Genomic DNA, 57671 nt, shown 5'->3' on the forward strand with positions numbered 1-57671 from the left:
TCTATTTACTTCCTTCCTTAGTAAATGCGCCGCCCGGTATGGGGCGAACGAAATCGGGCGTCTTGGGTACCACCAGTTCCGCCAGGTGGCGGTCAAGAATGAGGGGAATCATCCCGCCAGCGACAAGCGTTTCAACCTCCTGCTCCGTCTCCACCGCGGCGCGCGCCGTCAATGTCTTGGCTGCGCCAGAGGCGCTCAGCAAGACCAGCCTGATACCGCAGCGCGCTTCTATGTGCCTGGCGTCAACTTCGATGAGGTCCAGTGCCGAAAGTGAGGGAATTGTGTTCTCGATGACGATGGGCAGGATTCCCATGCCGATCAGGTTCGTGCGGTGGATGCGCTCGAAACTTCTGGCGATGACGGCGCGCACCCCAAGCAGCGCAAGGCCCTTGGCTGCCCAGTCGCGCGAAGAACCGGCGCCATATCGCTCACCGGCTACGATCACGACGGAGCGCCCTTCCTGCCGGTAGCGTTCGGCCACCTCCCATAGCGGGCCTTCATCCATGGTAGGGGCATACACGGTTCTTGAGGCCGGTCGCCCGTCAAGCAGGAGGTTGGACGCCGTGGGATTGTCGAAGAGACCGCGGACCATGGCCGCCCAGTTCCCGCGTCTGGCCGCATAGACGTTGAGGTCGTTTGGCGGATCGCCGGCCGCAACGAGATGGCGTCCGGCATAACTCTCGGCATCGATCTGGCCGGCGGGCGAGATGTGATCCGTGGTCATGTCGTCGCCCAGCACGAGCAGCGGATGGGCCGTATAGGTTCCGAGCCGATTGGTGTTGCTCGCGACGGCAAAGGGCGGTCGCTGGATATAGGTGGAGATTTCATCCCAGGGAAATGTTGGAGAGGATGGCGCCTCGAGGGCAAGCCATGCATCGTTCTTCGTGGCGTCGTGAAACGCCCGGCCAAAATCCTCGCACTGCGAAAAGTCACGCAAAATGGCATCGATTTCCTCATCGGACGGGAGGAGATTGCGAAGGCAGACGGCGGATCCGTCCGCGGTGTCCGCGACTTTGACATTCAACGGATCCCGACAGAATTTTCCGATCATCGAGAGGGCGACGACATGCGGCGGCGAGGCGAGGAAGCCGAACTGCAGGCTCGGATGCACCCGGCCGGAGAAGTTGCGATTGCCCGAGAGAAGGGCGGCGGCGACAGTGCCATTGGCGATTGCTTCGGCCATGTCCGGCTGGAGCGGCCCCGAATTTCCGATGCAGGTGGTGCATCCATGACCCACGATGTTGAAGCCGGTCGCCTCCAGATCCGTCAGCAGTCCGCTTCTTCTCAGGAAGAGTTCGGCAGACGGCGAGCCCGGCGCTAATGATGTCTTGACCCAGTGAGGCGGCCGCAGACCGAGCCTGTTTGCCTTGCGGGCCACAAGACCAGCGGCAGCTAGCAGACGCTGGTCGGAGGTGTTGGTGCAACTCGTGATGGCCGCGATAGCAATCGCGCCGTCCGGAATCCCGTTGGATATCTCCTCAAACGGCCCGCCGGCTGCCGTCTCCAAGGCAGATGCAGCCTCAGTCAGCGCGCATTTGTCCTGCGGGCGCCGCGGCCCGGCAAGAAGGGGACGCACATTGCCGAGATCAAGTTCGACGACCCGACTGTAGCGCGGCTCCGCGTCCGGATCGAACCAGAGCCCCATCGCTCGGGCGACACCTTCAACCATTGAGCCGTGCTCCGCCCTTCGGCCGGTTCGCCGCAGGTACTCGATAGTCTGTCCGTCGATTGGGAAATAGCCGGTCGTCGCACCATATTCGGGCGCCATATTGGCAATGACGGCGCGGTCGCCGCCGGTGAGCGTCGACACCCCTGGCCCGAAGAATTCGACAAACTCTCCCGAGACCTTGTGGCGCCGCAGGAGGTGCGTGACCTCCAGGGCAAGGTCTGTCGAGAGCACGCCGGGGGACAGCCGTCCGGTCAGGCGCACGCCGACGACCTCCGGCAGCCGTAACGTGACCGGAAAACCAAAGAGGACGCTTTCCGCCTCCAGCCCGCCAACGCCCCAGGCGAGAACTCCGATGCCGTTGATCATCGGCGTATGACTGTCAGTGCCGATGAGCGTGTCCGGCGTCGCCCAGGTTTCGTCGTGCCGCTCCTCGAGACGCATGACGGTCGCCAGCTGCTCGAGATTGAGCGTGTGCATGATCCCGGTGCCAGGCGGATGCACCGTAACACCTGGAAGGGCTTGGGTTGCCCATTTCATCAGGCGGTAGCGCTCACTGTTGCGCTCCATTTCGCGTTGCATGTTAAAGGCGCGGGACCGAGGCTGTCCATACATGTCGACGCCGACACTATGATCGACGGATACGTCGACTGGCAGGACCGGCGTGAGGTTCGCCGGGTCGCCGCCGGCTTCGGCGACGGCGTCGCGCATGGCAGCGATATCGACGAGGGCGGGTACGCAGGTCGTGTCGTGCATCAGGACACGCGACGGATGGAAAACGACCTCAGCCTCACTCGCGCCGCTGACAAGCCAGCGCCGCATGGCTTCAATCATGCGGGGCAGGCAGATTGTGTCTTTCCTGGCGACGTTTTCCAGCAGGATTCGATGAACAAACGGCAGCCTGTGGAAGTCCGGGCCGAAGGTGGACGTGAGATCAATCGCTTTAACGACCCCATGGGACGTAGGCACCTCTCGAAAGCACATGTCTCCTCCGGTGTTGATTTTTAATATGCAAAAAACCAAAAAATCAGCCGTGTCAATGTCAACTCGGCCGATTTTTGGTTTTTCAGGCGGCCGGGTATGCAAATTGTTGGCGCGAATCGTTCCCTTTGCGGCTCTCATGGACTAACGTGCGGCGACGTCATCGTTTTCATAGGATTGACCGAGATGCGCTCCAGCCAGTTGGCACAGACCATTGCAAATGAAATCACCCTCCTGGTCACGTCTGGAGAGCTGGCGGTTGGGGATCACCTCAAGACGCAGCAATTGGCAGATCGCTTTGGCGTCTCCCGCTCACCGGTTCGCGAGGCGATGGACATGCTGGCCACGCAAGGTCTCCTCGAGCAGAAGGAAAACAGGGGGTTCTTCGTCAAGGAGGTCACGGACAGCATTGCCGAACGCGTTCGCGACGATGCGGAGCCGTTCGAGGTCGCCAATGACTACCAGCGTCTTGCAGAAGACTGGCTCACCGACCGCATACCGGCCGAAGTCACCGAGCAGATGCTGAGAGAGCGGTACGATCTGACGAAATCGCAGGTCAACGATGTCTTGATGCGCGCTTCACGTGAAGGATGGGCGGAGCGCAAGCAGGGCTACGGCTGGCGCTTCCTGCCGGTCGCCAAAACGCCCGAAGCCTTCGAACAAATCTATCGGTTCCGCATGCTTATCGAGCCTGCGGCGATGCTGGAACCTGAGTTTCGACTCGATCGCAAGATCATCGAGGAGCAACGGCGCATTCAATTGCGAATGCTGGAATCGGATATCGAGCGACTGCCGGCCGAACGGCTTCTCCACAACGGTGCGCTTTTCCATGAAGAGCTGATCAAGATGTCGAACAATCCGTTTTTCCACCTCTCGCTCGTGCGCGTGAACAGAATGCGCCGGTTGCTCGAATATCGTTCGCGGGTCGATCGCAGCCGCACCGTGCGCCAGTGCAGGGAGCACCTCGAAATCCTTGATCTTCTTGAGCGCGGCGAGGTCGTCGAGGCTTCCTATGCGATGCGACGGCACCTGGGTGGCGCGCTTTCGAAGAAGTCGCCCGTAACCTGGTCCTGGTCGCATCAGGCGCATGAAAAAGAACTTCTCGAAAAATAGTGATTGCATTTTCAGATTTAAAAAGCCAATAATCTGCCCGTGACGTTGCGCGGCCGGTCGGCCGTTGCCTCATGGGAGATTGTCAGATGAAAATATTCGTAACGCCGTGTGATGGGATTGGTCCCGAGATCACCGCGGCAACAATGGAGGTCATGAAGGCCACGGACGCGGCGTTCGGTCTCGGCCTCGAATACCACTTTGAGGACACAGGCTTCGCCAGCCTGGAAAAACACGGTTCGACGCTCCGGGATGAGACGATCGAGCTTGCCCGCACCTTCGACGGGATCATTCTCGGTCCCCAGTCGCACATGGACTATCCGCCCCGCGACAAGGGCGGCGTGAACGTCTCGGCCGGCTTCCGTGTCAAGCTCGATCTTTACGCCAATGTGCGCCCGGCACGCTCCCGCGCGTTTTTGAACGATGCGAAGAAGATGGACCTCGTGATCATGCGTGAGGCGACCGAAGGCTTCTATCCGGACCGCAACATGTATGCCGGGACGGGCGAATTCATGCCGACGCCGGATGTCGCCCTCTCGGTCCGCAAGATCACCGCGAATGCCTGCGAGCGCATAGCGCGCCAGGCCTTTCTGCTTGCCATGAAGCGCGGCAGGAAGGTCACGGCCGTCCACAAGGCCAATAATTTCATTCTGACGGATGGCCTATTTCTGCAACAGGTGCGCAAGGTCGCCGCCGAATTCCCGGAAGTCAGGCTCAACGACGTCATCATCGATGCCATGGCGGCGCATCTCGTGCGCGACCCGTCGCGCTATGACGTGATCGTCGCAACGAACTTCTATTCTGACATTCTTTCCGACCTCGCGAGCGAGCTTTCCGGCAGCCTCGGCCTGGCCGGTTCCATCAACGCCAACGCCGAGACCGGCCTCGTCTGCGCGCAGGCACAGCACGGCTCGGCGCCCGATATCCAGAACCAGAACATCGCCAACCCGACGTCGCTCATCCTCTCGGCAGCGATGATGCTGAGCTGGCTCGGCGAGCAGCGCGGCCTTCCGCAATTCGAGGCCGCCGGCGCAGAGATCGAGCGAGCCGTCGACGAGGTCCTCGCCAATCCGGCGACGCGCACGCGCGATCTCGGCGGCAACACCAACACAGACACCTTTGGCTCACTCGTGGCCCGGGCTGTCCAAAATCGCGGCGGCGACCGAAAGGCCGTCAATGCCTAAGCGTTTGCACTTTTGATTTTATAAATCCAAAGTGCAAAGTCGGAGGTCGCGAGGGCGCGGAGTGGCCCTCGCGCAAATGCCCGGAGGAGCTTTGGAGCACGGGCGCTATTGGGAGATCAGACTATGAACAGGCAACACACCGTCCGCTCGACAGCTTTCGCCGTCACCGCGGCATTCATGACCGCGTTTGCAGCCACTGCATCCGCACAGGAAGTACCGGCCGGCTATCCGGCAGACTATGCCGACCTCATCGCCAAGGCGAAGGAGGAGGGCACCGTGTCCGTCTACACCTCTACGGACGCTGCCCAGTCGCAAAAACTGCAGGATGGCTTCACCAAGAAATACGGCATCAAGATCGCGTATAACGACCTCGGCACGAACGGCACCTATAACCAGGTGATATCCGAGGCCGCGGCCGGCCAGACGACAGCCGATGTCGTCTGGAGCTCGGCCATGGACCTGCAGATGACGCTGGTTCAGGACGGTTACGGCATGGAATACGCCTCACCGGAGGCGGGCCAGCTGCCGGGTTGGGCAAACTACAAGAACACACTCTACGCCACGACCGTCGAGCCGATCGGCGTGATCTACAACACCAAGGCCCTGTCGGAAGACAAGCTGCCGAAGACCTATGCGGACATGATCACCTTCCTGAAGGAAAACAAGGACATGCTGCAGGGCAAGGTGGCGACCTTCGATCCTGAGAAGAGCGGCTCCGGCTTCCTTCATCATTCCAACGATGCTCGCAACCGCGAGGACTTCTGGGATCTCGCCAGGGCCATGGGCGACGACGGGGCCAAAATCTATTCGAGCTCCGGAGGAATGAAGGAAACGGTCGTTTCCGGCGAAAACATCATCGCCATCAACATCATCGGCTCCTATGCGCTCGACTGGGTCAAGGAAAGCCCGAACCTCGGCGTCCATTTCGCCAGTGACTATACGCCGGCCTTCTCGCGTCTGGCGCTTATCACCAAGGATGCACCGCATTCGAACGCCGCGAAGCTCTTCGTCGACTACATGCTCTCGGCCGAGGGCCAGTCGCTTCTCGCGGAAGGCGGACTTCCCTCGGTCCGCGAGGATGTGACCTCCGGCCTCAACGTCAAGACGCTCAACGAGCGTGTGGGCGGCGGTCTCAAGCCGATTGCGGTCGATGAAGGCGTGCTCGAATACATGGACCAGATGAAACGCGTCCAGTTCTTCAACGACTGGAAGGAAGCGCTCGGTCGCTGATGCTTCGCTCGCCGCGGCGCCATCGGCGCCGCGGCTCCGCCCCCCGTTTGCGAGAGGCAAGGAATGTCTACCCACGCTCAAGCACCGGCCGCAGTCGAGCTTTCAAAGGCCGCAGCCGAAAAGAAATATCCGGCGAGAATGCCCCGCCACGGCAATGCGAGCACCTACAGGCGCGTCGTCATCGGCCTGCTCGCAATCGCGGTGCTGGCGCCGGTCGGCCTGATCATCTACCAGAGCTTCCTGACGGCTGCCTTCTTCAGCCCGCGCGCCAAGTTCGGGTTCGATGCCTATCGCTACGTCTTCTCCGACAAGAATTTCTACAAAGCCCTCGGCACGACGGCGATCTTCTCGTTCGGGATGGTCGCAATCGCGGTACCACTCGGCGGCCTGTTGGCCTTTCTGATCACGAGAACCGACGTGAGGGCCAAGCGCCTCCTCGAGGTCCTCGTTCTCGTGCCGATGTTCATCTCGTCCATCGTGCTCGCCTTCGGCTACACCGTCTCGGTCGGTCCGACGGGCTTCGTCTCCCTCTTCGTCCGCGACATCATCGGCGTTGTTCCCTGGAACATTTACAGCCTGCCGGGCATGATCCTGATCGCTGGCCTCAGCCACGTGCCGCACGTCTATCTTTACGTGTCCTCGGCCATGCGCAATCTGCCGTCCGACCTCGAGGAAGCTGCGCGCACGACCGGCGCATCGATATGGCAGGTCTCGCGTGACGTGACCCTGCCCATGGTTCTGCCGGCTCTGATCTTTGCTGCCGCGCTCAACATCCTGCTTGGCTTCGAGACCTTCGGCATTCCGCTTGTGCTCGGGGATCCCAACGGCATCATGGTGCTGACCACGTATATCTACAAACTGACGACGCTGTTCGGTACGCCAACCTACCAGCTTATGGCAGTGGTCGCCGTCGTCCTGGTCCTGATCACACTTCCGCTCGTATGGATGCAGCGCAAGCTTTTGCGCAATGCCCGCAAATATGCGGCGATGGGCGGAAAGGGTGCGCGTGTCTCTACCCTCAAGCTAGGCAACAGCGGCCAGATCATCGCTCTCTCGATCATCGGCCTGTGGCTCTTCGTGTCGGTTGTCCTGCCGATCGGCGGAATTACCGTGCGCGCCTTTGTCGACGCCTGGGGAGAGGGGGTCAACCTGTGGTCCCAGCTCACCTTCTCGAACTTCAGCCGCATGCTGGAAGTGCCGAGCCTCTATAACGGTATCATCAACACGATCGTGCTTTCGGTGGTCGGCGGTGCCGTGGCAGTCGCAATCTACCTAGCCGTCGGCCTCGCCGGTCACCGCAACTGGGGCATGTCGAACACGGTGCTGGACTACATCGTGTTGCTGCCCCGCGCGCTTCCGGGCCTGGTGGTCGGTCTCGCCTTCTTCTGGGTTTTCCTGTTCGTGCCCTTGCTGACGCCCTTGCGGCCGACACTCGTCAGCCTCTTTGTCGCCTATCTCGTCGTCGGCCTCTCCTACGGTCTGCGCCTGCTGCAGGGCACGCTGATCCAGGTGGCTCCGGAACTCGAGGAATCGGCGCGCACGACCGGCGCGACAATCGGCCGGACATGGAAGGACGTGGTTATTCCAATCGTCCGTCCCGGCCTCGCCGGCGCCTGGGCGCTGATCATGATCATCTTCCTTCGCGAATATGCGACGGGCGTCTATCTCATGGGCGCAGGCACTGAAGTGATCGGCTCGCTGATGGTCTCGCTTCTGCAGACCGGCGCGATGAACACGATCGCCGCGCTCGCCCTCATCAGCATCGTATTGACGGGCGCAGGCCTCGCACTCGCCCTCCGTTTGGGAGCAAAAATCCATGACTGAACTCGTTGTCAGCAATGTCCAGAAATGGCTCGGCGGCCTGCAGATACTCAAAGGCGCCTCCTTTACCGCACAGCGCGGGTCGATCGTCGCTCTTCTCGGAGCCTCCGGCAGCGGCAAGACCACGCTTCTGCGCTGCGTCGCGGGGCTCGAGCAGCCGGAAGTCGGCCAGATCGTGATCGGGGGGAAAACGGTCCTCGACGGCGAGAACAAGCTGGCCTTGCCGCCGGAACAGCGCAATATCGGCCTCGTCTTCCAGTCCTACGCGCTATGGCCGCATCGGACCGTCAAGGAGAATGTCGGCTACGGCCTCAAACTCCGGGGCGTCGCGCCGGCGGATCTCGAAAGGCGCGTTCAGGCGATCCTGGAGCGCATGGGTCTCGGGCATCTCGCCGATCGCTTTCCCTCGCAGCTTTCCGGCGGGCAGCAGCAGCGTGTCGCGATCTGCCGCGCGCTCGTCTACGAACCGCGCGTTCTGCTGCTCGACGAGCCGCTCTCGAACCTCGATGCGAAGCTGCGCGAGGAGGCGCGTTACTGGATCCGCAAGCTCATCCTCGATCTCGAGATCTGCGCCATCCTCGTCACCCACGACCAGAGCGAGGCGCTGGCTGCCGCCGACAATATTCTCCTGCTGCAGGACGGGCGCATCGTCCAGCAAGGCGGACCGCAGGAGATCTATTCCAACCCGAACAGCTTCTATTCGGCCGATTTCCTTGGCGCCAACAATATCGTCAAGGCAAAGGTGAAGACGGTTGAAGGCAGGGCGACGGTCATCGGCGGCGACAACTGGAGCCTCGACGGAACGGTGCGCGAAGCGTCGGGCTTGTCGGCATCGCAAGACGCGCGCGCGGTGATACGTGTCGAACAGATCAGCGTCAGCGACCAGCCGGATGCCAATGCGCTCGAGATGAACCTCGACGACAGCATCTATCTCGGAGACAGGTGGGAATACCGTCTGCGCCGCGGCGATTTTGTTGCCAAGGCACATGGCGCCAAGCAGCTGTCTTCCGGGACGGTCTGGGCACGCATTCCACCCGAAAGTGTGTGGGTGTTTTCGGCGGGCCAGCAGTAGCAGGCCCGAAGCGGCGGCCGCCACCTCTTTTCCAGGATCGACAAATGACGACACAGCCGAGAATCGCGCTCATTCACGCGACACCGATTGCCATGGATCCGATCAAGGCGGCCTTCGACAAGGCCTGGCCGGACGCCGGCCGGGTGAACATTCTCGAGGACAGCCTTTCCCCTGACAGGGCGAGGGACGGGGCCGTAACCGAGCAGATGACGGATCGCATCGTAGCATTGGCCAGATATGCGCGCATGATCGGCAGCGATGCGGTCCTGTTCACCTGTTCGTCCTTCGGCACCGCCATCGAACGGGCTGCATCAACGCTTGACATCCCCGTCCTCAAGCCGAACGAGGCGATGTTCGAGACCGCCATCCGCAAGGGCGGGCGAACGGCAATGCTCTACACGTTTCCGCCCGCGAGGGAGGGAATGGAAGCCGAATTCCGCGAGGAGGCCGCCCGTGTGGACCCGTCCGCCGAAATCGAAAGCTTCCTCGTCGAGGGCGCGATCGGAGCCGTGAGGGCCGGTGACGAGGCGACGCACAACCGGCTGGTGGCGGAGGCCGCTGCCAGGCTTGAGGGCTTTGACGCGATCACGCTTGCGCATTTCTCGACGGCGCGGGCGTTTCAGGCGGTGCAGGCGGTCACGACCATTCCCGTGCTGAACAGCCCCGACGCCGCCGTTGCCAAGCTTCGCCGTTTGCTCGGCTAGGTCGCGAACGCGTGTCATCGAGGAGCGGCTGGCTTCGAGCGCAGCGTCATTGTCAGCCCTTCGTCGTAGAACTGAAAGAGAGTAGAAACGATGCTTCTCGGGGTCATTGCGGACGATTTCACCGGGGCGAGCGACATCGCCAATACGATCGCGAAGGGCCTGCCGGGGCAGGGCGGCCTTCGCACCGTGCAATGTCTAGGTGTTCCGAGCGCTGCCGCCGACGCGGAGGTCGAGGCGGGCGTGATTGCGCTGAAGAGCCGCTCCATCGATGCGGCCGTAGCCGTCGAGCAATCGCTAGAGGCACTGAAATGGCTGCTCGATCAGGGCTGCGAGCAGATCGTCTTCAAATATTGCTCGACGTTCGATTCTACGCCGGCCGGAAACATCGGTCCGGTCGCGGAGGCGCTCGCCGACGCGCTTGCCGTGAAGGGTGTCGTCGTCTGCCCGGCATTCCCAGGGGCCGGACGCACGGTATATCAGGGGCATATCTTTGTAAAAGATCGTCTTCTTGACGAGTCTGGTCTGGAGAAGCACCCGCTCAATCCAATGACCGATGCCGATATCCGCCGTTGGCTACGGCTGCAGACGACCTCGGATGTCGGACATGTCGACATTGCCACCGTCCGCAGCGGGACTTCGGCGATCGAGGCCGCCTTCCGCAGGCATGGCGATGATAACCATGCTCTCGTAGTCGTCGATGCGATTACCGATGACGACCTCGTCGTGATCGGCAAGGCTGTCGCCGATCATCACCTTGTCACGGGAGGATCTGGGATTGCGATCGGGCTGCCGGCAAATTTTATCGCCCGCGGGTTAGCCAAGGGACAGAGTTCGGTGAGCTTCGGCGTCGATGGTCCGGAGGCCATTCTTGCCGGCAGCTGTTCCGGCGCGACCCGGGAACAGGTGGACCACCATCGGAATTCTTATCCGACGCTTGCCATCGATGTTGCCGGCGTCATGAATGGAACGGTGACGACGGTCGACCTGACTTCGTTCCTGCTTGCCAACCGGGGAAAGGCACCACTCGTCTATTCCTCGGGCACCCCTGACGAGGTTCAGGCGATCCAGGCGCGCTTTGGCCGGGAAAAGGTCGCCGAAGCCCTCGACAATCTCTTTGCTGAGACGGCACGGGAACTGATTGGCGCGGGCATACGCCGGCTGGTCGTTGCCGGCGGGGAAACATCGGGCGCGGTGGTTTCGGCGCTCGATCTTGGTACGCTGACAATCGGGCCTGAGATCGACCCGGGCGTCCCGGTCCTTCTGTCGAAAGGAGATGATCCGGTGGCGCTCGCGCTGAAGTCAGGGAACTTCGGCGCCCCGGATTTTTTCACAAAGGCCTTGGAGAGGCTTGCAGGACGATGAGTGCAGAAAACAAGCTCCGCGAGGACATCGTGGGCGGTGTGCTTGCGAGCAGCCGCGACCTGCGTTGACGGCGTGCAAGGCCACGCAAGGCTTTACTCAATCAAGAAGAATGAAGGAGATGGCGATGATCGTCACGACCAATCCGGCCACCGGCGAGGAACTTGCCCGCTACGAACTCCATGACGATGCCTTTGTCGATGCAGCGCTTTCGGCCGCCGCAAAGACGCAAAAGGCGTGGCGCAAGAAGCCTGTCCAAGAGCGGGTTCGACTGCTTGGCGCCATGGCCGGGGTGCTGCGTGCCGGCAAGTCGCGCTATGCTGAGATGATCACGCGCGAGATGGGCAAGCCGATCGTCGAGGCCGAGGCCGAAATCGAAAAATGTGCCTACAACTGCGACTTCTATGCCGAGCACGCGGCGCAATACCTCGCCGACGAAACGGTCGCCTCGAATGCGTCCGAAAGCGCCGTCGTCTTCGAGCCGCTTGGTGTTGTCCTCGCCATCATGCCATGGAACTATCCGTTCTGGCAGTTTTTCCGGTTTGCAGCGCCGGCTTTCGCCGCAGGGAACGGCGCCGTACTGAAGCACGCGAACAATGTGCCGGAATGTGCACTTTCCATCGAGGAAATCATGCGCGAGGCAGGTTGCCCGGAGGGCCTCTTTGCCACCCTGCTGATCGAGCCGGCCAAAGTGGCCGGCATCATCGCGGACGACAGGATCGCAGCTGTCACGCTGACGGGCTCCACCGAAGTGGGCGCCATCGTTGCGTCGCAGGCCGGCAAGGCGCTGAAAAAGCAGGTGCTGGAACTCGGTGGCTCCGACCCCTTCATCGTGCTTGCCGACGCCGATCTTGAAGAGGCGACAAACGTCGCGGTCAAGGCGCGCTACATCAATGTCGGGCAGTCCTGTGTCAACGCCAAGCGCTTCATCGTCGAAGAAGCGATCGCCGACCGTTTCGTCGAGCTCTTCTGCGAGAAAGCCGCGCAACTGAAGATGGGCGATCCGATGGAGCGCGATACCGGTATCGGCCCGATGGCACGGAAAAACCTGATGAGCAGCCTGCACGCGCAGGTCGAAAAGACAATTGCGGCGGGCGCTGAATGCAGGCTCGGCGGCGCGCCGCTGAGCCGGCAAGGCTATTTTTATCCGCCGACCGTGCTCGATCATGTGCGCCCGGAGATGGCCGCCTTCTGCGAGGAGACCTTTGGACCGGTCGCGGCCATCGTCCGCGTCAGAGATGCCGAAGAAGCGGTTCGGCTCGCCAATCAGACCGAATACGGTCTCGGCTCGGCGATCTGGACCTCGGATGTCGAGCGTGCACGCCGGCTCGCGCGCGACATCGACGCGGGCGCCGTCTTCATCAACGGCATGGTCGCGTCCGATCCCCGATACCCCTTCGGCGGGATCAAGCGTTCAGGCTACGGCCGCGAGCTCGGTGTCTACGGCATCCGCGAGTTCGTCAACATCAAGACCGTCTGGATCGGCCCGGCCAACGCAGCCCAGCCTGTCGCCAAGGCGCCGGAATAAGGAGAACCCAAATGACCCAGCCAGCAATCCTTCGCCCAAAGGAGCTCAACAGCAATGATCGTGGCAACGGCGCCCGCACGACGCCGCTCGTGACGCGCAAATGCGGCTCGACCACCATAATCAACGGCATCACCGCTTTCGACCCTGGCGCCGCGATCGGTCTTCACAAACATAATTGCGAAGAGAGCGTGATGGTCCTCGACGGGCAGGCCATTGCCGAAATCGACGGGGTCCGATACCCGCTCGGACCCAACGACACGACCTGGATCCCGGCAAACGTTCCCCATCGCTTCATCAATGCGTCCGAGACCGAGCCAATGCGCATTTTCTGGATCTATGCCTCCATAGATGCGACCCGGACCACGATCGCTACCGGAGAGGAGCGTCCGATCGATGCGGAACACCATCAGCAGGGAGCGAAATCATGATCGTTGAAGTCGCGGAGATTTCCGTCAAACCCGGCAGCGAGGCGCAATTCGAAGCGGGCGTGTCACGAGCGGCGCCCCTGTTTCTGAGGGCGAAAGGCTGCCACGGCGTGGCGCTGCATCGGGTCGTAGAGACGCCGTATCTTTATCGTCTGCTGGTCAAATGGGAGACGATCGACGACCACATGATCGGCTTCCGCAATTCTGATGATTTCCAGGAGTGGCGGCGTCTCGTCAGCCCATATTTCGACGGCGCGCCAAAGGTGACCCATTCCGAAGGAGTGGCTTTGCTCAAAGAGGGCGGGCAGGAGCGCTGACGCCTGGGGTGTGACCGGCGCGAATTAGCCGAGCATTTCAGCAGTAACCGTGTCGCAGATCTTATAGATCGATGACCTGACGGTCGCACGCGGCAAAGGCACCCGAGAAGAAAGCCTGGACTTCCTGTTCCATGGCGGCGAGTGCGGCGTCGGTGCGCGACGGATCGTGGTGGAACATGGCGAGGCGCGTGACGCCGGCGGCTTTGGCGAGCTGCGATCCATGCATCCCAGTCGAGTGTCCGTAGCCGCGAAAGGTCGGCATCTCGCTTTCCAGATAGGTGCAGTCATAGATCATCAGATCGGCTCCGGCGATGAAATCGAGGAGTGCGGGGTCGAGAATCCCGGGTTCGTGTTCCGTGTCGTAGACGAGCGCGACCGCCCGTCCGCCCCATTCGATACGGTAGCCGACACATCCCCCGGGATGCACGAGGCTCATGGTGCGAATGGAAATGTCCTTTCGCGGCGATAGTGTTTCACCCGGACGGAAATCGACGGTGTCGAGGCTCGCCTGGCAGATGCCCGTTCCGACCGGGAACCATGGCGGTCTCATGAACTCGTTGATCATTTCGGCCGTGGACATCGTGCCGTGGAGATGGCCGGACCAGAAGCGGACGGCGGAGCTGCAGCGGTAGATCGGCTTGAAATAGGGCAGGCCGATGATGTGATCGTAATGGGTGTGGGTGAAAAAAACGTCGAACTCGGCGATACCTTCGGACATCAGCGACAGCCCGGCCTCGCGCAGGCCCGAGCCCGCGTCGAATATCAACACCTCTTTGCCGCAGCGAATTTCGATGCAGGGCGTATTTCCTCCGTAGTGCAGGAACTGCTCGCCGGAAACCGGCAAGCTGCCTCTTACGCCCCAAAACTTCACTCGAAATGTATCGTCCTGCATTCCGTTCCGGCTTTATCCTGCCTGCCGTGGCATTTTGCCCGGGCGTAGTGATTAGACAAGCACAAATCATGAGGGTCCTGCAATGCCATTGGCGCCGTCGCGCACGCATTACATGGCGAGAAGAGAAATCTATCCATTGAAGCGAAGGTGCTTTATCCGTCGTAATCGGCTGAAAATCGCTCCAGCCTGGAAATCAGCAACAGATGTCGCCTCTAGGAGTTTGGCAACGATGGTGCAGCCGGCCGACAGGGAATTTTATGCGGGCCTTCCTCTTTTCGAGGCATTCGAAGGGGTCGCCGACGAGGCCAACTACCGGCCCTTGCCCGACGGCTGGTGGCTCGCCGTTGCCGATATCGTCAATTCGACGGGAGCGATCGCCGAAGGGCGATACAAGAGCGTGAACATGGCGGGCGCGAGCGTCATCTCGGCGCTCATGAACGGGCTCGACGAGAAAAACCTCGCATTCGTCTTCGGTGGCGACGGGGCGCTCGCTGCCGTGCCCGGAACGCTGGCGGCAAAAGCGAAGGACGTGCTCGCCGCGGCCAAGACATGGGTGGCGGAGGAACTGGGCCTTGAGCTTCGCGCCGCAATCGTCCCGGTATCCGACGTGCGCGCCAGCGGGTTCGACATGCGTGTCGCCCGCTTTAAGGCGAGCGAGGAGGTCTCCTACGCCATGTTTTCCGGCGGTGGTGCCAGTTGGGCGGAAGCGGAAATGAAGGCGGGCCGCTACCAGATCGAGGCCGCGCCGCCCGGCACGAGACCCGACCTGACAGGATTGTCATGCCGCTGGAATCCGATCGTCTCGCACCACGGAGCGATCGTCTCCATTATCGCGGTGCCGGGGGAGCGGGGCATCGGTCCGGAATACAAGGCGCTGATCGGCGACATCGTGTCCTTGGCCGAGGGGGAGGAGCGAGGCGGGCACCCGGTACCGGAAAAAGGACCCGAGCCGCACCTTTCCGTGCGCGGCATTACGGTGGAATCGCGCGCCGTCTCGCCGAGGGGCCGGCGCTTCCTCGCCTGGTCCTTCGTTGCGGCGCAGAGCCTTGCACTGTTTCTCTGTTTCAGGCTCGGCATCAATTTCGGACCGTTCGACGTCAAGCGATACGCGCGCGACCTCGCCAGCAATTCGGACTTCCGCAAGTTCGACGACGCGCTGAAGATGACGATCGACGTCAGTCTCGATCGGCTGCGCCGTATCGAGGAACGGCTGAAGCAGGGAGCGGCGGCGGGCATATGCCGCTACGGGCTGCACCGGCAGGATTCGGCGCTGATGACGTGCATCGTTCCGAGCCCGATGAGCAGGGACCACATGCACTTCATCGACGGTGCGGCCGGCGGCTACGCGGTGGCCGCCCGGAACCTGAAGGCCGGTCTTTCCGAAGGGGACCTGTCGAGCACCGGGGATATTCCCCCCGCGGTCAAGCCTTGACGATGTGCTCGGCAGCAAGGCCGTGGCGCGCGAAGACGTTGCGCGTGTCGACGATCAGCGGCGCCCAGTCGGCAAGTGCGGCATAGTCGAGAGCATCGTGGTCGGTCGCAATAAGCGCGGCATCGAAGCCGCGAACCGTCGCTTCGTCGAAGACGACCGACCGCCGGCCCTTCAAGGCCATGTGTTCTCGGGTCGAGGGAATTTCATCCACATGGGGGTCGTAGAAAGCGGCCTTGCCGCCACGCTCCTCGATGAGCTCTATCAGCTTCAGGGAGGGGCTTTCACGAATGTCCGGAACATTCTTCTTGTAGGCGAGGCCGATGACGAGGACTGCCGAGCGGCTGAGCGCCTTTCCCTCCCGCCGGTCGAGCGCCTCGGCGAGCCTTGCCACAACGTGACGGGGCATTGCCGAGTTGATCTCGCCGGCGAGTTCGATGAAGCGCGTCGGCAGCTCGTACTCCCGGGATTTCCACGTCAGATAAAAAGGATCGATGGGAATGCAGTGGCCGCCGAGCCCGGGTCCCGGATAGAAGGGCATGTAACCGAAGGGCTTCGTCTTGGCGGCATCGATCACCTCCCAGACATCGATGCCCATCGCCTCGTAGACGACCTTTAGTTCGTTCACGAGGGCGATGTTGACGGCGCGGAAGATATTCTCGGTCAGTTTTACCGCCTCTGCGGTCGCGTTGGACGAGACCGGAACCACCGTCGTGACCACGGCGGCATAGAACCGCTCCATCAGCGCTGCGGCCATTGGGCCGTCTCCGGCCACGACCTTGGGGATGCTCGTGGTCTCGTAAGCGCGATTGCCCGGGTCTTCCCGCTCCGGCGAGAATCCAATGAAGAAGTCGGCGCCGGACTTGAGCCCCGTTTCTTCCAGGATGGAGCGCACGATACCGTCGGTGGTGCCGGGATAGGTGGTCGACTCCAGAACGACGAGCTGACCCGGCCGCAAGCGGTCAGCGATCGCGCGCGACGTATTCTCCACGAAGGAGAGGTCGGGATCGCGGTGCCTGGTCAGCGGCGTCGGCACGCAGATGATGATGACGTCGCAAAGGCCGAGATCCGAAAAGTCGGTCGTGGAGCGGAACCGCCCGGCGCCGGCTTCACGGGCAAGCGCCGCGTCCGAAACCGCTTCGATATAGGAGCTCCCGGCGTCGAGCGCGACGATCTTGCCCGGGTCTATGTCGAAACCGGTGACATGGAAGCCGGAGCGCGCGATTGCAACGGCAAGCGGCAGGCCGACATAGCCGAGGCCGATCACACCGACGCGGGCGGTGCGGCGGGAGATCGATTCGAGCAGCCTGTCGTGATGCGGAGAGGTCAAGATTGGCTTCCAGTTCTGTTGCCGGGAGGGCCGCTTCAGCGATCCGGCTGCGGAGCCCGGTGCCGTTTTGTTGGCGGGAAAGCCACCGCAAGTCAAGCGCGGCGCGCCGTCAGCGAAGCCGCACGCCTCAAGGCCTGCGTCGTTTTGTCTGGCCCGGGCAGGCGCGCGGTCGTGAGGGACCCCAGCAATTTCAGGGTGCAATGCGCAGGGCTGTTGCGTGTACGATCCGGCAACGATCAAAAATCGCTCGTGGTCTCTGGAAAATGTGCTCCCCGGTGAATATCTGCAGGAGCGCAGCGGTGACCCGATCGCTGCACGAACGGCCGCGGGAGGCGGCGGGAGCCTTCTTTCACCGACGGGTACCCACTCAGTGCTACCGCGAGCGAGCGATCGCTGCTTCGCGGTCGGCGCCGGTGGCGACCGTTGCCGCGACGATGAGGACATGGCATGAGCCCGATCAACGACAACGTTTCCCAAATCCTCCTGGACAAGGTCGCCGACTGGCTCATGCGAACCTCGCTCAGCGACGAAACACTTGAAACCATCGTGCGCGGTTTCTGCGAGCGGTTGGCGGCGGCGGGCCTGCCGCTCATGCGCGTCCATCTGTCTTTCTCGATGCTTCACCCGCTTTACGACGCCCTCGGCTTCACCTGGTGGCGAGGTCAGGGTGTCGAGGTGAGCGGTCTGCGCCATGAGGAATTGGCGCTCAATCCCGAGCGATTCCTGCACAGCCCGTATTATTACCTGCTCAGCAACAATCTCGATCATGTCAGGCGCCGGATCGATCCCGCCTTGCCCTCGGAGTTTCCGATCCTGGACGAGCTGAAGGAGCAGGGAGCGACCGACTACATAGCCTTCATGCAACCTCTTGGAGCAGAATCCGAACACGGAATGGTCGGCTCGTGGACGACGGACCGTCAGGGTGGTTTCAGCGACGACGTCATTGCGGCCCTTCTCAGACTTCAGAACCATCTGGCGATCGCTGCCAAAGTGGCCGTGCTCGGCAAGCTCGCCGACAACATGCTGACCACCTATCTTGGCGCCAATGCCGGGCGCCGCGTGATGAGCGGCCAGGTCCGGCGGGGCGACGGCGAGACGGTACGCGCAGTTCTCGTCATGGCGGATATGCGCCAGTCGACGATGCTTGCCGAAAAGGAAGGCCGGCAGGCCTATATCGAGTCGTTGAACGGCTTCTTCGACGCGATCGCCACGCCTTTCAACCGCAACGGCGGACAGATACTGAGCTTCATCGGCGACGGCTTCATCGGCGTCTACCCCTGCGGCCGGCACAAGGAGCCGTCGGAGATGGCCAGCCGCGAGGCATTCGCCGCCGTGGGCGCGGCGACGGCGCGCATGGCCGCCCTCAACGCGGAACGCAGGACGCAGGGCCGCGACCCGATCGGCTACGGCATCGCCCTGCATGTCGGGAACGTCATGTTCGGCAATGTCGGGCTGCGCGACCGACTGACCTTCTCGGTGTTCGGCTCTGCGGTGAACGAGGTACAGCGGCTGCAGAATCTGACGAAGAAATATGACCACAGCGTCGTCGCGAGCGAAGCCTTCGTGAATTATTGCGGCGGGGAATGGCAAACGCTCGGGCAGGAGAAACTGCGCGGGGTTCGTCAGAAGTTCACGGTCCTCTACCCCCGGGATACCGCACTTGCCGCAATCGCGCAGGAGCGGGCATATGATGCAACCGAGGATGGACTTTCCGAGGCCGAGCATGTCATGTTGCTCTACCGCAACAAGAAGCGGCCGCCTGGCCCGCGCGGTCTGATCGACAAGATGCTGCAATGAGGGGACCGATGTTTCGTATAGCTCTGCTGGCCGCGGCGATTGCCTTGCCGAGTCTCACTTATGCCCAGTCGGCGGAGGAGCCGGCAGTCTACGAACGGAAATTGTACGATGGTTTCGAGGGCACGGATTTCGCGCCTGAAGGGGGGCTCTACTACCGCAAGAATTTCGAGCAGAGCGCCGGCACATACGAGTTCCAGAGAGCCGTCAAACGCAGCGGCAACGGAGGGCTGAAGCTTAGCATAGCGCCGAATTGCCCTGCGGATCACGACGGCTGCAGCGAACGCGCGGAGATCTGGGAAAAGACCGAGTTGCGGGTACCCTACGACAAGGGGGTCTGGTACGGCTTCTCGGTAAAGTTCGACGATCCGGTGCCGAGCGACGACCACCGCTATCTCATCGCACAGTGGAAGCGAGAGATCGATCCCGGTGCCGAGGGCGACTTCAGCCCCTTTCTGGCGCTGCGCATGAATTTTGGAAAGCTCTTCGCCACGGTCGAAACCAACGATCTGCCTCCGGTCACCGCCGGCCCTGATGGCGTAGCGGCGCGTTGCGCCCCAGGCCAGGCGCCGGTCTGGCTCCGTCCGGAAGTCAACCAGATGCGCATGCTGGTGGCGACCGACGGCAACTGGAAGCCGGAAGACGGCAGCCTCTTCAATTCATGCACGGACGGGATCACCATTACCAACCATGGCAATCCCTTACCGGATCCGAAGTCCGGCTGGATCGATTTCGTCGTCTTCACGAAACCCGGTCCCGACGGCTCGGGCCATATAGAGCTCTTTGCCAACGGCCAGCCGATCGTCTCCGTCAAGGGCCATGTGGGCCATGCGGACAAGGGTCTCGGTGAGAACCAGTACTTCAAGTTCGGACCTTATCGGGCCGCCGATACGACCGATTGGACGCTCTATTACGACGATTTCCGGCGTTCCCCGCGCTGCGAGGACGTCCTGACCAACGGCAGCTGCCCGTTCTCTTAATGCCGCTCCACGCTTCCTGACCTTCCGGTGGCCTGCTGGACAGCCCGTTTAACCTAGGCTACTGTTTTTGAGTGGCAAAAAGTTACGGTGCCTCCGGCGGGGCTAGCTTTGCACGCGGGGTCAGACGCGCGGCGCTGCAGGAAGTGGCCGCATGATTTTATTTTGGGGGCGGCCTCGAGTTGGAATTGTGCAGGAGGGGTATTGAGGGAAGCGTGCTGCGATGACGTCAGGAGCGGACCTGCTGCGAGTTGAGGGTCTGCGGATCACATTCTCGGTGCTGGGCGGCGAGGTTGAAGCCGTTCGGGGAGCGAATTTCAGAATTCTGCCCGGAAGGGTGACGGCGCTCGTCGGCGAGTCCGGGTCCGGCAAGTCGGCCATCAGCCAGGCGATCATGGGCATCCTGCCGAGCGTGGCAAGCGTCGGCGGCCGGGTGTTGTTCAACGATCCCGAAGCCGAGGCAAAGGGCGTCGACCTGCTTTCGCTGGATACGGACGGGCGCGATATCCAGGAGATCCGCGGCGCACGCATCAGCAAGATCTTCCAGGAACCGATGACCTCGTTGTCGCCGCTTCACACGATCGGCAACCAGATTTCGGAAGTTCTGAAGATCCATACGGATACCGACAAGGCAGGGCGCCGCGAGAGGACGGAGGAACTGCTCGGCTATGTCGGCTTTTCCGATCCGAAGCGGGCATACGACATGTATCCCTTCGAACTTTCCGGCGGCATGCGACAGCGCGCGATGATCGCGATGGCGCTGATCTGCCGACCGGCGCTGCTCATCGCGGACGAACCGACGACGGCCCTCGACGTGACGGTTCAGGCGCAAATATTGCAGCTCTTGCGCGAGCTTCAAAGCAAGCTCAACATGGCCATGCTTCTGATCACCCACGATCTCGGGGTCGTTGCCAACATGGCCGACGAGGTGGTCGTTATCTACCATGGCGAGATCGTCGAGGCAGGACCTGTGGATGCGATCTTCCGCAATCCCCGGCATCCCTATCTCAAGGGTTTGATGGCCGCCGTGCCGCACTTCGACATGAAACCGGGCGAGAGGCTGAAGGCGTTGCGCGAGGTGCCGGTCAAGGCCGGCGCGATCGTCGGCGACCGGGAAGTCAAGAAAGCCGCGGGTCCCAATGTCCTCGTGTCCGTCCGCAACCTTTCGAAGACGTTTTCCACGCGCAGCTCCGGCTGGTTCGGCAGCGGCACCGCATATCGGCATCGCGCTGTCGACAATGTCAGCTTCGACATCCGCCGCGGTGAATGCCTCGGGCTCGTCGGCGAAAGCGGCTGCGGCAAGACGACCGTCAGCAAGATCCTCATGCGGGCCGTGACGCCTGACAAGGGCACAATTACCTTCGACGACGGGGAGGGCGCGCTCGACGTCCTGAAGCTCGACGGCGGGGAACTCAAGGCTTTGCGGGCGAAGATCCAGATGGTCTTCCAGGATCCCGTCTCGTCGCTTTCGCCGCGCATGACCGTGAAGAACATCCTCAGCGAGCCGCTGGAGATTCACGGCCGAGGGACGCCGAAATCGCGTGAGGAACACGTTCGCTCCCTTTTGCAGGCGGTCGGGCTCGACCAGCGCTTCATCAATCGTTATCCCCACAGCTTCTCCGGCGGCCAAAGGCAGCGTATCGGGATCGCCCGGGCGCTCGCGCTCGTGCCGCAGCTTCTAATCTGCGATGAACCCGTTTCTGCGCTCGATGTTTCGGTGCAGGCACAGATCCTGAATCTTCTCAAGGACTTGCAGAAAGAGCTCGGTCTGACGATGCTGTTCATCTCGCATAACCTCGCGGTCGTCGACTACATGGCCGACCGGATCGCGGTCATGTGCGCGGGCCGGATCGTGGAGCTGGCGCCGCGCGAGGTGCTGATGCGCAATCCGGTCCACCCCTACACGAAGTCGCTCCTCGCCGCCGTTCCCTATCCCGACCTCGACCGTAAGCTCGACTTCGATTCCCTTGCGGCGAGCGGCGGATCGGACCAGGAGCGCTGGGGCGCGCAATTTTCCGACGGCGGCGAGAACGGTGCTCTTATTCCCGCCGACCTCGGTGGCGGGCACTATGTCCTCGCCCGCGAATCGGTGGATGCCAGGGAGTTACGCCGATGATCACCCGAAGAACCGCGCTTGGCATTCTCGCGTCGGCTGCGTTTCCAAAAGCAATGCTCGTGGCCGCAGGCGGAACCGACGCGCTCGCCGCCCTCGTTCAGGAAGGCAAGCTTCCGCCGGTCGGCGAACGATTGCCGAAGACGCCGAGGGTGATCGATGTCGCGGCGATGGGACGAAAGGCCGGCCGCCACGGCGGCACGATCCGCAGCCTGATCGGCAGTGCGAAGGACATTCGCCTGATGACGATCTACGGCTATACCCGCCTGGTCGGCTACGACGAGAAGCTCAATCTCCAGCCCGATATTCTCGAAAGCTACGAGACGGTCGAGGATCGTATCTTCACCTTTCATCTGCGCGAGGGCCACAAGTGGTCGGACGGCACGCCTCTGACGGCCGAGGACTTCCGCTATTGCTTCGAAGACGTGCTCCTCAACGAGAATCTGACCCCGGCCGGCCTGCCGCCGGCGATGGTCATGGACGGGCAGGCGCCTAAGTTCGAAATCGTCGACGAGCGAACGGTCCGCTATTCCTGGCCGATGCCGAACCCGGTTTTCCTGCAGGAACTCGCTGCACCACAGCCGCTGGTCGTCGTCATGCCCTCGGCCTATCTCAAGCAGTTCCACACAAAATATCAGGACGAGGACAAGCTGAAGACGTTCCTGAAGGAACAGCGGGTCAAGAAGTGGAGCCAGCTGCACATGCGGATGGCGCGCTCTTACCGGCCCGAAAATCCGGATTTGCCGACCCTCGACCCGTGGCGCAACACCACGCCCCTGCCGGCCGAACAGTTCATGTTCGAACGCAATCCCTATTACCATCGGGTGGACGAAAACGGCTTGCAATTGCCTTATATCGACCGGTTCGTGCTCAGCGTCAGTTCGTCCTCGCTCATTCCGGCGAAGGCCGGCACGGGCGAAAGCGACCTGCAGGCCTATGGGGTCGATTTCGTTGACTATACCTATCTCAAAGATGCGGAAAAGCGGCACCCGGTCGAGGTAAAGCTCTGGAAGAAGACGTCGGGGTCACGCCTGGCGCTGCTGCCGAACCTCAACTCTGCCGACCCGGTGTGGCGGCCGCTGCTCAGGGACGTGCGCGTCCGTCGTGCGCTGTCGCTTGCAATCGACCGTCGCGAAATCAACATGGCCGCATTTTATGGGCTGACGAAGGAAAGCGCCGACACTGTGCTGCCTGAAAGTCCTCTCTTCCGGCCCGAATTCGCGAAGGCCTGGATCGCCCATGATCCGGAACAGGCGAACGCGCTGCTCGACGCGGCCGGACTGGCCAAGCGCGGCGGCGACGGAATCCGTATTCTTCCCGACGGCCGAAAGGCGCAGATCGTCGTAGAGACGGCCGGCGAAAGCACGCTCGATACCGATGTGCTGCAGCTCATAACCGATTATTGGCGCGAGGTCGGCATTTCGCTGTTCATTCGCACCTCGCAGCGCGATACCTTCCGCAGCCGCGCGGTCGGCGGCGAGATCATCATGTCGATGTGGTTCGGTCTCGACAACGGCGTGCCGACCGCGGACATGAGCCCCAGCCAGCTTGCACCGACCACGGACGACCAGCTGCAGTGGCCCGTCTGGGGTTTGAACTATATGTCGCATGGCGAAATGGGCGAGGCACCCGACCTTCCCGCGGTCGTCGAGCTCCTCGACCTGCTCAAGCGCTGGAGGCATTCCGCGGACGATGCCGAGCGGGCTGACATCTGGAGACAGATGTTGTCCATCTACACGGATCAGGTCTTCTCGATCGGGCTGGTCAACAGCTCGCTGCAGCCGATCCTCGTCACGAAGAAGCTGCGCAATTTCCCCGATGAAGGGTTGTACGGTTTCGACCCGACGAGCTACCTCGGCGCCTACAAGCCCGACACCTTCTGGCTGGAACAGGACGACTGAGATGCTGCGGTACATTCTCTGGCGCATCGCAGTCATGGTCCCGACGCTCCTCATCATCTCCGCGCTCGTCTTCGCCATCATCGAACTGCCCCCGGGCGACTATTTCGAAAGCTACATTGCCGAGATCAGGGCGCAGGGCGAGGGCGTCAACATGGAACAGATCGAGGCGCTGCGTAAGCAGTATGGCTTCGACCAGCCGCCGATCCTGCGCTATGTCCACTGGGTCGCGGGGATGCTCCAGGGCGATTTCGGTTATTCCTTCGAATATGAATTGCCGGTGAGCGAGGTCGTCGGAGAGCGCCTGTGGCTCACGGTCCTGGTCTCCTTCGTCACCATCATCTTCACCTGGGTCATCGCGTTTCCGATCGGCCTCTATGCTGCCACGCACCAGTACAGCTGGGGCGACTACGGCCTGTCGCTGATCGGACTCATCGGCATCGCAATCCCGAATTTCATGCTGGCCCTGGTCCTCATGTATTTCGCCAATATCTGGTTCGGAACTTCGATCGGTCATTTGATGGACCAGAAGTATCTTTCCGAGCCGATGAGTTGGGAAAAGGCGAAGTCGATACTCGAGCATATCTGGATCCCGGTCATCATCGTCGGCGCGGCCGGTACCGCCGGCATGATCCGGCGCCTCAGGGCCAATCTGCTCGACGAACTCCAGAAGCAATATGTCGTGACCGCCCGCGCCAAGGGGCTTTCGCCCACGCGAACCCTGCTCAAATATCCGCTGCGCATGGCGCTCAATTTCTTCATTTCGGACATCGGGTCGATCCTGCCGGCGATCATTTCGGGTGCGGAAATCACGGCAATCGTGCTGTCCCTCGAAACCACCGGACCGATGCTGATCAAGGCGCTGCAGAGCCAGGACATGTACCTCGCCGGGTCGTTCCTGATGTTCCTCGCGTTCCTCACCGTGATCGGAGTGCTGGTTTCCGATCTGGCGCTCGCCGTCCTCGATCCTCGAATTCGTCTGCAAGGCAGGAGCACAAAGTGACGTCACCGATCCCGGCGCCCGGCGAGCCCCTTCCGCACTACGTTTCGACCGCGCCCTTCGACCCCTATTCCGTGGAGGTGATGACCGAGGAGCAGGTGCGGGTGAATCAGGCATCGCAGCTGCGCCTGATGTGGTGGAAGTTCAAGCGCCACAAGGTCGCGCTCGTCTCGGGCATCTTCCTCGCGATGCTCTACGGGATGATCCTGATCTGCGAGTTTCTCGCGCCCTACAACCTGCATACACGCAATGTCGATTTCATCTACGCGCCGCCGCAGAGCGTTCGCTTTTTCCACGAGGGTGAATTCGTCGGCCCCTTCGTCTACGGCCGGACGATGAAGCTGGACATGGATACGCTGAAGCGCAACTACACGGACGATACGACGGCCGTCGAGCGGATCCGGTTCTTCTGCCGCGGGGACGACTACCGTTTCTGGGGTTTGTTCGAAAGCAATCTGCATCTGGTTTGCCCGGCGGAGGGAGGGCAGCTTTTCCTTCTGGGCACGGACCGTCTCGGCCGCGACGTGCTGTCGCGGATCATCTACGGAGCGCGGATATCGCTGACGATCGGACTTCTCGGCATCACCGTCAGCTTCGTTCTCGGCATCGTCATCGGCGGCCTTGCCGGATATCATGGCGGGATCTTCGACCTTGTGGTTCAGAGACTGATCGAAGTACTGCAGTCGATCCCGAGCATTCCGCTCTGGCTTTCCCTGGCGGCGATCATGCCGGCGACATGGAGCCCGCTTCTCATCTATCTGGGTATAACCGTCATCCTGGGCCTTCTCGATTGGACCGGCCTTGCGCGCGCCGTGCGCTCGAAGCTGCTGGCGCTCAGGGAGGAAGACTATGTCCTTGCCGCGCAGTTGATGGGCGCCAAAAGCGGACGCATCATAGGGCGCCACCTCGTTCCGGGCTTCATGTCCCATCTCATCGCCACGGCAACGATCTCCATACCCGGCATGATCCTTGGCGAAACGGCGCTGAGCTTCCTCGGCCTGGGCCTGCGTCCTCCGATAACCAGCTGGGGCATCCTGCTCACCGAGGCAAAGAGCGTCAGCGTCATTGCCTTCTATCCGTGGCTGCTTTTCCCCACGATCCCGGTCATTCTTGTGATATTGGCGTTCAACTTCCTGGGAGACGGGTTGCGCGACGCCGCCGATCCCTACAAATAAGCCCCGGTATCGCTGTTGGCTGCAAGCGATCGCTGCAATAGACTTCGACGTTTCTATCTTTGAGCGAAAGGTTTTTCGTATGACACGGCGCTTCGAGGATGCCCGCATCCTCATGTACAGCCACGATACCTTCGGGCTCGGCCATCTCAGACGTTGTCGCGCCATCGCCCATGCCCTGGTAGAAGATTACAGCGGACTGCAAATCCTGATCATCTCCGGTGCGACAATCGCCGGCGCCTTCGATTATCGCGCCCGCGTCGACTTCGTGAAGATTCCGAGCGTCATAAAGCTCCGAAACGGCGAATACACTTCGCTGGACCGCCACATCGAGCTGCACGAAACGTTGAAAATGCGGCAGTCGATCATCCGTTCGACGGCGGAAAACTTCCGGCCGGATATTTTCGTCGTCGACAAGGAGCCGATGGGCCTGCGCGGCGAGGTGGAGGATACGCTCGCCTACCTGAAGACGCACGGCACCAGGCTGGTGCTTGGCCTAAGGGAAGTGATGGACTCGCCGCACCTCCTGGAAGAGGAATGGAAGCGACGCGACACGATGCGCAAGATCGAGCAGTTCTATGATTCGATTTGGGTATACGGACCGCCGGATTTCTACGATCCGCTGGTCGGGCTCGACGTGCCCGTTGCCGTGCGCGATCGCATGAACTTCGTCGGCTTTCTGCAAAGAAGCGTTTCCCACGATGCGCTGCACGGCCATAAGCCGGAAGGCGACTACATACTGGTCACCACCGGCGGCGGCGGCGACGGAGCGGACCTCATCCATGACGTGATCCACGCCTATCAGGAGGATCCCGAACTCACGCACAACGCGCTCGTCGTCCTCGGCCCCTACATGCCCGCAAAGCAGCGCAACAAGCTGATCAAGAAGGGAAGCAAGATCCCATTCATCAAGATTATCGAGTTCGACAATCGCATGGAGGAACTGGTAGCCGGCGCCAGGGGTGTGGTGTCGATGGGCGGCTACAACACCTATTGCGAGATTCTCTCTTTCGACAAGCCTGCTCTGATCGTGCCGCGTCTTCAGCCACGCGAAGAACAATTGATCCGCGCCCAGCGTGCCTCCGCACTCGGGCTCGTCGACATGCTGCTTCCGCAGGAAGCGGAGGAGCCGTTGCGCCTTGCTGCGGCCCTGAAGGCGCTGCCGCAGCGCGCACCGCCGTCGCTCCGCGCCAATGGCCTGAGGCTGGAAGGCCTCGTCCACATATCCGACATCGTCGGCGAATGGCTCGATCATAGATCGAAGGAGCATTTGGCCGTCGTGAAAAGATCGAACTGAAGGCACGTGTTACCGAAACCGAAGATCGCCGTCGTGCTGAAGGGTTATCCACGCCTTTCGGAAACGTTCATTGCGCAGGAACTGCTGGGTCTCGAAAGAGCAGGGCATGAGCTCGTCCTGGTCGCCCTGCGCCGTCCGACCGACAGGAAGCGCCATCCCGTCCATGACGAAATACGCGCGGCCGTCCATTACCTGCCTGAATATCTGCATGAGGAGCCGTGGCGCGTTCTCCGCGCGCTGGTGAAGACCGTCCGGAAGCCCGGCTTCCGGCGCGTGCTCGGGCCGTTCCTCCGGGACCTCGCGCGAGACGTTTCACGCAACCGCTTCCGCCGTCTCGGCCAGGCGCTGGTGCTCGTAACCGAATGGCCGGAAGACGCCGCGTGGCTGCATGCCCATTTCATTCACACGCCGGCGTCGGTGACGGATTATGCCAGCATCATCACCGGCATACCCTGGACTTGCTCCGCCCATGCAAAGGACATCTGGACCTCTGAGGATTGGGAGCTTTCGGGCAAGCTCGACCGGGCCCGCTGGACTGTGACCTGCACCCGAAGCGGTTATGAGCATCTGCGGGACCTGTCGAAGGACCAGACTCGGGTCCATCTGAGCTATCACGGCCTCGATCTCGATCGTTTCCCGGCCTTCGAAGGCGAGCATACAAGGCGCGACGGCTCGGATCCCGACGATCCGGTGCGCATCGTCAGCGTCGGGCGCGCCGTTGCCAAGAAGGGATATGACGTCCTCCTGAAGGCGCTGGCGTTGTTGCCTGCGGATGCCAACTGGCGCTTCGAGCATATCGGTGCGGGAGAGCTCACCGGCCGGCTCCAGGCGCTTGCTGCAAAGCTTGGCATCGAGGATCGCATCCGCTGGCACGGGGCGCTCGATCAAAAGGATGTTTTGGACCGTTACCGCGAGGCCGACATCTTCGCACTGGCCTGTCGGGTGACGGCCAGCGGCGACCGCGACGGGCTGCCGAATGTGCTCGTGGAAGCGTCGAGCCAGCGGCTTGCCTGTATCTCGACCGCAGTCTCCGGCATTCCCGAACTTCTTGAAGATGGCAAAAACGGGCTGGTGGTGCCGCCGGAAAGCCCGGAGCCTCTTGCCGCGGCACTGGAGCGGCTGATCCGCGACCCGGAGCTTCGCCGGCGCCTTGGCGCCGCCGGCGAAAGGCGCGTGCGCAACGAGTTCGACCATCACTCCAGCGTCGGTCAGCTGGTCGGGCTCTTCGAAAGCGAATGGAGAAGAAGCCCTTGAGCAGGCCTCGCGTCTTATTCTATGTGCAGCATCTACTCGGTATCGGGCATCTGGCGCGCGCGAGCCGCATTGGCGGAGCGCTGGTCGAGCAGGAGTTTGAGGTCGCGATGGTGACCGGCGGCACGCCGGTGCCGGGCTTTCCGGGGGAAGGCGTGCAGACCGTCGCACTACCGGCGGTGACTGCCGGCGACAAAGGGTTTTCCGGGCTTGTCGACGGCGACGGAAACCCGGTCACGGCCGCTTTTCAGGAGCACCGACGGGATCTGCTCATCGAGGCGTTCCGACGCGCGGAACCGGACGTCGTCATCATCGAGGCCTTCCCCTTCGGGCGTCGGCAGATGCGGTTCGAACTGCTGCCGCTGCTCGCTGAAATTGCGGCGAGCGGCCGGCCGCCGCTCGTGGCGACGTCGCTGCGCGACATTCTGCAGGAGAGGGTCAAGCCTGGAAGGGCCGAAGAGACCGTCGAACTCGTCAAGAACCATTTCGATCTCGTGCTCGTTCACGGCGATCCCGGATTCGCCCGTATCGAGGAAACATTTCCCCTTGCCGACGAAATCCGCGACAAGGTCGTCTATACGGGCCTCGTCGCCCCGCCGCCGCCGAATGAAGCGGCCGAGAAATTCGACATCGTGGTTTCGGCGGGCGGAGGCGCTGTCGGCAGGGAACTGATCGGTGCGGCGCTCGAGGCTGCGAAGCTTCTGCCGAATGCGCTTCGCTGGTGTCTGATAACAGGCCCGAACCTTCCGCAGGCGGATTTCGACACATTCGCGGCCGCGGCTCCGGAGGGCGTCAGCCTCTTTCGTTTCCGGCGGGATTTCGGTGGGTTGCTCGGCGGTGCCCGCCTTTCCATCTCGCAGGCCGGCTACAACACCGTGTGCGATATTCTGCGTGCCGGATGCGCGTGCCTCCTCATCCCCTTTACCGCGGGTGGCGAGACCGAACAGAACACGCGTGCGGCACGGCTCGAACAGCTCGATCTCGCCGGGGTGCTGCCGGAGGAGGGGATCACGCCCGAGCTTCTGGCCGCGAAGGTGAGGGCGATGCTTGCACGACCGAGGCCGGCCATCCCGCCGCTCGACCTCGACGGAGCCGCCGGAACGGCGAGGATCATCGGAGAGCGCCTTTTGTCGAGGCTGCCCTTTAGGTCACGATGATTTAGGTCGGATCGCCCTATATCATGATGTGATCGATTCTAATAAGTCGAGACGAGGCACGCAGGCGGAAAACCGCAATTTTCCTCATCCCGCTCCAGGAGTTGGACCGACCCGATCAGCATGACGCGCGTGTATCTTTTCGTAGGCAGCGCTCCCGCGAAGTCGATCCGCGCGAGACGCGCCTGCGCTTGAAATTCTTCAAGCGACCTGACGCAGCTCATGTGGGTGGGTTCGCTGAAATAATCGTTCGATTGCAGGAGGACGCGGGTGCCGGGCGGAAGGAGGTCCAGCCAGTTCCGCAGTTCGGCGAGGTGTTCACAGCTCGTGTTGATCAGCAGATCCGCATTCAAGGCGCGACAGTCGAGCGTGTGCATATCGGCCGTCCTTGCATTGAACCTGTCGCCGAAGGTTGCATTGAGCGTGCGCGCCACCGGCTCGACCGCGGGATCGAGGTCGCAGCTCACGGCGAATTCGATGTCGAAGCGCGAATCTTCGGGCAGCATGGCCGACAGAACGCCGCCGTACCAGCCGCCGAGCACGACGACCCGTCGACAATCTGTGCCGATGCTCTCGAAGAGCTTGTCGCGCGCCCACATCTTGCAGTCGACCTGCTTGTGGTTGAAGACGTTGGCAATGTTCGCGTGCGGATGCTTCGCAATGACCCTGGCTATGCCACCGACGAGCCGGCTAACGGAATACGCAGCGAACCCCGGCAAGGTCACGGGCGCTCTCGCGCCAATCTTCGCGAAGGCGGGAAGAGTGGCTGGCATGCGTCATGCGGCTGTTGTAAGCTCACGGTCAGTTGAGCGCAAGGCGCAGGAGTGGAGGCAAGACGCCTGCGCAGATGAGCGGTACTGCATATCTATCGAGGCTTGACATAGCGCATCGCTCTGCTCTCATGCCGGGTAGTCACGATTTCGTGGAGGCAGCGCAGGCCCATTGACGATCAGGCGGACCGGCACCAAGTGCGGCGCTGTAGTCCGCCGGCAGAACAGCCGAGCGATCCCGAATTTCAGATAGGTCTCTTTACCGGCACATGGAACCACGTCTTTCCCGTTACATCTGGACTCACACCCGCAAGCAGCAGCTCTGGATATTGCTGGTCGTGGCGCTGTCGATGGTTCCCTATTTCCTGTCCTTCGATCTGCCGAAGCAGATCGTCAACGGACCGATCCAGGGTGCAGGTTTCGACGGCCCCGAGGCGACCCAACCGTTCCTGCCGATTTCGTTCGACCTGCCGTTCTTCGGTGAGGTCAACCTCTTCTCGGGTTTCGATCTCGGCAGGGAAGGCATGCTGCTGGCCTTGAGCCTGGTATTCCTGCTGCTCGTGATCATCAACGGGCTCTTCAAATTCTATATCAACACCTACAAGGGCCGGCTCGGCGAACGGCTTCTGCGGCGAATCCGCTTCGAGCTCGTCGACCGGGTTCTGCGCTTTCCCCCCGGCTATCTTAAGCGCGTCAAGCCGGCCGAAATCTCGACCATGATCAAGGACGAGGTGGAGCCGATGGGCGGCTTCACCGGAGACGCCTTCGTACAGCCCGCCCTTCTCGGCGGCCAGGCTCTGACGGCGCTGATCTTCATCCTCCTCCAGAGCTTCTGGCTGGGCATCATCGCAGCCTCCATAGTCGCCGTTCAGGCCGTCATTATCCCGCGTATGCGCAGGCGACTGCTGGTGCTCGGCCGCGAGCGTCAGTTGACGGCGCGTGAGCTGTCGGGGCGCGTCAGCGAGATCGTCGACGGCATCGGCACGATCCGCGCCCACGATACCTCGAATTTCGAACGGGCCGACATTGCCGCGCGGCTCGGCCGGATATTCAAGATCCGCTACGATCTCTATCAGTGGAAGTTTCTGGTCAAATTCCTGAACAATTTCCTGGCCCAGGTGACGCCGTTCCTGTTCTATTCGATCGGCGGATATTTTGCGCTTCAGGGCCGGCTCGATATCGGCCAGCTTGTCGCGGTCATCGGCGCCTACAAGGACCTACCGGGTCCCTTGAAGGAATTGATCGATTGGGACCAGGCGCGCCAGGATGTGCAGGTCAAATATGCCCAGGTCGTAGAACAGTTCAGCGTCGAACCGCTGATCGACCCCAAGGTGCAGGCGATTTCCCTCGACCCGGCAACGCCGCTCACCGGAGCGCTGGCGGCCGTCAACCTTTCGGTCGCCGACGACGGCGGCTCGAAGGTCGTGGAACATGTATCGCTGCAGGTCCAACCCGGCGAAACGGTCGCGGTTACCGGGGGTACGTCCGGAGGCGGCGAGGCGCTGGCCGAGGCATTCGGCCGGCTGACCTGGCCCGCAACCGGCCGAATCCTCATAGGCGACGTCGATATTCATGAGTTGCCGGAATCGGTGGTGGGCAGGCGAATATCCTACGCCTCCTCCGACGTCTTTGCCTTCCAGGGCAGCCTCGGCGACAATCTGCTCTACGGCCTCAAGCATGCTCCGTTGACGGAGGTCGTCTATGAGGGCGACAGGGAAGCTCAACGCAGGTGGGAACTTGTGGAGGCGAAGCTCGCCGGCAATCCGCATTACGACCTGAACAGTGACTGGATCGATTACCCGGCCGCGGGCGCGACGGGGCCGGACGACCTCTTCGCGAAGATCAGAGCCGTGCTGGACGTCGTTCTCTTGAGCAATGACGTCCTTGCGCTTGCTGTCCGTTCGACGATCGATCCGACCGAGCACGAGGCTTTCGCCGGCGAGATCGTGGCGATGCGCAGCGCGCTTCGGCAAAGGCTCGAGGCCGAGAAGCTCAGCGACCTCGTCGTCTTCTTCGAACCGGGCTCCTACAATGTCGAGGCGACCGTCGGGGAGAACCTGCTCTTCGGCACGGTCACCGACAGCAACCGATGGGAGAAGGCGCTCGAGGACCATCCCTTCTTCAAGACCGTTTTGAAGCGGGCGGGCCTGCACGAGACCTTCTACGAGATGGGGCTGGAAATCGCCGAGAACGTCGTTGAACTGTTCCGCGACTTGCCGCCGGACCACCCGTTCTTCCAGCAGCTCACCTTCATGACGGCCGAGGAAATCCCCGCCTACGAGGCGCTTCTTCAGAAGGTGAGGGGAAAGCCGCTCGAGGAGGTGTCCGAGGATGATGCCATCAGGATCATCCGCCTGTGTTTCGGCTATATCGAGCCGCGGCATCGCTTCGGTCTCCTGACGGACGATCTCATGCAGAAGATCGTCGAGGCGCGCCGTGAGTTCAGCGACGGCCTCCCGGCCGATCTCGTCGGCATCATCGAGCATTACCAGCCGGACCGCTACATGGCCTCGGCGACGATCCTGGACAACGTGCTGTTCGGCCGCATCGGGCACAAGCACACGGACGGGTCCGAGCGGATACGCGCAATCGTGCGTGACCTGTTCGAGTCGCTTGGGCTTTACAACAAGGTGCTCGTGTTCGGGCTGGATTTCGACGTCGGCGCCGGCGGCAAGCGGTTGACGTCCGGCCAGCGCCAGAAGCTCAATCTCGCGCGTGCCCTGATCCGGGTCTCGGATTTCTACGTCTTCAATCAGCCGCTTCTGGCGCTCGACCAGCGCACGCAGGATCAGATCACCCGGAAGGCCTTCGCTTTCCTGAGGGATGGCGAGCGAAAGCCCGCTATATTGTGGGTTCTTGCCAATCAGGATCTGGCGGAACTCTTCGACCGCGTCGCCCATTTCGAAAACGGACGGTTGGCGCACGACGAACCGGTGGAAACGCACTCAAGAGACAGCGACTACAAGGAACTGGCATCTTGATGTAATATTGTTGTCAGGAGGCAAGCATATGTTCCCGCCGGCCGGGTTAGAACCTGTTTGCACCAAGCGCGACGCATTCGGAGAAGCGGACTGTTATGCTCCTAAAAGATGAAGTGGAAATGCTGCGCCGGATAACTCTGTTTTCCGGACTTCCGCCTGCCAAGCTCAAGCTTCTGGCTTTCACCTCCGACCGGGTGATGTACAGTGCGGGAGAAGATCTGTTTCATCAGGGGGATATCGGCGACGCTGCCTATGTGATCCTTTCCGGCAATGCGGATGTGCTCGTTTCGACGCCGAGCGGACAGCTGAAAGTCGCCGAAGTGGAGCAGAATTCGATCGTTGGCGAGATCGCCATCCTCTGCAACACGCCGCGTACGGCAACCGTCAAGACGACCACCTCACTCGAAGCATTGCGGATCCGGAAGGATGATTTCCTCAAACTATTAGCTGATTTCCCGGAGATGGCAGTCGAGATCATGCGGGTGCTGGCCGACCGTCTCAGCCAGACGACTTCCGAGTTGACGGAGGCGCGCAGCCGCGCCCAGAGGGCAGAGGCCTGAGTTTCGGCCACCCTTACCTGTCTCCCGCGACTTCCCGGAAAACGGTTCCGCTTTGTGAATTCATGCGCTAGAGAAGCGCGATGCGCGCGATCACCTATCACAAGCGAACCGTCTACTTCCCCGACAAGCCGGAAAAGGCACGCTTCTTCAGCCGCCTTCAGGCGGGCCAATGGGAGCCAGGAACCTTTCGCAATATCGCGCGCTTCGTCGACGAGAAAACGACCTATATCGATATCGGCGGGTGGATCGGCGTGACGCCCTATTGGGCGGCGCAAAGCGCCGACAATGTCATCGTTGTCGAACCCGACCCGGTTTGTTTCGGTATCCTCACCGAGATGAAAGACGGAAACGCCGGCGAGGTCGAACTCGTCAACGCGGCTCTCTCGCAGGACGAATGCCTCGTTCTCAATTCAGTGGGTGGCGGTTTCGGAAGCTCCGAAACGTCTGCGCTGATCGCCGACGACACCGGCATGTCCATCGAGGCAAAAACGATCACCATTCCCGAGCTTCAGGCGATGGCGAGGACCGAACGGCTTTGCTTCAAGATCGATATCGAGGGTTACGAGTACAAGGTGCTCGACCAGTTTCGGGCGATCGACCGGAAGAGGACCGCGAGCGTGCTTCTCGCGGTGCATCCGCAAATACTGGCAGCGTCGCTCTCCGGGCATGCCGTTCTGCGTCTGGCCAGGACTGCGGTGGCGACCCTCCGTCTGATAAGAAGTCTGCGCGGCTTTCGCCTGGAAAACCGGGCGGCGCTCTGGCGCGCGATACGTAAATCGATCTCCAAAGGTGAGATCAAGGGCTTCGACCTGCTCTTCGTCGCGCGGTAGCTGCCCGAGCAGCGCTCGATCCACAGCTTCTTGGGAAAAATGATTCGACAGGGTCAATCGGCTGATATATCGCTGGTTAATCGTTTAATCAGCTTGCGGCGGAAAACTGGACCTTGGCACGTCCCGGACCTAAACTGACGAGGATAGCCACTACTCTCGGCGTCTCCGCGGCGACGGTTTCCAACGCGCTTTCGGGCAAGGGGCGTGTTTCGGCGGAACTCGCCGAAAAGATCCGCGCCACCGCGACGGAGCTCGGTTACGTGCCGAGCCAGGCGGGGCGGGCGCTCAGGACAGGCAGGAGCGGCGTTATCGGTCTGGTGCTGCCCGATATCAGCAATCCGCTTTTTCCCCAGATCGCCCAGGCCATCGAGTTCGCAGCGTCTTCTGCCGGTTACGGCGTGCTGATCGCCGATTCCCGCGGCGACGTCGCGGTCCAGACGAGTGCGATCGAGCGGCTCATCGAACGGGGCGTCGAGGGCATGGTCATCGTGCCGCGCCGCGGGACGCGCATTGCCGATGTCGGTTGCCCGGTTGCAGTGGTGGACACGCCGTCGACGCCAGGCAACACGGTGGCTGCGGATCACTGGGACGGTGGACGCCAGATCGCCGAACATCTCCTGAAGCTCGGCCATCGGCGCCTGCTGATCATCGGAAACAATCCAGCCTCGAACGTACAGAACGACCGCATTGGCGGCCTTCGCTCGGCTTTGGGTGAAGGCGTGCGCGTCGAGACGCTGTGGATCGAGCGGCTGGAGCAGGTAGCCGGCAGGGGTTGCCCGCTGGGGCTGGCCGGGAAGGTAGCGCAGGGCGTGACGGCCTTCGCGGCAGTCTCCGACCTTCACGCATTGCGAGCGCTGACGGAACTGCAGCGCGCCGGTATCCATGTCCCGGAGCAGGCGAGCGTTTCCGGCTTCGACGACCTGATCTGGTCGCCGGTCGTGACGCCGGCGCTGACGACGGTCAGAATGGACATGGCGCGCATCGCAGCGATTGCGATCGAGGCGCTGGTGCAGGCGATCGGCACCCGAGAAGCCGAGCCCGGCCCGCTTGGCGCGCCCGTCGCAGCCACCATTTCGAAAGTGCCCATGCAACTCGTCGTCCGCCAGTCCACGGCGACACCACCCCCCAACGTGCAGCCACCCCCCAACGTGCAGCCACCCATTGTCAGCGAAGGAGAACCGCAGCCATGAAGAACATCCTGCTCGCCTCGAGCGCACTTCTCTTGATCGGCGCCCATGCCGCATCCGCTCAGGAGAAGACACTGACCATCTCCGTCTACGGCTTCGCCCAGGACGCGTTCAAGGAGCTGGTCTATGATCCCTTCGAAGCCAAGTGCGGCTGCAAGCTCGTGGTCGAAACCGGCAACAGCGTCGAGCGCCTCGCCAAGATGGAGGCCAACAAGGCAAATCCGGTCATCGACATGGCAGTCGTTTCCATGGCGGACGCGCTTTCCGCTACGAGGGCCGGCCTGATCGAAAAGATCGATACCTCGAAGCTCAGCAATTTCGACAAGCTCTACGACATCGCCAAGGATCCGAACGGCGACGGCATGAGCGTCGGCTACACTTTCTACGCCACCTCGATCGTCTATCGGTCCGATAAGGTGGAAGTCACGTCCTGGGCCGATCTGCTCGGCGACAAGCTTGCCGGCCATGTGGCCCTCCCGAACGTCACGACCAATCAGGGCCCGCCCACGCTCTACATGATCGGTGAGGCGCTGGGGCAGAATGCGCCTGACCTCAAGGCTGCGATCGCCGCCGTCGGCGAGAAGAAGGATGATATCGTCACTTTCTACGTCAAATCCTCGCAACTCGTGCAGTTGATGCAGCAGGAGGAAATCTGGGCAGCGCCGATCGGCCGCTTCTCCTGGGAGGGCTTCACCAAGATGGATCTGCCGATCAAGTGGGCGACTCCGAAGGAGGGCCAGACCGGCGGCATGAACGTCATGGTCCTGACCAAAGGGTCGAAGAACCAGGATCTGGCGCTTCAGTTCATGGATTTCTGGCTGTCGACGGAAATCCAGACGGCGCTCGCCGAAAAGTTGGTCGACAGCCCGGCCAACAAGGAGGTGAAAGTCTCGCCCGACATTGCCGAGAATCTCACCTACGGCGAAGAGACGGTCAAGAACCTGAAACTGATCCCGTCGGCCGTGGCGCTCGACAACCGGGAAGCCTGGCTTTCCGAATGGAACGCCAAGGTCGGCCAGTAAGAGCCGGGCTCCTGCTTCGCGCGACGCCAGAATCTGCCGGCGTCGCGCCACGTATCCAACGGCGGCACTGCCGCGGAAAGGCGTAGAGATGTTCCACAACCGGGCCGAGGCGCTGGCGCTTGCCCTGCCGGCGGCCGTGTTCGCCGCCGTCGTCTTTCTGGCGCCGGTTGTCATCTTGCTCGCCGAAGGCTTCCGCAATGCGGAGGGCTGGTCGGTATCCGCCTATACCGGCTTCCTTTCCGATCCGCTCAACCGGACGGTGTTCCTGCGCACGCTTCGGCTCGGCGCGACGGTAACCGTGGTCGCGGCCGTCATCGGCTATGCCGCTGCCTTTGCCATCGTCAACCTGCCGCCGAAGGGCAAGGGCCGGATGATCGGCCTCGTCGTCCTCCCGCTGATGATATCGCCGGTCGCGCGCACCTATGCCTGGATCGTCATTCTGGGAAGGACCGGGATCGTCAATCAGGCACTGACGAGCGTCGGCCTGACGGACGAACCGGTGCGCTTCCTGTTCACGGAGACGGCGGTCTTCGTCGGACTCCTGCAGCTCTTCCTGCCGCTGATGATCCTGGCTCTGATCAGCGCGCTCGAAAACATGCCGAAGGACGCGATCCCCGCCGCGCGGGTACTCGGCGCCAATTGGTTTCAGGCCTTCTGGAAGGTCATTTTGCCGCTCACCAAGGAAGGTCTGGTGATCGGCGGAACGCTCGTCTTCACCGGCTCCCTGACAGCCTATATCACGCCGGCGATCCTCGGGGGCTCCAAGGTCCTGATGCTGGAGACGCTCCTCTATCAGCGTGTGACCGTCGCCAATGATTTCGTCTCCGCAAGCGTCATCGCCTTCATCCTGATCGTCATGAGCTTCGCAGCCAACCTTCTCTTGAAGCGGCTCGCCACCGCGAGGAGCAAGCGATGAATTCCCGTCTTTTCCCGGTAACGGTGCTCTTACTCGTCACCGCGTTTCTGATCGGCCCCTTCTTCATCATCGTGGCGGCATCCCTGTCGGGGGGCGAAACGCTTGCCTTTCCGCCGCAAGGCCTGTCGCTGAAATGGGTCGCAAAGGTCTTCGAGGTCGAGAGCTTCCGCGAGAGCTTCACCATGTCGATGCTGCTTGCCATCGGCGGGACGGCTGCCGCGCTCACCCTCGGCATCCCGGCATCCTACGCGCTTTCGCGTTACCGGCTGCCCTTCGGCGAAACGGTGCGCACCGTCGTCTCCCTGCCGATCATCGTGCCCGGCATCATCGTCGGCCTCGCGCTGCTGCGCTACCTCGTCGTTCCCTTCGGCTTCAACATCACGCTCGCGCTCTTCCTGGCACACACGGCGCTCGTCTTGCCCTATGCGGTGCGGGTCGTTTCGGCGAGCCTCAACAATCTGCGCTCCGATATCGAGGAGGCCGCCGTGCTGCTCGGCTCGTCGCGCGCCGGCGCCTTTTTCCGTGTGGTCATGCCGAATATCCGCAGCGGCATTCTCGCCGCCTTCATCCTCGGCTTCGTCACCAGCTTCAATCAGGTGCCGGTTTCGCTGTTCCTTTCCGGCCCCGGCGTGCGCACTCTGCCGATCGACATGCTCTCCTACATGGAGATCACCTATGATCCATCGGTCGCGGCGCTTTCGGCGCTTCTCGCCTTCATGTCCATCGGCATCGTCTTCCTCGCCGAGCGTTTCCTAGGATTTTCCCGCTATGTCTGACCCCGCTTTCCTCAGCCTCGAAAAACTGACGCTCGCCTATGGCGACACCGTCGCGGTGAAGGATCTCGATCTGTCGATTCGAAAAGGCGAGCTTGTCGCCTTTCTCGGACCTTCGGGCTGCGGCAAGACCACGACGATGCGCTCCATCGCCGGCCTGCTGAAGCCGCAATCGGGCCGTATCAGCCTCGACGGCGCCGACATCACCCGCGTTGCCGCGAACAGGCGTTCCGTCGGTCTTGTCTTTCAGTCCTATGCGCTATTCCCGCATCTCACCGTCTTCGAAAATGTCGCCTTCGGTCTGCGGCTGAAGGGCCTCTCCGGCGCGGAGCTCGAATCCCGTGTCGGGACCGGCCTGAAATCCGTCGGGCTGACGAGCTTTGCCGACCGGAAACCGGCCGAGCTTTCCGGCGGTCAGCAGCAGCGCGTAGCACTTGCCCGCTCTATGGTGATGGAGCCGAAGGTACTTCTTCTCGACGAGCCCCTTTCCAACCTCGACGCGCGGCTGAGGCTCGAGATGCGCACGGAACTGCAGCGGGTCCAGAGGGAAACCGGCGTCACGATGATCTTCGTCACCCATGATCAGGGCGAGGCGCTGTCACTGGCCGACCGCATCGTGGTGATGCTGAACGGTGCGATCGAGCAGATCGGCACGCCGGAAGAGATCTATAACCGGCCGGCCTCCGCCTTCGTGGCCGATTTCGTCGGCTTCGAGAATATCTTTGCCATCGAGAACGGCAAATTGCGCGCCGGAAACGGTCCGATCGAGCTTCCCGGGCCTTTGCCGCATGGTGCGGCGGGGCTTGCCTGGCGCCCGCGCATGGTGACCCTGGGGTCAGGTCCTTTCACGGGCACAGTGCGCGGGGCCTCTTTTTCGGGCAGCACGCGCGAATACCTGCTCGATACGCCGCTCGGTGCACTGAAGGCCGAAGTGGATGCGGCCGTGCCCGCGCACGCCGCAGGCACCACGCTCGCCTTCGATCTGCCGGTCGAAAGAGCCGCGAGGCTGGAAAGGTTCAATTGATCCGCCATGGGCATCTGGATCGACACGGATATGGGCTTCGACGACATCGCCGCGATGCTCGTCGTCCTTCACGCCGATGAGGCCGTCGACGGCGTCTCGCTGGTCTACGGTAATGTTCCGCTCGAGCAGGTGAAGCGCAACGCCGCGGCAGCAGCGCAGGCCTTCGGTTGGACCTTTCCGATCCATCAGGGACGGGCGCTACCCGTGCTCGGGAAGCTCGAGACGGCGGAGCGCATCCTTGGCAGGACCGGCATTCCGACGGCGGGAATGAGCCTCCCCGATGCACCCGCCCTGCCGGATAGCGACGCGTTCCTTGCTCTCTGCCGCTGGCTGGAGGACGGCGGCGGTCCACATCGCATCCTGGCGCTCGGGCCGCTAACCAATATCGCTGCCCTTGCTCTGGCACGTCCCGACCTCGCCGCGCGGATCGACGAGCTCACCTGGATGGGTGGCGGTGTTTCCAGTGGCAATCATACGGCGTCGGCCGAGTTCAACGCCTTCGCCGATCCGGAAGCGCTTGCCATCGTGCTCGCCCACGGCGTGCCGTTCCGGATGGTCGATCTCGACCTCTGCCGGAAGGTCATCGCCTATCCGGACGATGTGGAAGCCATGCGCATCGCAGGTGGCGCGAAGGCCGCACTGCTTGCCGATCTTCTCGCGGGCTATGTCGCGATCGGCACGAGCCGTGGAAGGGCGGGCATGGCGATCTACGATCCCTGCGCAGCCGTTGCGCTGGTCGATGGAAACGCTGTGTCGTTTCGCCCGGCGCGAATCGATGTCGAGCTTGCCGGTGCCTTGACGCGCGGCCGGACGGTGGTCGAGACCCGGGGGAGCCACGAGACATTCAACGCCCATTATGCGGTCGACGTGGATGCGGAGCGTGTCCGCGGGCACCTGCTGTGTGCGCTCGCCAAGGAAGCCGCCAGATGAAGGACCTGCAGCAACCCGCCGATCTCGATGACGCCGGCTTGCGGGCGCGCGCAGTTGCCGCCGCACGCGGAGATGCGCCCTTCGACGTGCTCGTGGCCGGCGGCACGGTCGTGGATGTCGTGACGGGCGAATGCCGGGCAGCGGATGTCGGGATCGTCGGCGCGCTCATCGCGAGCGTCCATGCACCCGGGTCGCGCAGCGACGCAGACACGGTCATCGATGCGGCGGGAGCCTACCTTTCGCCCGGCCTTATCGACACGCATATGCATGTCGAAAGCTCGATGGTGACGCCCGCGGTCTACGCTGCCGCCGTGGTGCCGCGCGGCGTGACCACAGTCGTCTGGGATCCGCACGAACTGGGAAATGTGAGCGGACTTGCCGGCGTGCGCTGGGCTGTCGACGCAATGGGCGGTCTGCCCTTGCGCGCCGTGGTGCTGGCGCCGTCCTGCGTGCCCTCCGCTCCCGGTCTGGAGGTCGCCGGCGCGGATTTCGACGCCGATGCCGTCGCGGAAATGCTGTCCTGGCCGGAGATCGGCGGGATTGCGGAGGTCATGAACATGCGCGGCGTCATCGGCGGCGATCCGCGCATGACTGCGATCGTCGAGGCGGGGCTGAAGGCGGGCAAACAGGTCAACGGGCATGCGCGCGGCCTGGCGGGAGCCGGTCTGCAGGCCTTCGTGACGGCCGGCGTCAGCTCCGATCACGAACTCGTCTCCGGCGACGACCTGATAGCGAAGCTCCGCGCGGGACTGACCATCGAGCTGCGCGGCTCGCACGATCATCTTCTTCCCGAGTTCGTGACAGCGCTCGGTGTGTTCGGGCATCTGCCGCAGACGGTCACACTTTGTACCGACGACGTGTTCCCGGACGATCTTCACCGCGACGGCGGCCTCGACGACGTGGTCCGCCGCCTCGTGCGCTACGGGCTCAAGGCCGAGTGGGCGCTGCAGGCGGCAACCCTCAATGCCGCCCGGCGGCTCGGAAGGGCCGATCTCGGCCTGATCGCTCCCGGTCGCCGTGCCGACATCGTGCTCTTCGAGGACATTCGCGATTTCCGTGCGCGGCATGTGCTGGCGAACGGCAGGCTGGTGGCGAGCGGCGGTGGGATGCTTCAGGCGCCCGCCGCGGCCGATGTCTCGCCCTTGCGCAACACGATGAAGATCGAAGCGCTGACAGTGGACGACTTTCGCATCGCTGCCACTGGCAGCACTGCCCGGGTCGTGACGATCGACCGGCCGCGCTTCACCCGATGGGGCGAGACGAGAGCCGAGGTTTCGGGCGGATATCTGGTGCCGCCGAAGGGTACGACGCTGATCGCCGTCGCCCATCGGCATGGCCGCGCCGACAGCCGTCCGCGGGTCAGTTTGCTTGAAGGCTGGGGCGAGTGGCGCGGCGCCTTTGCGACGACCGTTTCGCACGACAGCCACAATCTGACGGTCTTCGGCGGCAACCCCCGCGACATGATGGTTGCGGCCAATGCGGTGATTGAAGCCGGCGGCGGGATGGCGGTCGCTGCCGAAGGCAAGGTCGAGGCGCTGCTGCCTCTGCCGCTTTGCGGGCTTGTTTCGGATACGTCGCTGGCCGAAGTCGCAGCAGGGTTCGCGGCCATTCGCGAGGCTGCCGGTGGGATCGTGGAGTGGCAGCCTCCCTATCTCGTGTTCAAGGCCTGCTTCGGGGCGACGCTCGCCTGCAATGCCGGGCCGCACCAGACGGATCGCGGCATTGCCGACGTAGCGACCGGCAAGCTGCTGGAAAGTCCGGTCCTGGAGACGTTCTGACGCTCTTCAGGCCTCGAGCTCCTGTTCCACCAGGGCGCTCCAGAAGGCAGCGCCGGGACCGATCGCCGCGTCGTTGAAGTCGTAGGCGCTGTTATGGTGCAGCGCGCCGTCGACGGCGGGGCCATTGCCGAGCCAGACATAGCAGCCGGGCGCCTCCAGCGCAAAAAAGGCGAAGTCGTCCCCGGCGGTCGAGGGCGGGAAGCTGGTCAGCGCCTTCTCGCCGAAGACGGACCGGGCGGCCGAAAGTGCGCGTGCCGTCGCGTCCGGATCGTTGACGACCGGGGGAATACGCCGCTCGAAACGATAATCGGCCTCGATTCCGTACATCGCCGCGGTCCCCTGCGCCAACCGGCCGATCTCTTCTTGCAGCTGGTCGCGCACATGCGGCGTATAGGCACGCGCCGTGCCGCCGATCTCGACCGTATCCGGAATGACGTTCAGGGCTTTCGGATCGCCTGCTTGCAGCGCGCAGGCGCTGACGACCGCCGGCTGCAGCGGGTCGACGACCCGGCCGACCACAGTTTGCAGGGAAGCAAGAAACGTCCCTGCCGCCGTGATCGGATCGCGGCCGAGATGCGGCTTGGCGCCGTGCGTGCCGACGCCGCGGAAGGTGAGGCGCCAGCTGTCGGACGAGGCAAGCTGCGGCCCCGCCACGACGGCCATCTCGTCCACTGCAAGGCCCGGCATGTTGTGCAATCCATAGACCGCGTCGCAAGGGAAAAGGTCGAACAGCCCGTCCTCCACCATGCGCCTGGCGCCGCCGCGGCCTTCCTCGGCAGGCTGGAAGATGAAATGGACCGTTCCCGAGAAGTTACGCGTCGCCGCAAGGTGGCGCGCAGCGCCGAGCAGCATCGTCGTATGGCCGTCATGGCCGCAGGCATGCATCTTTCCCGCTATCTTGGATTTGTGGGGCCGATCGGCGAGTTCCGGCATCGCGAGCGCATCCATGTCGGCGCGCAGGCCGATCGCGCGCGTGCCGTTGCCGACCTGCAGCGTGCCCACGACGCCTGTCTTGCCGAGGCCCCGGTGGACCTTGAGGCCTGCTTCTTCGAGGAGCTTCGCTACGAGGTCGCTCGTCCGCTCTTCCTCGAAACCGAGTTCGGGATAAGCGTGCAGGTCGCGGCGAAAGGCCGTGAGAAAGGTGAGATCGTCGACAATCCCGGGGGGCACGCGCATCGGCAGGCATTCCTTGAGCAGTCTGGAAAGGGCCTGAATTCCCCAGCTTTTGGCGCTCGGGTGTGCCCTTTCGGTTTGATCGAAGCGGCAATGGGTATAGACGAAAAACTCTGGGATCAGAACCTTTTACTCACCCGAACGGACGCTTGGCATGACGGAAACGAAGGCGATCGAGCCGCACGATTACTGGCAGGAGGTCTTTCCACCCGGTAGCTTTGTCGGGCACGGCGGCTTCCGCGCCTCTTTTCCGGCCACTCTCGCGGACGGACGCCAGATCCTCCTGCCGATCCGGCCGCTTGCGGACGGCAAGCATGCGCTGGCCTCGCTGATCATCAATCAGGCGAGCTTCGAGGTGGAGGACGCGCTCGCGGAGGAACTGGCCGCCCGACTGGCACCCTTCCGACCGGAAATCGTCGCGGGGCTTCCGACACTCGGCCTGACGCTTGCCGCAGCCGTTGCCCGCAAGCTCGGCCACAAGCGCTATGTGCCGCTCGGAACCTCGCGAAAATTCTGGTACGTCGACGATCTATCCGTTCCCCTGTCGTCCATCACGACACCGGGCCAGAAGAAGCGACTCTACGTCGATCCCCGCATGCTGCCGCTGTTGAGGGGCCGGCGAGTCGCCCTGATCGACGATGTGATATCGAGCGGGGCCTCGATACTTGCCGGCCTGTCGCTGATGGCGGCCTGCGGCATCGAGCCGGTCGCGATCGCTGCCGCCATGTTGCAGTCGGACCGGTGGCGCAAGCCGCTCGCCGACCTCTCTCCGCAATGGCCGGAGCGGACCGTAGGCGTCTTCGCGACGCCGATGCTCGTCCGGGCCGAAGACGGCGCCTGGACCGCGTCCGATACCCGGATCTAACGTTGCCGGTGCCCGCAGGAGCGCCCGGAATGCCCTCGAAAACTTGAAAGTCTTTCGCTCCCGGCGTCGAAATCGGTGGCTAGCGATCATGCGCGCGAAAACGCACAATCGGGTGCTTGCGATGGCGTCCCATCCGGCGAGGCCGCACGGCCTGGATCATACCCCCTGAAGAAATATCGGGGCGCGATCAACTTGCAATGGCCGGGCTCTTGGAGGAGCAACACACCCGGTCTCTGTCGTTCGGCTGCGTCGAGATGACGTCTGCCAAGGGAGGAAAAATGTTTGAACGACTTTTCAAGCTTAAGGAGCACGGCACGACCGTCCGCACGGAAGTGATCGCCGGCGTTACCACGTTCCTTACGATGTCCTACATCATCTTCGTCAATCCTGACATCCTGTCGACCACGGGCATGGACCGCAACGCGATCTTCGTCGCGACCTGTCTTGCGGCCGCTCTCGGCTCCGCCGTCATGGCTCTCGTTGCCAATTGGCCGATCGGCATGGCGCCGGGCATGGGCCTCAACGCATTTTTCGCCTTCACGGTCGTCGCCGCGCTCGGCTTCACCTGGCAGCAGGCACTCGGCGCCGTCTTCATCTCCGGCATCATTTTCCTGCTCCTGACGGTCACGGGGGTCCGAAGCTGGCTGATTGCGGGCATACCGCATTCGCTGCGCAGCGCGATCGCGACCGGTATCGGCCTGTTCCTGGGCATCATTGCCCTGAAAAACGCCGGCATCGTCGTCGACAATCCGGCGACGCTGGTCGGCCTCGGCGATCTCAAGCAGACGGGACCGCTGCTCGCGATCCTCGGCTTCTTCGTCATCGCCGTTCTCGACGCGCTCAATGTCCGCGGATCCATCCTCATCGGCATCCTGGTGGTAACGGTCCTGTCGATGTTTCTCGGCGTGTCGGAATTCCAGGGCATCGTCTCTGCGCCGCCGAGCATTGCGCCGACCTTCCTCCAGCTCGACATCATGGGCGCCCTGCATGGCGGTCTCGTCCACGTCATTCTCGTCTTCGTGCTCGTCGAGGTCTTCGACGCGACCGGCACGCTGATCGGTGTCGCCAAGCGCGCGAAACTGGTGGAAGAGGGCAAGCCCAGCCGTCTCGGGCGTGCATTGCTTGCCGACAGCTCGGCCATCGTCGCCGGCTCGCTGATGGGCACCAGCAGCACGACCGCCTATGTCGAAAGCGCCTCGGGCGTGCAGGCAGGCGGGCGCACCGGTCTGACGGCGCTGACGATCTCGGTGCTGTTCCTCGCCGCGCTCTTCATCTCGCCGCTTGCCGCCGCCGTTCCGTCCTATGCGACCGCGCCGGCACTGCTTTACGTCGCCGGCCTGATGATGCGCGAGCTCACCGAGATCGAATGGGACGACCTGACGGAGGCGGCACCCGCGGCGCTGACCGCCATCGCCATGCCCTTCACCTATTCGATCGCCAACGGTCTCGCCTTCGGCTTCGTAAGCTATGTCGTCCTGAAGGTCTGCACCGGCAAGTGGAACGTCATCCACCCGGCGACCCAGCTCGTCGCGGCACTGTTCATCGTCCGCTTCGCATTCTTCGCCGAGTGAAAAGCGAACAGAGTTGGGCGTGCGAATGCCCCTCATCCGCCTGCCGGCACCTTCTCCCCATTGGATGGGGAGAAGGGACAAGGGGCGGCGCCACGAGTCTCCTTCGCCCCGCCTGCGGGGAGAAGGTGGCCGGCAGGCCGGATGAGGGGCGAAGCCGTGCAGCTTTCCTTTCCCTCTTTGCCAGCGCATCGGTCCGAAAACCGGAAGCTACTTTCGGAAAGCCGTACGCGCAAAATAAAGAGTTAGGCCGTCATTTCGGGTCGTTTGGCGGCCAAGAGATCTACCCGCGCTTCGCCTCGGCGACCCGGCCGTAAATGCGTAGGCGGCTGACGCCGCCAGGCGCACATGCGTGACCGGACCGGCATGTCCAAGCATATCTGCCCCATACTCATGGATGCTGTCGGCGGAAAGCTTCCGGTGCGGCAGAAGCTCTTCCCAGAACATCGCGGAGGAGGCGGCGAGCATGTCGCACCCGGCAGCCACGCCTGCGAGGTCAGCCGCCTGTAGCGAGCAACCGTCCGGGTAGTTGCCCTTGAAGTGCGCCGTGTCGACGACGATGCGATCGACGTGCCCGCGTGCGGCAAGCTTGACGATGATCCAGTCGTAGCCCGGTTCGCGGCGTCGGCGCGTTTCCCAGCCATCGCCCATATTCGTACCCCGGCCGGGCGCAATGAGGCGCTCGTGGCCGTAATGGCCGTTGGAGAAGGCGACGATCCGGCCCCCGGAAAGGCAGGAGGCGAGATCGATCGTCTCGTTCGCCATAGCCTTGAGATCGAGTGCCGGAGTGCCGTAGACCCGCAGCCGGGCGATACCGCCATCCGGATGGATGCGCAACCGGACGTGGCTGTAGACCGCGTCGGAGCGCACGGCGAAGAAGTGATGTGCATTCGGTCCGAGGGCGGTGACCGCCAGCAGTTGGATCCACTCGGTCGCCTCGTCCGGATCTTCCGCCGAATGACAGGCTTCTATCGAGCAGGCGCTCGGATAATTGCCGGTGAAGTGCGACGTGTCGACGTCAAAGCCGGCAATCCGCCCTTTCACGGCGAGCGCGATGACCGCGTAGTCGTGGCCGGCACCGCGGCGGCGGCGGGTTTCCCAGCCGTCCATCCATTTGCCGTTATCGTCGTAAAGGCCGGGGTGGAACGCGGCCGGCTCGTCCTTGAGCATGCGCTCCACCGGGCCGAAGAATTCGTCCGTCGCAAAGAGCGCGCGGGCGCCGAGGCCCGCGGAAGCGAGGTTGATCGTCCCGCCCGCAAAGCCGGGGGGAACTTCAGCGGCGCGCGTCATGGCGCCGCCTCAGTCCGCCAAAGTGTCGCGCAGCCGCAACAGCGCGATCCGCTCCACCTGGCGGCACGCGGTGTTGAACTCGGTCTCCCGATCGTTGCCGATACGGTTCTCGAAGGCGGCAAGAATCTCGTCCTTGCTGCGCCCCTTGACGGCCATGATGAAGGGAAAGCCGAACTTCTCGACATAGGCATGGTTGAGGGCCGTGAAGCGCTCGCGCTCCTGATCCGTCAGCGCGTCGAGACCCGCCGAAGCCTGCTCCGAAGTCGAGCTTTCGGTCAGGCGCTTCGCCTGGGCGAGCTTGCCGGCAAGATCGGGGTGGGCGGTGAGGACGGCTAGCCGTTCCTCGTCGCTTGCCTCGCGAAAGACCGCGCAGAGCGCCGCGTGCAGTCCCGACGCGGTGTCGTTGGCGGGGCCGAGTTCGCCTGCGAAGGCGCGTCTGGCGATCCAGTCCGAGTGCTCGAACACCCCTCCGAAGCGACCAATGAAGTCATCTTTCGACAATCGCGACGGTCGGTTTTCATTCGGCTGGAACGGATAGGTTTCTGCCCAGTAGCGGGCAATGTCGATGCGGCGGGCAAGCCAGACCTTCTCGTGGCTCTTCACATAGTCGAGGAAGCGCGCCAGTGCGGCGGCGCGGCCGGGCCGGCCGACCAGACGGCAGTGGAGGCCGATGCTCAACATCTTCGGCGCGCCGGCAGCGCCCTCGGCGTAGAGAATGTCGAAACTGTCCTTCAGATAGCTGAAGAACTGGTCGCCGCTGTTGAAGCCCTGTGGCGTTGCGAAACGCATGTCGTTGGCGTCGAGGGTGTAGGGGATGACGAGCTGGTGCCGGCCGGCATGTTCGTGCCAGTAGGGCAGGTCGTCCGCATATGCGTCGGAGACGTAGTCGAAGCCGCCGGTCTCGGTCACGAGGTCGAGTGTGTTCACGGAACAGCGGCCGGTATACCAGCCGGTCGGCCGTTCGCCGGTTACGATCGTGTGAAGGCGGATCGCCTCGGCAATCTCGGCGCGCTCGCGCTCCGCGTCGAAATCCTTGTGCTCGATCCATTTGAGGCCGTGGGAAGCGATTTCCCAGCCGGCGTCCTGCATGGCGGCCACCTGTGCGGGCGATCGCTTGAGCGCCGTAGCGACGCCGTAGACGGTTGCCGGTATCTCCTTTTCGGTGAACAACCGGTGCAGCCGCCAGAAACCGGCGCGCGCGCCGTATTCGTAGATCGATTCCATGTTCCAGTGGCGCTGGTCTGGCCAGGCCTGAGCGCCGACGATTTCCGAGAGAAAGGCCTCCGACGCCGCGTCGCCATGAAGCACGCAGTTCTCTCCGCCCTCCTCGTAATTGATCACGAATTGCACGGCGATCCGGGTGCCGTCGGGCCAGGCGATGCGCGGGTTCGGACCATGGCCCAGGAGATCGCGGGGATATCTCATAGCAGCAGCTCCTCCAGAGATTGTCTCGTCGCCCAATTCGTAGCGAGAATTCCGCTCTCCCATTCCCCCCGAAAAATTTGAAAGTCTCGAAGGTTGAGCCCGCTACACAAGGGCGCCCGCCCCCCGGATACTCTATCCTCGATGTTGACTTTCGGAGGAGCGACAGAATGCAAGTTCAAGACGGAACGCCCGGGCGCCTGACGACCCACGTATTGGACACGGCGAGCGGGAAACCGGCAAGCAATCTGCGCATCGATCTCTACCGGATTGAAGGTGAACGGACGGAGCTTCTTTCCTCGACCCGCACCAACGATGACGGGCGCTGCGATGCGCCGCTTCTCAACGGCTCCACGATGGCAACCGGAACCTACGAGCTGCGCTTTCACGCCGGAGAATATCTCGGCACTGCGGACGAGCGCGGCACGCACCCGTTTCTCGACGTGATCCCTATCCGCTTCGGGATCGCCGACCGGGCCGCGCATTATCACGTGCCGCTCCTGCTTTCGCCCTACGGCTATTCCACCTATCGCGGGAGCTGACGGCAATGACGACCGAAATCCGCAATACGATCCGTTTCCTTTTGAACCACCGGCCCGTCGAGCTTGCCGATGTATCGCCGGTGCAGACGCTGCTGGACTTTCTGCGCATCGACCGGAGTCTGCGCGGGACGAAAGAAGGCTGCGCGGAAGGCGACTGCGGCGCCTGCACTGTGCTTGTCGGCCGGCTTCTCGACGGCAAGCTCAAATACGAATCCGTCAACGCCTGCATCCGCTTCGTCGCATCGCTTGACGGCTGCCATGTGGTGACGGTCGAAGCGCTTGCGCAGCCGAACGGGCCGCTGCACCCCGTGCAGCAGGCGATGGTCGACACGCACGCCTCGCAATGCGGTTTCTGTACACCCGGTTTCGTGATGTCGCTCTACGGCCTCTGGATGACGAATGCGAAGCCGAGCGTTCAGGAAATCGAGAAGGCGCTGCAGGGCAATCTCTGTCGCTGCACCGGTTATGCGGCGATCATTCGGGCGGCGGAAGCGATTGCATCGGTCGGCGAGCTCGGCAAGGATCCGCTGATCGTGGAACGTGAGGAGATCACGCGGCAACTGGAGGCGCTTCGGGACGGGCGGCGCGTCGAGATCGGAGGCGAAGACGAGCGCGTCGTGCTTCCGGCCTCGCTGGACGATTTCGCTGTGGTTCTTGAGACGAACCCCAAGGCGACGATCGTCGCCGGTTCGACCGATGTCGGGCTCTGGGTCACCAAATTCATGCGCGACATCGCGCCGGTCGTCCATCTCTCGCATCTTGAAGAACTGCGGCGGATCTCCGTCGACGCGAACGGGATCAGCCTTGCCGCCGGCGTAAGCTACACGGAGGCCTATCCGGTCATCGTCCGGCACTTCCCGCAACTTCGCGAGCTCTGGGATCGTATCGGCGGCGAGCAGGTGCGCAATATGGGCACGGTCGGAGGCAATATCGCCAACGGTTCGCCGATCGGCGACACGCCGCCGGCGCTGATCGCACTTGGCGCTTCGGTGATCCTGCGCAAGGGAACACGCCGCCGCACGCTGCCCCTCGAAGCCTTCTTCATCGAATACGGCAAGCAGGATCGCGAACCCGGCGAATTCGTAGAGACTGTCCGGATCCCCTTCCTGGACGAGACCGACCGCTTCGCCGTCTACAAGATCACGAAACGCTTCGATGAAGATATCTCCGCAGTCTGTGGCGCGTTTCGCGTGAAGCTCGACGGTGACGGCAAGGTTGCCGACGTGGCTATCGCCTTTGGCGGCATGGCGGGCACGCCGAAGCGCGCGTCGAACGTGGAGGCCGCACTCAATGGCGCGCAATGGAACGACGCTGCCATCGAGGCTGGCGTAGCGGCCTTCGAGCGGGATTACACGCCGCTCACCGACTGGCGCGCCTCTTCCGAATATCGGATGCTCGTTGCGAGGAATCTTCTGCGGCGCTTCCATCTGGAAACGCAGGAAACGCGCAATATCCGGATCGACCGCACGGTCGCGGTGGCTATGTAGAGAGGGTGGACCCATGAATGTGATGCAGCCCGTCGATCGCGTCCGCGGCGCCGTCCACGACAAGGAACGCCACGAATCCGGTCACAAGCACGTTTCCGGAACCGCAGAATACATTGATGACATTCCCGAGCCCGCCGGCACTCTTCATGGCTATCTGGGGCTCTCGCAGCGCGCGCATGCCGAAATCCTGTCGGTGGATTTCGAGGCCGTGCGTAACAGTCCTGGTGTCGTGGGAGTGCTCACGGCGGAGGACATACCCGGCGAGAACGATATCAGTCCGGCGCACAAGCACGACGATCCGGTCTTCGCGACCGGCAAGGTCGAGTTCCACGGCCAGCCGATCTTCGCGGTCATCGCGACCTCGCGCGAGGCCGCCCGGCGCGCGGCCGCCAAGGTAAAGATCGATTATCGCGATCTGCCGCATGTGACGGATGTTCTCGAAGCCGCGGCTGCGAACTATCCGCTGGTGATCGATCCCCTGAAGCTCGAGCGCGGCGACATCGATGCCGGCTTTGCCAAGGCGACAAACACCGTTTCGGGCGAAATGCGCATCGGTGGCCAGGATCACTTCTATCTCGAAGGCCAGATCTCCTTTGCGATCCCCGGCGAGGATGACGAAGTGACCGTCTTTTCCTCGACCCAGCATCCGAGCGAGACGCAACTCATGGTCGCCCATGTGCTGGGCGTGCCGTCGAATGCAGTGACCGTGAACGTCCGGCGGATGGGCGGCGGTTTCGGCGGCAAGGAGACGCAGGCAAATCTTTTCGCTGCGGTTGCGGCAGTGGCTGCCAGGAAATACCGCCGCGCGGTCAAGGTGCGCCCGGACCGCGACGACGACATGACGGCGACCGGCAAGCGCCACGACTTTCACGTCGATTACAAGGTCGGCTTCGATGACGATGGCCGCATCGAGGCGGTGGACGCGGTCTTCGCCGCCCGCTGCGGCTTCTCGGCCGACCTTTCCGGACCGGTGACCGATCGCGCGCTCTTCCACGCCGACAATTGCTATTTCTACCCGAACGTGCGGCTGCGCTCGCGCCCGCTGAAGACCAACACGGTCTCGAACACCGCGTTCCGGGGTTTCGGCGGACCGCAGGGCATGGTCGGCGGCGAGCGGATAATCGAAGACATCGCCTACGCGCTCGGCAAGGACCCGCTCGAAATCCGCAAGCTCAATTTCTACGGCGGCGAGGGGCGCAACCTGACGCCGTACCACCAGACGGTGGAGGACAACATCATCGGCCGGATCATCGAGGAGCTTGAGGCTTCGTCCGACTATGCGGCCCGGCGGCAGGCGGCCGTCGCATTCAACCGCGAGAGCTCCGTCATCAAGCGCGGCATCGCGCTGACGCCGGTGAAGTTCGGCATCTCCTTCACCAAGACGGAATACAATCAGGCCGGCGCCCTGGTCCATGTCTATACGGATGGCTCAATCCAGCTGAACCACGGCGGCACGGAGATGGGGCAGGGGCTCTACACCAAGGTGGCGCAGGTCGTAGCGGACGAGTTCCAGGTCGATCTCGACCATATAAAGGTGACCGCGACCTCGACCGGCAAGGTGCCGAACACCTCGGCGACGGCCGCTTCGTCCGGCTCGGACCTCAACGGCATGGCAGCCGCCAATGCCTGTCAGCAGATCAAGGAGCGGCTCGTGCGCTTCGCGGCCGAGCACTACGGGGTGAACGAAGCTGATATCGCCTTCGAGCCGAACACGGTCCGGATCGGCGCCGGACGCATCGCCTTTACCGATTTTATCAAGGCGGCTTATGCCGCGCGCGTGCAGCTTTCGGCGGCCGGTTTTTACAAGACCCCGAAGATCCACTGGAGTCGCGCCGAAGGGCGGGGGCGTCCATTCTATTACTTCGCCTACGGAGCCTCCTGCTCCGAGGTCAGCGTCGACACGCTGACCGGTGAGTACCAGGTCGAGCGGACCGATATCATCCACGATGTCGGCAAGTCGCTGAACCCGGCGCTCGACCTCGGCCAGGTCGAAGGCGCCTTCGTGCAGGGCATGGGCTGGCTGACGACGGAGGAACTCTGGTGGGATGCCAAGGGCCGGTTGCGGACACATGCGCCCTCCACCTACAAGATCCCACTCGCCTCCGATCGCCCGCGCGTGTTCAACGTGCGCCTGGCCGAATGGTCCGTCAACCGGGAGGAGACGATCCGGCGCTCGAAGGCGGTCGGGGAACCTCCTTTCATGCTGGGGATTTCGGTTCTGGAGGCGATATCCATGGCAGCGGCGAGCGTCGCGGATTATCGTATTCCGCCGCGCATCGATGCCCCGGCAACGCCGGAGCGCGTGCTGATGGCGGTCGAGCGCCTGCGCGCCCACCGGGACGGGTAGGGACGATCGCGCGGCGAAGATAATGGATGACTGAGATGGCGCGCCGAGAAGACATCCGGGATTTCCTGAGCCGTGAAAGGGCCTGCGTGCTTGTCGAGGTGGCGAGCGCGGCAGGCTCGACGCCGCGCGATACCGATGCCTGGATGCTCGTTTCAAAAGACCGCACCTTCGCCACGATCGGCGGCGGACAGCTGGAATTCATGGCGATCGACCACGCGCGGAAACTCGTTCAGGGGGCGAATGCGGATCTTCGACTGGCGATCCCCCTCGGCCCGGAGATCGGCCAATGCTGCGGCGGCCACGTCGCGCTTTCCTTCAAAAAGGTCGATGCGGACACGCGTGCGACACTCATCGAGCGCAGCGACGATGAGATCGCGCATCGGCCGCATGTCTATATCTTCGGCGCCGGGCACGTCGGCAACGCGCTCGCCATGGCGCTGTCGCACGTGCCGCTCAGGACCGTTCTCGTCGACACCCGCGAACATGAGCTCTCGGCCGCCGACGTACCGGGTATCGAGACCTGCCTGACCGCAATGCCCGAAGCCGTCGTGCGCGACGCGCCGCCGGGCAGCGCCTTCGTCGTCCTCACCCACGATCACGCACTCGACTTCCTGATCGCGACTGAGGCGCTCGGGCGCGAAGACGCCAGTTACGTCGGCATGATCGGTTCGAAGACGAAGCGCGCGACTTTCAAGAACTGGCTGTCGCGAGAGGTCAATCGTCCTGAGCTTTTCGAGAGGCTGGTTTGCCCGATCGGTGGTACGGTGGTGAAGGACAAGCGGCCGCCGGTGATCGCAGCCCTTGCCGCGGCCGAGATAATGACCGCGGCGCTGAACCGCCATCTGCAGCCTCGCGCGCTCACCCCGAAGAGCCAGAGATCGATCAAGGCATAGGCCGGTTGTCGCCCTTTCGCGGACGGATCACGCAGTCTGTCACGCGATCGGCCTCGTTCAGCTCGGCGGCGTGGCGCTGACCCCACTCGCAGAGTGCCAGCAGGACTGGCTCGAGGCTGAGGCCGAGCGTCGTCGCAGAATATTCGACGCGCGGCGGTATCTCGCGGAAAATCTCCCTGTGTACGAGGCCATGCTCCTCCATTTCGCGGAGCTGCTGGATCAGCACTTTCTGGCTGACGGCGGGTATCAGCCTTCGCAACTCGGAAAGCCGCTTCGGCCTATCGAACAGATGGTAGAGGATGATGGCTTTCCAGCGTCCGGAGATCACCTTGAGTGCGCGCTCGGAGGGCAGCACCGGCAATTTCTTTATGATGTCGGCCATGGTTACCCATCGGTCAGTATGGAACGAAAGAGTGTGTAGATGCCGTCCGAAGACTACCCCTAAATAGCCGCGCAAACCAATAGTTTCGAGGTAAGTTCTTATGAAGGCCATTGAATTTCGCCGCTTCGGGGCGCCAGACGTGCTCCGAAGCGTCGATGTCCCTACACCGAGCCCGGGCAGAGGCGAGGCGCTCGTCCGCGTGGGTGCCGTTGGCGTCAACTATTTCGAGGTTCTGATGCGGCAGGACCGCTACGCGGTCACGCCCGAACTGCCGATGATCCCGGGTGTGGAGGTCGCCGGCGTCGTCGCAGCGGTCGGAGAGGATCTTCCTCAAGATCTCGTCGGCAGTCGTGTCGCGGCCCCGATGTTCGCTCATGGGCGGGGTACCGGCGGATATGCCGAATATGTGGCGGTCGAGGCCGCGATGCTGGTGCCGATCCCGGACGGACTTTCCTTCGAAGCGGCTGTTGCCATGATGGTACAGGGCCTCACGGCTCTTTATCTCGTCCGGCAAAGCGCGCTGCAGAACAAAACGCTGCTGATCAGCGCTGCGGCAGGCGGTGTAGGTTCACTGCTCGTGCAATTGGCAAGGAAAGGCGGTGCGCGGACGATCGTTGCCGTTGCGAGTTCGGAGGAAAAGCTCGACTTCGCCCGTTCGATCGGTGCTCACGTCGGCATCAACTATGCGGCCCCTGATTGGACGGCAACGCTCAGGAGGGCTTTGAACGGTGGCGGGGTCGACATTCTCTACGATTTCGTCGGCGGCGAATTTACCGACGCTGCGATCGATCTGCTGGCACCGGCGGGAGAGCTGGTTTTCGGTGCCCTCGGCAGGTTTGCGTTGAGCGCGCGGCAAGCAGAATCGATGTTCGCACTGAACCAATCCCTGCGCGGCTTCGCCTTACTGCCGCTCTTGAACCTCGCCGGATTGAAGGCGGATCTCACCGAGCTTTTCAACCAGGCGCAAGAGGGCGCATTGACGGTCGCGATCGACAGCCGCTTTTCGCTGGATCGGGCAGCGGACGCACACCGGGCGATCGAGAGCCGCCGAACGATCGGTAAGGTCGTGCTTGTGCCTTGAGGGCGCTGCTCAAGCGCTTGAACGCTCCTGCACCTCATGAGGCTCGGCAAGCATCTTGCCGATCAGCCGCTGACAGCGCTCGGCCATGAAGTCGATCATCAGCCGGACCTTCGGATCCTGGAAGCGCTTGTGCGGGTAGATCGCCGCAAGCTGGGCGCCGAGCGGCGGCGTCTCCTCGAGCACCGGGACAAGCAAGCCCTCGTCGATATGCTGTTTCACCTCGAAGAGCGGCTTGTTGACGATGCCGCGTCCGTCAAGCGCCCACTGGGTGAGCACGTCGCCATCATCCGAATCATAGGGACCGCCGACCTCGAACTTGCGAACGCCGTCCGGTGTCTGCAAGGTCCAGTAATACTCCTTCGACCCGGGATAGCGCAGCAGAAGACAGTCGTGGCTGTGGCTTAGGAGGTCGTCCGGCGACGAGGGGATGCCGCGCCTTTCGAAATAGCGCGGCGACCCGCAGAGCACGCGGTCGCAGTTCATGATGCCGCGCATCCGCAGGTTCGAATCTTCGAGTATGCCGAGCTTGAAGGCGATGTCCACGCCCTCGGCAAGGATGTCGACATTATGATCGGAGAGGCGCAACCGCACCTCGATATCCGGGTAGCGGTCGTGAAACTCCGGTATGCCGGGCGCGATCAGTCGCCGGCCGATGCCGAGCGGGGCGGTGATCTTCAGCGCTCCCTTCGGATTTCTTGATAGATCGGCAATGGCGCTCTCCGCCTCGTTCACCGCTTCGAGGATCTTTACCGCGCCTTCGTAGAAGACTCGTCCGTGCTCGGTCGGCGTCAGTTTTCTGGTGGTGCGGTTGAACAGGCGCACGCCCATATGCCGCTCCAACTCCTTGATTCTGTTGCTGGCAACCGCCGGCGTGACGCGCTGATCGCGGCCCGCTGCCGACAGCGTTCCAAGTTCCACGACGCGCACGAACACACGCACATTATCGAGATAGGACATACTTCCGCCTCTGCTCTTCCGGCGCGAACGTAGCGCTCCGGCCCCTCTTCGATTTTATAGTTTTTTTTGAAAGAGTTGGTGCGATGGCGCCGTTCCCGCCTCCCCAAGCAATGACACATAATGAGCGCGAGAGAAATGGGGAGAACTCAATGTACGAGTATGCCATCGCCTGGGATTGGCTGACATTTGCGGTGAGATGGCTGCATGTCATCACCGGCATAGCCTGGATCGGCTCATCCTTCTACTTCGTCGCGCTCGACCTGGGGCTGAAGCAGCGTCCGGGCATGCCGGTCGGCGCCTACGGCGAAGAGTGGCAGGTGCATGGCGGCGGCTTCTATCACATCCAGAAGTATCTGGTTGCGCCGGAAAACATGCCGGAGCACCTGATCTGGTTCAAGTGGGAGTCCTACGTCACCTGGCTCTCCGGTTTCGGCATGCTTGCGCTCGTCTACTATGCCGGCGCGGACCTCTACCTCATCGATCCGAACGTGCTCGATGTCTCGAAGCCGATGGCCATCGCCATCTCGCTGGCTTCGCTCGGCTTCGGCTGGCTTGCCTATGACACGATCTGCCGTTCGCCGTTCGGCAACGACAATACGCGGCTGATGGTGCTGCTCTATTTCATCCTCGTTGCCGTCGCTTGGGGTTACACCCAGCTCTTCACGGGCCGGGCGGCCTATCTCCATCTCGGCGCCTTCACGGCGACCATCATGTCGGCCAACGTGTTCTTCATCATCATCCCGAACCAGAAGAAAGTCGTTGCCGACCTGATCGCAGGCCGTACGCCCGATCCTGCGCTCGGAAAACAGGCGAAGCAGCGTTCGACGCACAACAACTATCTGACGCTGCCCGTGCTGTTCCTGATGCTTTCGAACCATTATCCGCTCGCCTTCGGCACGCAGTATAACTGGGTCATCGCCTCGCTGGTCTTCCTCATGGGGGTCACGATCCGTCACTGGTTCAACACCCGCCACGCCAACAAGGGCAGCCCGACCTGGACATGGCTTGCGACGGTGCTTCTGTTCATCGCCATCATGTGGCTCTCCACCGTGCCCAAGGTCCTCTCCGAAGGCGGAGAGGCCAGGGCTTCGACGGCCGTCGAGGCCGTCGTCGCGTCGCCGGACTTTTCCAAAGTGCGCGATACCGTGCTTGGCCGCTGTTCCATGTGCCATGCGCGCGAGCCCGGATG

Annotated in this window: 45 protein-coding genes and 2 pseudogenes (1 of these 47 only partly in view); 38 read left to right on the forward strand and 9 right to left on the reverse strand. The window is 62.7% G+C overall.

Translation table 11 applies throughout. The annotated features are described in order from the left end of the window. Position 1 precedes the first annotated feature (1 nt). Positions 2-2650, reverse strand: coding sequence for an aconitate hydratase AcnA (acnA, locus tag BHD07_RS27340; RefSeq protein WP_338283869.1), 2649 nt, complete (start codon positions 2648-2650; stop codon positions 2-4). Between the two features lie 183 nt (positions 2651-2833). On the opposite strand from acnA, the gene BHD07_RS27345 reads away from it, so the two are divergent. From BHD07_RS27345 to BHD07_RS27390, 10 genes are all read left to right on the forward strand, one after another. Continuing rightward, entirely contained in the window at positions 2834-3760 is a 927-nt protein-coding gene (locus tag BHD07_RS27345; protein ID WP_100670507.1) for a GntR family transcriptional regulator, read from the forward strand. An 86-nt stretch (positions 3761-3846) separates the two neighbouring features. Next, entirely contained in the window at positions 3847-4941 is a 1095-nt protein-coding gene (locus BHD07_RS27350; RefSeq protein ID WP_324763807.1) for an isocitrate/isopropylmalate dehydrogenase family protein, read from the forward strand. 123 nt (positions 4942-5064) lie between these two features. Then, positions 5065-6171, forward strand: a complete 1107-nt coding sequence (locus BHD07_RS27355) for an ABC transporter substrate-binding protein (RefSeq protein ID WP_018097096.1) — start codon at positions 5065-5067, stop codon at positions 6169-6171. Between the two features lie 63 nt (positions 6172-6234). After that, positions 6235-7995, forward strand: a complete 1761-nt coding sequence (locus tag BHD07_RS27360) for an ABC transporter permease (RefSeq protein ID WP_100670500.1) — start codon at positions 6235-6237, stop codon at positions 7993-7995. Then, the gene (locus BHD07_RS27365) at positions 7988-9064 is read left to right on the forward strand and encodes an ABC transporter ATP-binding protein (protein WP_324763806.1); all 1077 of its coding nucleotides are present in this window, start codon (positions 7988-7990) and stop codon (positions 9062-9064) included. The genes BHD07_RS27360 and BHD07_RS27365 overlap by 8 nt, the downstream gene beginning before the upstream one ends. A gap of 44 nt (positions 9065-9108) precedes the next feature. After that, positions 9109-9768, forward strand: a complete 660-nt coding sequence (locus tag BHD07_RS27370; RefSeq protein WP_324763805.1) for an aspartate/glutamate racemase family protein — start codon at positions 9109-9111, stop codon at positions 9766-9768. A 90-nt stretch (positions 9769-9858) separates the two neighbouring features. Then, positions 9859-11130 carry a 3-oxo-tetronate kinase gene (otnK, locus tag BHD07_RS27375; RefSeq protein WP_338283870.1) on the forward strand — a complete coding sequence of 424 codons (1272 nt, stop codon included), beginning with the start codon at positions 9859-9861 and terminating at the stop codon, positions 11128-11130. Between the two features lie 124 nt (positions 11131-11254). Continuing rightward, positions 11255-12655, forward strand: coding sequence for an NAD-dependent succinate-semialdehyde dehydrogenase (locus BHD07_RS27380; RefSeq protein ID WP_338283871.1), 1401 nt, complete (start codon positions 11255-11257; stop codon positions 12653-12655). Between the two features lie 11 nt (positions 12656-12666). Further along, entirely contained in the window at positions 12667-13083 is a 417-nt protein-coding gene (locus BHD07_RS27385) for a cupin domain-containing protein (protein ID WP_338283872.1), read from the forward strand. Then, positions 13080-13397: an antibiotic biosynthesis monooxygenase family protein gene (locus BHD07_RS27390; RefSeq protein ID WP_338283873.1), complete on the forward strand. Its 318-nt coding sequence runs from the start codon at positions 13080-13082 to the stop codon at positions 13395-13397. The genes BHD07_RS27385 and BHD07_RS27390 overlap by 4 nt, the downstream gene beginning before the upstream one ends. Before the next feature lie 61 nt (positions 13398-13458). Here the strand turns inward: BHD07_RS27390 and BHD07_RS27395 are convergent, their stop codons facing one another. Continuing rightward, positions 13459-14289, reverse strand: coding sequence for an MBL fold metallo-hydrolase (locus BHD07_RS27395; RefSeq protein ID WP_324763803.1), 831 nt, complete (start codon positions 14287-14289; stop codon positions 13459-13461). 229 nt (positions 14290-14518) lie between these two features. Here BHD07_RS27395 and BHD07_RS27400 point away from each other — a divergent pair, with 229 nt between their 5' ends. Then, positions 14519-15721: a DUF3095 domain-containing protein gene (locus tag BHD07_RS27400; RefSeq protein WP_338283874.1), complete on the forward strand. Its 1203-nt coding sequence runs from the start codon at positions 14519-14521 to the stop codon at positions 15719-15721. Here BHD07_RS27400 and BHD07_RS27405 read toward each other — a convergent pair. Beyond that, positions 15711-17048: a nucleotide sugar dehydrogenase gene (locus tag BHD07_RS27405; protein WP_338283875.1), complete on the reverse strand. Its 1338-nt coding sequence runs from the start codon at positions 17046-17048 to the stop codon at positions 15711-15713. The genes BHD07_RS27400 and BHD07_RS27405 overlap by 11 nt on opposite strands. A 447-nt stretch (positions 17049-17495) precedes the next feature. Here BHD07_RS27405 and BHD07_RS27410 point away from each other — a divergent pair, with 447 nt between their 5' ends. The 9 genes from BHD07_RS27410 to BHD07_RS27450 all read left to right on the forward strand — a co-directional run bounded on the left by BHD07_RS27410 (position 17496) and on the right by BHD07_RS27450 (position 29707). Then, positions 17496-18845, forward strand: coding sequence for an adenylate/guanylate cyclase domain-containing protein (locus tag BHD07_RS27410; RefSeq protein ID WP_100670486.1), 1350 nt, complete (start codon positions 17496-17498; stop codon positions 18843-18845). Positions 18846-18853: 8 nt separating this feature from the next. After that, positions 18854-19822 carry a polysaccharide lyase gene (locus BHD07_RS27415; protein WP_338283876.1) on the forward strand — a complete coding sequence of 323 codons (969 nt, stop codon included), beginning with the start codon at positions 18854-18856 and terminating at the stop codon, positions 19820-19822. Between the two features lie 220 nt (positions 19823-20042). Continuing rightward, positions 20043-21935 (forward strand): ABC transporter ATP-binding protein, encoded by a 1893-nt coding sequence (locus tag BHD07_RS27420; protein WP_100670482.1) that lies wholly within the window; start codon positions 20043-20045, stop codon positions 21933-21935. Then, positions 21932-23833, forward strand: coding sequence for an ABC transporter substrate-binding protein (locus tag BHD07_RS27425; RefSeq protein WP_338283877.1), 1902 nt, complete (start codon positions 21932-21934; stop codon positions 23831-23833). The genes BHD07_RS27420 and BHD07_RS27425 overlap by 4 nt, the downstream gene beginning before the upstream one ends. 1 nt (position 23834) lies before the next feature. Continuing rightward, positions 23835-24833, forward strand: coding sequence for an ABC transporter permease (locus tag BHD07_RS27430; protein ID WP_003531312.1), 999 nt, complete (start codon positions 23835-23837; stop codon positions 24831-24833). Then, on the forward strand, positions 24830-26005 hold the full coding sequence (locus BHD07_RS27435) for an ABC transporter permease (protein WP_275599018.1): 1176 nt from the start codon (positions 24830-24832) through the stop codon (positions 26003-26005). The genes BHD07_RS27430 and BHD07_RS27435 overlap by 4 nt, the downstream gene beginning before the upstream one ends. 79 nt (positions 26006-26084) lie before the next feature. After that, positions 26085-27299: a glycosyltransferase family protein gene (locus BHD07_RS27440; RefSeq protein WP_275599019.1), complete on the forward strand. Its 1215-nt coding sequence runs from the start codon at positions 26085-26087 to the stop codon at positions 27297-27299. A gap of 6 nt (positions 27300-27305) precedes the next feature. Beyond that, a complete protein-coding gene (locus BHD07_RS27445) occupies positions 27306-28553 on the forward strand; it encodes a glycosyltransferase family 4 protein (RefSeq protein WP_100670474.1) in 1248 nt (415 codons plus the stop codon). Then, positions 28535-29707: a glycosyltransferase family protein gene (locus tag BHD07_RS27450; RefSeq protein WP_338283878.1), complete on the forward strand. Its 1173-nt coding sequence runs from the start codon at positions 28535-28537 to the stop codon at positions 29705-29707. The genes BHD07_RS27445 and BHD07_RS27450 overlap by 19 nt, the downstream gene beginning before the upstream one ends. 104 nt (positions 29708-29811) lie before the next feature. Here the strand turns inward: BHD07_RS27450 and BHD07_RS27455 are convergent. Further along, positions 29812-30484: pseudogene (locus BHD07_RS27455) on the reverse strand (class I SAM-dependent methyltransferase); the annotation flags it as partial. 259 nt (positions 30485-30743) lie between these two features. On the opposite strand from BHD07_RS27455, the gene BHD07_RS27460 reads away from it, so the two are divergent. The 10 genes from BHD07_RS27460 to BHD07_RS27505 all read left to right on the forward strand — a co-directional run bounded on the left by BHD07_RS27460 (position 30744) and on the right by BHD07_RS27505 (position 42475). Next, positions 30744-33455, forward strand: a complete 2712-nt coding sequence (locus BHD07_RS27460; RefSeq protein WP_338283879.1) for an ABC transporter ATP-binding protein — start codon at positions 30744-30746, stop codon at positions 33453-33455. A gap of 95 nt (positions 33456-33550) precedes the next feature. After that, entirely contained in the window at positions 33551-34015 is a 465-nt protein-coding gene (locus BHD07_RS27465) for a cyclic nucleotide-binding domain-containing protein (RefSeq protein ID WP_100670470.1), read from the forward strand. A gap of 80 nt (positions 34016-34095) precedes the next feature. After that, positions 34096-34845 carry an FkbM family methyltransferase gene (locus BHD07_RS27470; RefSeq protein ID WP_338283880.1) on the forward strand — a complete coding sequence of 250 codons (750 nt, stop codon included), beginning with the start codon at positions 34096-34098 and terminating at the stop codon, positions 34843-34845. Positions 34846-34958: 113 nt separating this feature from the next. Then, positions 34959-36035, forward strand: coding sequence for a LacI family DNA-binding transcriptional regulator (locus BHD07_RS27475; RefSeq protein WP_338283881.1), 1077 nt, complete (start codon positions 34959-34961; stop codon positions 36033-36035). Then, positions 36032-37054 (forward strand): ABC transporter substrate-binding protein, encoded by a 1023-nt coding sequence (locus BHD07_RS27480; RefSeq protein ID WP_338283882.1) that lies wholly within the window; start codon positions 36032-36034, stop codon positions 37052-37054. The genes BHD07_RS27475 and BHD07_RS27480 overlap by 4 nt, the downstream gene beginning before the upstream one ends. 88 nt (positions 37055-37142) lie before the next feature. After that, on the forward strand, positions 37143-37970 hold the full coding sequence (locus BHD07_RS27485; protein WP_338283883.1) for an ABC transporter permease: 828 nt from the start codon (positions 37143-37145) through the stop codon (positions 37968-37970). After that, on the forward strand, positions 37967-38746 hold the full coding sequence (locus BHD07_RS27490; RefSeq protein WP_100670462.1) for an ABC transporter permease: 780 nt from the start codon (positions 37967-37969) through the stop codon (positions 38744-38746). The genes BHD07_RS27485 and BHD07_RS27490 overlap by 4 nt, the downstream gene beginning before the upstream one ends. Then, complete coding sequence (locus BHD07_RS27495) at positions 38739-39767, forward strand: ABC transporter ATP-binding protein (RefSeq protein WP_100670460.1); 1029 nt, start codon at positions 38739-38741, stop codon at positions 39765-39767. The genes BHD07_RS27490 and BHD07_RS27495 overlap by 8 nt, the downstream gene beginning before the upstream one ends. A 6-nt stretch (positions 39768-39773) precedes the next feature. Then, entirely contained in the window at positions 39774-40697 is a 924-nt protein-coding gene (locus tag BHD07_RS27500; RefSeq protein ID WP_338283884.1) for a nucleoside hydrolase, read from the forward strand. Then, positions 40694-42475 carry an adenine deaminase gene (locus BHD07_RS27505; protein ID WP_338283885.1) on the forward strand — a complete coding sequence of 594 codons (1782 nt, stop codon included), beginning with the start codon at positions 40694-40696 and terminating at the stop codon, positions 42473-42475. Before BHD07_RS27500 ends, BHD07_RS27505 begins: the two co-directional genes overlap by 4 nt. 6 nt (positions 42476-42481) lie before the next feature. On the opposite strand, the gene BHD07_RS27510 is transcribed toward BHD07_RS27505, so the two are convergent. Further along, entirely contained in the window at positions 42482-43651 is a 1170-nt protein-coding gene (locus tag BHD07_RS27510; protein WP_100670454.1) for a M20 aminoacylase family protein, read from the reverse strand. Positions 43652-43802: 151 nt separating this feature from the next. Between BHD07_RS27510 and BHD07_RS27515 the strand changes: the two genes are divergently transcribed. Both BHD07_RS27515 and BHD07_RS27520 read left to right on the forward strand, forming a co-directional pair. Further along, positions 43803-44513 carry a phosphoribosyltransferase gene (locus BHD07_RS27515; protein ID WP_338283886.1) on the forward strand — a complete coding sequence of 237 codons (711 nt, stop codon included), beginning with the start codon at positions 43803-43805 and terminating at the stop codon, positions 44511-44513. 278 nt (positions 44514-44791) lie between these two features. Then, positions 44792-46084, forward strand: coding sequence for an NCS2 family permease (locus BHD07_RS27520; protein ID WP_014530473.1), 1293 nt, complete (start codon positions 44792-44794; stop codon positions 46082-46084). Between the two features lie 280 nt (positions 46085-46364). Here BHD07_RS27520 and alc read toward each other — a convergent pair. Then, positions 46365-47371 (reverse strand): annotated as a pseudogene (alc, locus tag BHD07_RS27525) (allantoicase). Between the two features lie 9 nt (positions 47372-47380). Further along, positions 47381-48796 carry an allantoinase PuuE gene (gene puuE, locus BHD07_RS27530; RefSeq protein WP_338283887.1) on the reverse strand — a complete coding sequence of 472 codons (1416 nt, stop codon included), beginning with the start codon at positions 48794-48796 and terminating at the stop codon, positions 47381-47383. Positions 48797-48963: 167 nt separating this feature from the next. On the opposite strand from puuE, the gene uraH reads away from it, so the two are divergent. From uraH to xdhC, 4 genes are read left to right on the forward strand one after another with little or no spacing between them, the layout of a single operon-like run. Further along, entirely contained in the window at positions 48964-49335 is a 372-nt protein-coding gene (gene uraH, locus BHD07_RS27535; protein WP_100670442.1) for a hydroxyisourate hydrolase, read from the forward strand. A gap of 5 nt (positions 49336-49340) precedes the next feature. After that, on the forward strand, positions 49341-50822 hold the full coding sequence (xdhA, locus tag BHD07_RS27540) for a xanthine dehydrogenase small subunit (RefSeq protein ID WP_275599031.1): 1482 nt from the start codon (positions 49341-49343) through the stop codon (positions 50820-50822). A gap of 13 nt (positions 50823-50835) precedes the next feature. Beyond that, on the forward strand, positions 50836-53169 hold the full coding sequence (xdhB, locus tag BHD07_RS27545) for a xanthine dehydrogenase molybdopterin binding subunit (RefSeq protein ID WP_338283888.1): 2334 nt from the start codon (positions 50836-50838) through the stop codon (positions 53167-53169). Positions 53170-53204: 35 nt separating this feature from the next. Continuing rightward, complete coding sequence (gene xdhC / locus BHD07_RS27550) at positions 53205-54062, forward strand: xanthine dehydrogenase accessory protein XdhC (protein WP_338283889.1); 858 nt, start codon at positions 53205-53207, stop codon at positions 54060-54062. Here the strand turns inward: xdhC and BHD07_RS27555 are convergent. Further along, the gene (locus BHD07_RS27555) at positions 54052-54444 is read right to left on the reverse strand and encodes a winged helix-turn-helix transcriptional regulator (RefSeq protein ID WP_338283890.1); all 393 of its coding nucleotides are present in this window, start codon (positions 54442-54444) and stop codon (positions 54052-54054) included. The two genes, xdhC and BHD07_RS27555, sit on opposite strands and share 11 nt — an antisense overlap. A 100-nt stretch (positions 54445-54544) precedes the next feature. Between BHD07_RS27555 and BHD07_RS27560 the strand changes: the two genes are divergently transcribed. Further along, the gene (locus BHD07_RS27560; protein WP_338283891.1) at positions 54545-55525 is read left to right on the forward strand and encodes a quinone oxidoreductase family protein; all 981 of its coding nucleotides are present in this window, start codon (positions 54545-54547) and stop codon (positions 55523-55525) included. Between the two features lie 9 nt (positions 55526-55534). On the opposite strand, the gene BHD07_RS27565 is transcribed toward BHD07_RS27560, so the two are convergent. Further along, positions 55535-56482 carry a LysR family transcriptional regulator gene (locus BHD07_RS27565; RefSeq protein WP_100670432.1) on the reverse strand — a complete coding sequence of 316 codons (948 nt, stop codon included), beginning with the start codon at positions 56480-56482 and terminating at the stop codon, positions 55535-55537. Between the two features lie 149 nt (positions 56483-56631). Between BHD07_RS27565 and BHD07_RS27570 the strand changes: the two genes are divergently transcribed. Next, a protein-coding gene (locus BHD07_RS27570) for a urate hydroxylase PuuD (RefSeq protein ID WP_338283892.1) crosses the window boundary here: on the forward strand, positions 56632-57671 show its 5' portion. It continues 199 nt past the right edge of the window; the window shows 1040 of its 1239 coding nt (coding positions 1-1040); the start codon lies at positions 56632-56634; its stop codon lies off the right edge, out of view.

The sequence above is a fragment of the Sinorhizobium sp. KGO-5 genome, assembly GCF_036245905.1.
GTDB lineage: Bacteria > Pseudomonadota > Alphaproteobacteria > Rhizobiales > Rhizobiaceae > Sinorhizobium > Sinorhizobium meliloti_A.

Coding starts and splice junctions, on each gene's coding strand:
- acnA (WP_338283869.1), bottom strand. CDS start 2,650: ATGTGCTTTCGAGAGGTGCCTACGTCCCATGGGGTCGTTAAAGCGATT.
- BHD07_RS27345 (WP_100670507.1), top strand. CDS start 2,834: ATGCGCTCCAGCCAGTTGGCACAGACCATTGCAAATGAAATCACCCTC.
- BHD07_RS27350 (WP_324763807.1), top strand. CDS start 3,847: ATGAAAATATTCGTAACGCCGTGTGATGGGATTGGTCCCGAGATCACC.
- BHD07_RS27355 (WP_018097096.1), top strand. CDS start 5,065: ATGAACAGGCAACACACCGTCCGCTCGACAGCTTTCGCCGTCACCGCG.
- BHD07_RS27360 (WP_100670500.1), top strand. CDS start 6,235: ATGTCTACCCACGCTCAAGCACCGGCCGCAGTCGAGCTTTCAAAGGCC.
- BHD07_RS27365 (WP_324763806.1), top strand. CDS start 7,988: ATGACTGAACTCGTTGTCAGCAATGTCCAGAAATGGCTCGGCGGCCTG.
- BHD07_RS27370 (WP_324763805.1), top strand. CDS start 9,109: ATGACGACACAGCCGAGAATCGCGCTCATTCACGCGACACCGATTGCC.
- otnK (WP_338283870.1), top strand. CDS start 9,859: ATGCTTCTCGGGGTCATTGCGGACGATTTCACCGGGGCGAGCGACATC.
- BHD07_RS27380 (WP_338283871.1), top strand. CDS start 11,255: ATGATCGTCACGACCAATCCGGCCACCGGCGAGGAACTTGCCCGCTAC.
- BHD07_RS27385 (WP_338283872.1), top strand. CDS start 12,667: ATGACCCAGCCAGCAATCCTTCGCCCAAAGGAGCTCAACAGCAATGAT.
- BHD07_RS27390 (WP_338283873.1), top strand. CDS start 13,080: ATGATCGTTGAAGTCGCGGAGATTTCCGTCAAACCCGGCAGCGAGGCG.
- BHD07_RS27395 (WP_324763803.1), bottom strand. CDS start 14,289: ATGCAGGACGATACATTTCGAGTGAAGTTTTGGGGCGTAAGAGGCAGC.
- BHD07_RS27400 (WP_338283874.1), top strand. CDS start 14,519: ATGGTGCAGCCGGCCGACAGGGAATTTTATGCGGGCCTTCCTCTTTTC.
- BHD07_RS27410 (WP_100670486.1), top strand. CDS start 17,496: ATGAGCCCGATCAACGACAACGTTTCCCAAATCCTCCTGGACAAGGTC.
- BHD07_RS27415 (WP_338283876.1), top strand. CDS start 18,854: ATGTTTCGTATAGCTCTGCTGGCCGCGGCGATTGCCTTGCCGAGTCTC.
- BHD07_RS27420 (WP_100670482.1), top strand. CDS start 20,043: ATGACGTCAGGAGCGGACCTGCTGCGAGTTGAGGGTCTGCGGATCACA.
- BHD07_RS27425 (WP_338283877.1), top strand. CDS start 21,932: ATGATCACCCGAAGAACCGCGCTTGGCATTCTCGCGTCGGCTGCGTTT.
- BHD07_RS27430 (WP_003531312.1), top strand. CDS start 23,835: ATGCTGCGGTACATTCTCTGGCGCATCGCAGTCATGGTCCCGACGCTC.
- BHD07_RS27440 (WP_275599019.1), top strand. CDS start 26,085: ATGACACGGCGCTTCGAGGATGCCCGCATCCTCATGTACAGCCACGAT.
- BHD07_RS27450 (WP_338283878.1), top strand. CDS start 28,535: ATGGAGAAGAAGCCCTTGAGCAGGCCTCGCGTCTTATTCTATGTGCAG.
- BHD07_RS27460 (WP_338283879.1), top strand. CDS start 30,744: ATGGAACCACGTCTTTCCCGTTACATCTGGACTCACACCCGCAAGCAG.
- BHD07_RS27465 (WP_100670470.1), top strand. CDS start 33,551: ATGCTCCTAAAAGATGAAGTGGAAATGCTGCGCCGGATAACTCTGTTT.
- BHD07_RS27470 (WP_338283880.1), top strand. CDS start 34,096: ATGCGCGCGATCACCTATCACAAGCGAACCGTCTACTTCCCCGACAAG.
- BHD07_RS27480 (WP_338283882.1), top strand. CDS start 36,032: ATGAAGAACATCCTGCTCGCCTCGAGCGCACTTCTCTTGATCGGCGCC.
- BHD07_RS27485 (WP_338283883.1), top strand. CDS start 37,143: ATGTTCCACAACCGGGCCGAGGCGCTGGCGCTTGCCCTGCCGGCGGCC.
- BHD07_RS27490 (WP_100670462.1), top strand. CDS start 37,967: ATGAATTCCCGTCTTTTCCCGGTAACGGTGCTCTTACTCGTCACCGCG.
- BHD07_RS27495 (WP_100670460.1), top strand. CDS start 38,739: ATGTCTGACCCCGCTTTCCTCAGCCTCGAAAAACTGACGCTCGCCTAT.
- BHD07_RS27500 (WP_338283884.1), top strand. CDS start 39,774: ATGGGCATCTGGATCGACACGGATATGGGCTTCGACGACATCGCCGCG.
- BHD07_RS27505 (WP_338283885.1), top strand. CDS start 40,694: ATGAAGGACCTGCAGCAACCCGCCGATCTCGATGACGCCGGCTTGCGG.
- BHD07_RS27510 (WP_100670454.1), bottom strand. CDS start 43,651: ATGCGCGTGCCCCCCGGGATTGTCGACGATCTCACCTTTCTCACGGCC.
- BHD07_RS27515 (WP_338283886.1), top strand. CDS start 43,803: ATGACGGAAACGAAGGCGATCGAGCCGCACGATTACTGGCAGGAGGTC.
- BHD07_RS27520 (WP_014530473.1), top strand. CDS start 44,792: ATGTTTGAACGACTTTTCAAGCTTAAGGAGCACGGCACGACCGTCCGC.
- puuE (WP_338283887.1), bottom strand. CDS start 48,796: ATGAGATATCCCCGCGATCTCCTGGGCCATGGTCCGAACCCGCGCATC.
- uraH (WP_100670442.1), top strand. CDS start 48,964: ATGCAAGTTCAAGACGGAACGCCCGGGCGCCTGACGACCCACGTATTG.
- xdhA (WP_275599031.1), top strand. CDS start 49,341: ATGACGACCGAAATCCGCAATACGATCCGTTTCCTTTTGAACCACCGG.
- xdhB (WP_338283888.1), top strand. CDS start 50,836: ATGAATGTGATGCAGCCCGTCGATCGCGTCCGCGGCGCCGTCCACGAC.
- xdhC (WP_338283889.1), top strand. CDS start 53,205: ATGGCGCGCCGAGAAGACATCCGGGATTTCCTGAGCCGTGAAAGGGCC.
- BHD07_RS27555 (WP_338283890.1), bottom strand. CDS start 54,444: ATGGCCGACATCATAAAGAAATTGCCGGTGCTGCCCTCCGAGCGCGCA.
- BHD07_RS27560 (WP_338283891.1), top strand. CDS start 54,545: ATGAAGGCCATTGAATTTCGCCGCTTCGGGGCGCCAGACGTGCTCCGA.
- BHD07_RS27565 (WP_100670432.1), bottom strand. CDS start 56,482: ATGTCCTATCTCGATAATGTGCGTGTGTTCGTGCGCGTCGTGGAACTT.